This is a genomic window from Arthrobacter sp. FW306-1B-G06A (assembly GCF_058781765.1).
Genome location: NZ_JBYSXB010000045.1, coordinates 1 through 43,749, shown reverse-complemented (window position 1 = coordinate 43,749; position 43,749 = coordinate 1). Strand labels below are relative to the sequence as shown.

General features: G+C 64.6%; 38 protein-coding genes, 1 tRNA gene, 1 other RNA gene and 2 pseudogenes. 15 read left to right on the top strand and 27 right to left on the bottom strand.

The window, feature by feature from the left end; translation table 11 throughout:
* Positions 1-183 precede the first annotated feature (183 nt).
* From AC3WJM_RS19580 to AC3WJM_RS19565, 4 genes are read right to left on the bottom strand one after another with little or no spacing between them, the layout of a single operon-like run.
* Positions 184-552: a serine protease inhibitor gene (locus AC3WJM_RS19580; protein WP_492272724.1), complete on the bottom strand. Its 369-nt coding sequence runs from the start codon at positions 550-552 to the stop codon at positions 184-186.
* Positions 549-1,592 (bottom strand): 3-methyladenine DNA glycosylase, encoded by a 1,044-nt coding sequence (locus AC3WJM_RS19575; protein ID WP_492272723.1) that lies wholly within the window; start codon positions 1,590-1,592, stop codon positions 549-551. Before AC3WJM_RS19575 ends, AC3WJM_RS19580 begins: the two co-directional genes overlap by 4 nt.
* Positions 1,489-2,058, bottom strand: a complete 570-nt coding sequence (locus tag AC3WJM_RS19570) for an SSI family serine proteinase inhibitor (RefSeq protein WP_307052868.1) — start codon at positions 2,056-2,058, stop codon at positions 1,489-1,491. The genes AC3WJM_RS19575 and AC3WJM_RS19570 overlap by 104 nt, the downstream gene beginning before the upstream one ends.
* 15 nt (positions 2,059-2,073) lie before the next feature.
* Entirely contained in the window at positions 2,074-2,568 is a 495-nt protein-coding gene (locus AC3WJM_RS19565; RefSeq protein ID WP_492272722.1) for a MarR family winged helix-turn-helix transcriptional regulator, read from the bottom strand.
* A gap of 124 nt (positions 2,569-2,692) precedes the next feature.
* Between AC3WJM_RS19565 and AC3WJM_RS19560 the strand changes: the two genes are divergently transcribed.
* Positions 2,693-2,902: a hypothetical protein gene (locus AC3WJM_RS19560; protein WP_253257261.1), complete on the top strand. Its 210-nt coding sequence runs from the start codon at positions 2,693-2,695 to the stop codon at positions 2,900-2,902.
* A 155-nt stretch (positions 2,903-3,057) separates the two neighbouring features.
* On the top strand, positions 3,058-3,237 hold the full coding sequence (locus AC3WJM_RS19555) for a hypothetical protein (protein ID WP_113990642.1): 180 nt from the start codon (positions 3,058-3,060) through the stop codon (positions 3,235-3,237).
* Between the two features lie 114 nt (positions 3,238-3,351).
* Here the strand turns inward: AC3WJM_RS19555 and AC3WJM_RS19550 are convergent, their stop codons facing one another.
* Positions 3,352-4,698 carry an aspartate kinase gene (locus AC3WJM_RS19550; RefSeq protein ID WP_306964159.1) on the bottom strand — a complete coding sequence of 449 codons (1,347 nt, stop codon included), beginning with the start codon at positions 4,696-4,698 and terminating at the stop codon, positions 3,352-3,354.
* 251 nt (positions 4,699-4,949) lie between these two features.
* Here AC3WJM_RS19550 and AC3WJM_RS19545 point away from each other — a divergent pair, with 251 nt between their 5' ends.
* On the top strand, positions 4,950-5,906 hold the full coding sequence (locus AC3WJM_RS19545) for an ABC transporter ATP-binding protein (RefSeq protein WP_332602473.1): 957 nt from the start codon (positions 4,950-4,952) through the stop codon (positions 5,904-5,906).
* Positions 5,903-7,090: an ABC transporter permease gene (locus tag AC3WJM_RS19540; protein ID WP_284988646.1), complete on the top strand. Its 1,188-nt coding sequence runs from the start codon at positions 5,903-5,905 to the stop codon at positions 7,088-7,090. The genes AC3WJM_RS19545 and AC3WJM_RS19540 overlap by 4 nt, the downstream gene beginning before the upstream one ends.
* Before the next feature lie 60 nt (positions 7,091-7,150).
* On the opposite strand, the gene recR is transcribed toward AC3WJM_RS19540, so the two are convergent.
* From recR to AC3WJM_RS19520, 4 genes are all read right to left on the bottom strand, one after another.
* Positions 7,151-7,750, bottom strand: a complete 600-nt coding sequence (gene recR, locus AC3WJM_RS19535; RefSeq protein ID WP_028265726.1) for a recombination mediator RecR — start codon at positions 7,748-7,750, stop codon at positions 7,151-7,153.
* A 119-nt stretch (positions 7,751-7,869) separates the two neighbouring features.
* On the bottom strand, positions 7,870-10,827 hold the full coding sequence (locus AC3WJM_RS19530; protein ID WP_492272721.1) for a DNA polymerase III subunit gamma and tau: 2,958 nt from the start codon (positions 10,825-10,827) through the stop codon (positions 7,870-7,872).
* Between the two features lie 33 nt (positions 10,828-10,860).
* An RNA gene (ffs, locus tag AC3WJM_RS19525) (signal recognition particle sRNA small type) lies at positions 10,861-10,957 on the bottom strand.
* A gap of 80 nt (positions 10,958-11,037) precedes the next feature.
* Complete coding sequence (locus AC3WJM_RS19520; RefSeq protein ID WP_306964166.1) at positions 11,038-11,361, bottom strand: YqfO family protein; 324 nt, start codon at positions 11,359-11,361, stop codon at positions 11,038-11,040.
* A gap of 310 nt (positions 11,362-11,671) precedes the next feature.
* Between AC3WJM_RS19520 and AC3WJM_RS19515 the strand changes: the two genes are divergently transcribed.
* Positions 11,672-11,756: transfer RNA gene (locus AC3WJM_RS19515), tRNA-Ser, on the top strand.
* A gap of 116 nt (positions 11,757-11,872) precedes the next feature.
* On the opposite strand, the gene AC3WJM_RS19510 is transcribed toward AC3WJM_RS19515, so the two are convergent.
* On the bottom strand, positions 11,873-12,772 hold the full coding sequence (locus AC3WJM_RS19510) for a LysR substrate-binding domain-containing protein (RefSeq protein WP_059388524.1): 900 nt from the start codon (positions 12,770-12,772) through the stop codon (positions 11,873-11,875).
* Positions 12,773-12,897: 125 nt separating this feature from the next.
* On the opposite strand from AC3WJM_RS19510, the gene AC3WJM_RS19505 reads away from it, so the two are divergent.
* Positions 12,898-16,377: a bifunctional proline dehydrogenase/L-glutamate gamma-semialdehyde dehydrogenase gene (locus AC3WJM_RS19505; protein WP_492272720.1), complete on the top strand. Its 3,480-nt coding sequence runs from the start codon at positions 12,898-12,900 to the stop codon at positions 16,375-16,377.
* A gap of 58 nt (positions 16,378-16,435) precedes the next feature.
* Here the strand turns inward: AC3WJM_RS19505 and AC3WJM_RS19500 are convergent, their stop codons facing one another.
* The gene (locus tag AC3WJM_RS19500; RefSeq protein WP_284988806.1) at positions 16,436-17,347 is read right to left on the bottom strand and encodes an oxygenase MpaB family protein; all 912 of its coding nucleotides are present in this window, start codon (positions 17,345-17,347) and stop codon (positions 16,436-16,438) included.
* Positions 17,348-17,473: 126 nt separating this feature from the next.
* Entirely contained in the window at positions 17,474-18,940 is a 1,467-nt protein-coding gene (locus tag AC3WJM_RS19495) for an MFS transporter (RefSeq protein WP_441432929.1), read from the bottom strand.
* Between the two features lie 97 nt (positions 18,941-19,037).
* Between AC3WJM_RS19495 and AC3WJM_RS19490 the strand changes: the two genes are divergently transcribed.
* From AC3WJM_RS19490 to AC3WJM_RS19480, 3 genes are all read left to right on the top strand, one after another.
* Positions 19,038-19,418, top strand: coding sequence for a MarR family winged helix-turn-helix transcriptional regulator (locus AC3WJM_RS19490; RefSeq protein WP_236814785.1), 381 nt, complete (start codon positions 19,038-19,040; stop codon positions 19,416-19,418).
* 131 nt (positions 19,419-19,549) lie between these two features.
* Positions 19,550-20,938 carry a M23 family metallopeptidase gene (locus AC3WJM_RS19485; protein WP_492272719.1) on the top strand — a complete coding sequence of 463 codons (1,389 nt, stop codon included), beginning with the start codon at positions 19,550-19,552 and terminating at the stop codon, positions 20,936-20,938.
* Between the two features lie 96 nt (positions 20,939-21,034).
* The gene (locus tag AC3WJM_RS19480; RefSeq protein ID WP_306963255.1) at positions 21,035-21,520 is read left to right on the top strand and encodes a glutathione peroxidase; all 486 of its coding nucleotides are present in this window, start codon (positions 21,035-21,037) and stop codon (positions 21,518-21,520) included.
* Here AC3WJM_RS19480 and AC3WJM_RS19475 read toward each other — a convergent pair.
* Genes AC3WJM_RS19475 through AC3WJM_RS19465 form a run of 3 tightly spaced genes read right to left on the bottom strand, consistent with a single transcriptional unit; the run spans position 21,517 to position 25,384 of the window.
* Positions 21,517-23,202: an amidohydrolase gene (locus AC3WJM_RS19475; protein ID WP_492272718.1), complete on the bottom strand. Its 1,686-nt coding sequence runs from the start codon at positions 23,200-23,202 to the stop codon at positions 21,517-21,519. The two genes, AC3WJM_RS19480 and AC3WJM_RS19475, sit on opposite strands and share 4 nt — an antisense overlap.
* Before the next feature lie 48 nt (positions 23,203-23,250).
* Complete coding sequence (locus AC3WJM_RS19470) at positions 23,251-23,889, bottom strand: TetR/AcrR family transcriptional regulator (RefSeq protein WP_172465568.1); 639 nt, start codon at positions 23,887-23,889, stop codon at positions 23,251-23,253.
* A gap of 22 nt (positions 23,890-23,911) precedes the next feature.
* A complete protein-coding gene (locus tag AC3WJM_RS19465; RefSeq protein ID WP_492272717.1) occupies positions 23,912-25,384 on the bottom strand; it encodes an APC family permease in 1,473 nt (490 codons plus the stop codon).
* A gap of 400 nt (positions 25,385-25,784) precedes the next feature.
* On the opposite strand from AC3WJM_RS19465, the gene AC3WJM_RS19460 reads away from it, so the two are divergent.
* Complete coding sequence (locus tag AC3WJM_RS19460) at positions 25,785-26,726, top strand: phosphodiesterase (RefSeq protein WP_284988656.1); 942 nt, start codon at positions 25,785-25,787, stop codon at positions 26,724-26,726.
* Between the two features lie 13 nt (positions 26,727-26,739).
* Here the strand turns inward: AC3WJM_RS19460 and AC3WJM_RS19455 are convergent, their stop codons facing one another.
* The 3 genes from AC3WJM_RS19455 to AC3WJM_RS19445 are packed head-to-tail and all read right to left on the bottom strand — an operon-like array spanning position 26,740 to position 30,871.
* Positions 26,740-28,281, bottom strand: coding sequence for a DUF2142 domain-containing protein (locus AC3WJM_RS19455; RefSeq protein ID WP_492272716.1), 1,542 nt, complete (start codon positions 28,279-28,281; stop codon positions 26,740-26,742).
* Between the two features lie 45 nt (positions 28,282-28,326).
* Positions 28,327-29,910, bottom strand: a complete 1,584-nt coding sequence (locus AC3WJM_RS19450; RefSeq protein WP_492272715.1) for a stealth family protein — start codon at positions 29,908-29,910, stop codon at positions 28,327-28,329.
* A gap of 52 nt (positions 29,911-29,962) precedes the next feature.
* Positions 29,963-30,871 carry a Cof-type HAD-IIB family hydrolase gene (locus AC3WJM_RS19445; protein WP_307052855.1) on the bottom strand — a complete coding sequence of 303 codons (909 nt, stop codon included), beginning with the start codon at positions 30,869-30,871 and terminating at the stop codon, positions 29,963-29,965.
* Between the two features lie 170 nt (positions 30,872-31,041).
* Between AC3WJM_RS19445 and AC3WJM_RS19440 the strand changes: the two genes are divergently transcribed.
* Positions 31,042-31,341: a type II toxin-antitoxin system VapB family antitoxin gene (locus tag AC3WJM_RS19440; RefSeq protein ID WP_059388531.1), complete on the top strand. Its 300-nt coding sequence runs from the start codon at positions 31,042-31,044 to the stop codon at positions 31,339-31,341.
* Positions 31,334-32,068: a LytR C-terminal domain-containing protein gene (locus AC3WJM_RS19435; RefSeq protein WP_492272714.1), complete on the top strand. Its 735-nt coding sequence runs from the start codon at positions 31,334-31,336 to the stop codon at positions 32,066-32,068. Before AC3WJM_RS19440 ends, AC3WJM_RS19435 begins: the two co-directional genes overlap by 8 nt.
* A gap of 38 nt (positions 32,069-32,106) precedes the next feature.
* Here AC3WJM_RS19435 and AC3WJM_RS19430 read toward each other — a convergent pair whose 3' ends face one another.
* The gene (locus AC3WJM_RS19430) at positions 32,107-32,748 is read right to left on the bottom strand and encodes a TetR/AcrR family transcriptional regulator (RefSeq protein WP_492272713.1); all 642 of its coding nucleotides are present in this window, start codon (positions 32,746-32,748) and stop codon (positions 32,107-32,109) included.
* Positions 32,749-33,011: 263 nt separating this feature from the next.
* On the opposite strand from AC3WJM_RS19430, the gene AC3WJM_RS19425 reads away from it, so the two are divergent.
* The 3 genes and pseudogenes from AC3WJM_RS19425 to AC3WJM_RS19415 form a co-directional block, all read left to right on the top strand.
* Entirely contained in the window at positions 33,012-33,692 is a 681-nt protein-coding gene (locus AC3WJM_RS19425) for an IS30 family transposase (protein WP_492272712.1), read from the top strand.
* A 538-nt stretch (positions 33,693-34,230) separates the two neighbouring features.
* The gene (gene ltrA, locus AC3WJM_RS19420; protein ID WP_492272711.1) at positions 34,231-35,667 is read left to right on the top strand and encodes a group II intron reverse transcriptase/maturase; all 1,437 of its coding nucleotides are present in this window, start codon (positions 34,231-34,233) and stop codon (positions 35,665-35,667) included.
* Between the two features lie 115 nt (positions 35,668-35,782).
* Positions 35,783-36,220, top strand: a pseudogene (locus AC3WJM_RS19415) (IS30 family transposase); the annotation flags it as partial.
* A gap of 74 nt (positions 36,221-36,294) precedes the next feature.
* Here AC3WJM_RS19415 and AC3WJM_RS19410 read toward each other — a convergent pair.
* From AC3WJM_RS19410 to AC3WJM_RS19375, 8 genes and pseudogenes are all read right to left on the bottom strand, one after another.
* Positions 36,295-36,983: pseudogene (locus AC3WJM_RS19410) on the bottom strand (DsbA family oxidoreductase).
* 203 nt (positions 36,984-37,186) lie between these two features.
* The gene (locus tag AC3WJM_RS19405) at positions 37,187-37,717 is read right to left on the bottom strand and encodes a GNAT family N-acetyltransferase (RefSeq protein WP_306963265.1); all 531 of its coding nucleotides are present in this window, start codon (positions 37,715-37,717) and stop codon (positions 37,187-37,189) included.
* A 122-nt stretch (positions 37,718-37,839) separates the two neighbouring features.
* On the bottom strand, positions 37,840-39,174 hold the full coding sequence (locus AC3WJM_RS19400; protein WP_284988663.1) for an MFS transporter: 1,335 nt from the start codon (positions 39,172-39,174) through the stop codon (positions 37,840-37,842).
* Positions 39,175-39,289: 115 nt separating this feature from the next.
* The gene (locus AC3WJM_RS19395) at positions 39,290-39,763 is read right to left on the bottom strand and encodes a heme-degrading domain-containing protein (RefSeq protein ID WP_492272710.1); all 474 of its coding nucleotides are present in this window, start codon (positions 39,761-39,763) and stop codon (positions 39,290-39,292) included.
* A complete protein-coding gene (locus tag AC3WJM_RS19390) occupies positions 39,760-40,659 on the bottom strand; it encodes a TolB family protein (protein WP_492272709.1) in 900 nt (299 codons plus the stop codon). The genes AC3WJM_RS19395 and AC3WJM_RS19390 overlap by 4 nt, the downstream gene beginning before the upstream one ends.
* Positions 40,656-41,525 (bottom strand): 3-keto-disaccharide hydrolase, encoded by an 870-nt coding sequence (locus tag AC3WJM_RS19385; RefSeq protein ID WP_492272708.1) that lies wholly within the window; start codon positions 41,523-41,525, stop codon positions 40,656-40,658. Before AC3WJM_RS19385 ends, AC3WJM_RS19390 begins: the two co-directional genes overlap by 4 nt.
* 12 nt (positions 41,526-41,537) lie before the next feature.
* Entirely contained in the window at positions 41,538-42,536 is a 999-nt protein-coding gene (locus AC3WJM_RS19380; protein WP_492272707.1) for a sugar phosphate isomerase/epimerase family protein, read from the bottom strand.
* A 46-nt stretch (positions 42,537-42,582) separates the two neighbouring features.
* Positions 42,583-43,707, bottom strand: coding sequence for a Gfo/Idh/MocA family protein (locus tag AC3WJM_RS19375; RefSeq protein WP_492272725.1), 1,125 nt, complete (start codon positions 43,705-43,707; stop codon positions 42,583-42,585).
* Positions 43,708-43,749 lie beyond the last annotated feature (42 nt).

The window sequence follows — 43,749 nt, the reverse complement described above, 5'->3', positions numbered from 1 at the left end:
GTGAGCGGGCGTCCGGCTCGGGACGGTTGTTTGTGAGCGGGCGTCCGGCTCGGGACGGTTGTTTGTGAGCGGGCGTCCGGCTCGGGACGGTTGTTTGTGAGCGGGCGTCCGGCTCGGGACGGTTGTTTGTGAGCGGGCGTCCGGCTCGGGACGGTTGTTTGTGAGCGGGCGTCGGGTCGGGTGTTAGATGTTTCCCGTGGATCCTGCCACGCCGCCGAGGAGGGCGGCCATGGTGCGCCAACGGGCGATCTCGCAGCCGTCCGTCCGGCTGAAGCGGCTGCTGACCTCGCGCCCGCGGAACCGGCCGGTCACCAAGGCCACTTGTGGACCACCGTATTGCTGGGTGCATATGCGGTCCGGCCGGGGCAAGGGAAAGAAGATCTCCTCGCCGAACTGTTCGACGGCGGCAAGCGCCGCCCGGGGGTCCGGAAGGGTCGAGCCTTCGGAGACTTCGCCGCCCGAGCCGAGCAGGACGAACTCGTAGTCCGCGGCGCCTGGTGCCTCCGTCAGCGTGATGGTGAGCTCGACGTCGTACTTTGTGCTTGAAGTCATCGCTGTCCTTCGTGAGACGGTGTTTGTACTAGGAGATCCAGGAGCGGCCGCACGTGGTCGAGGACCCGCGCACGGAGCGCTTGGGCCTCGGCAGCGAACGCCCTCTGATACTCAACGTACTCGGCCTTGCCTTGTGGTGTCTCGATCCTGATGGCCGGGTATCCCCACTCTTCAAGGTCGTAGGGCGAGGCCTGCATGTCCATGGCGCGGATCCGCCAGGACAGTTCGAAACAGTCCATCACCAACTCGCTCGGTAAGGCCGGCGTCAGTTTGTACGCCCATTTGTAGAGGTCCATGTTGGCGTGCAGGCAGCCCGGTTGCTCAATGGTGCGCTGGTTGTCCCGTGTCGGGGTGAGTTCGTTGAGCGGAATGGCGTCCGGCGTGTAGAAACGGAAGGCGTCGAAGTGCGAGCAGCGGATCCGGTTGTCTTCCACCACGGTGTCAGTGCCTTCTGAGCCGAGGCGCAGCTTGAGGTATTCGTGGCGAAGATCGAACTTGTCCTGGCGGTAGACCATGGCCCACTCGTGGAGTCCGAAGCAACCAAACTGGGCGGGCCGCGCTACGGTTCCGGCAAGGATGATGCCGGCGAAGCGGATGGCTTCGGTGCGGTCGGCCACGAAGCGGCTGCGATCGAAGGTGACGGCAACGGTACCGGCGGGCAGCCCCGCGGCCGCCAGCGCGCCGTCGTCGAGCACTCGGTAGTACTTCCACCCGGCCCGCTCAGCGGCTTTGGGGCCGGAGAGGACGGCGCCGTCGCCCGGGTGCCAGCGCAGCAGCTGGCCGGGCTTCTGGGTGTAGTACGTGAAGAGGAAGTCTTCGACGGGATGTTTCTCGCCTGCGGAGCGCCGGGCCAAGTAGGGCTTGGCATAGCGTTCGACACGGGCGTGGTGGGCAGCCTCCAGCGCGAGCCATTCCTCTTGCGGGAGGTGCTTGTACTTAAGCTCCGGCACCGCTTGAACCAAGGATGTCGGCGACGGCGGCCCACGCGGCAATTTCGCAGCCGTCCGTGAGCTTGTAGGAGGACTCGACGCCCACGCCATCAACGGCCCCGGTGACTATTGCCGTCTGGGGTCCGCCGTAACGCTGGTCGCAGACCTGGTCGCTGGAGCGCGGCGTGCGCGTGAGAAGGGCGGGGTTCTTTTTCAGGGCGGCGCATGCTGCGGCTGCGGTGGGGTGGTGGCTTTCCGCGGAGGGGACGCCGCCGGTGCAGACGAGCGTGTAGCTTTCAGGGGCTGCCGAAGCGGAGAGCTTGACGATGATGGAAAGCTCGGCCTCTGCGGAGCCGGGAGAGCCGGGCGCCGTGGGGGAGATCGAAGGAGTCGGTTTGCCGCTGGGAGACGCCGTTTCGTCGGGCAAAAGCCCGGTAGGGCTGCTCGACGGCGGGGATGACGTGCTGCTACCAGGCGCCGAACTGCTGGGCGAACCGCCCCCGGGGCCGGGCGTGCAGGCGGCAAGACCGGCGACGGCGACGACGGCCAACACAGACCGGACTATTCGCAGGCGCATGGGGTTCTCCTTGATTTATGCCAGTTTATCGCCCGCACCGGCAGTGGGGTGTTGCGTGGCCGCGATGAGCCCGGTCATTGCACGGTGCAGTTCCGCTACTTCGGCCCGCGTGAGTTGGAGCCGCTCCATGATGGTTCCCGGCACGGCCGTCGCCTGTTGCCTGAGGGCGGAGCCGGCTTCCGTCAAGGTGATGGCAAGTGCCCGTTCGTTTCCGTGGATGCGGTTGCGGGTGACGAATCCTGCTTCTTCGAGCCGGCGCAGGATGGGCGAAAGGGTGGCAGGCTCGTGCTGGAGTGCCTCACTGATGTCCTTGAGCGTGCGCGGACTGCGTTCCCATAGGGCGAGCATCACGAGGTACTGGGGATGGGTCAGCCCCATCTTTTCAAGTACCGGCTTGTAGACGCCCACCACGCTCCGCGACGCCACGGTCAGGGCGAAGCACAATTGGCGCTCGAGTAGAAGGTCGTCTTCAGGCGGGGCGGCGGTTTCGGGGGCAATGGGTGCGGCCATGGCTTGCTCCGTTCCGTGTCGATGACCGGACTTCGCCGGCCAATAGTTAGTGCACTAATTGTTAGTGTACTCTTAAACCACAACATCCTTTTGAGAGAGGGTAGACCCGGTGGCCAAAGAGACCATGACCCAGAGATTCATGCGCGCAACTGGCAAGCTTCGGATCATTTTCGGACCGGCGCACAGCAGTTCCCTGGATCATGAAATGACCGAGGAGAACAAGCGTCTCCTCGTGCGGCGCCAGGCCGAAGCGCAGCAATGGGAGACCGTCCGCCGGCCGGACGGCAGCACCTACGTGGTCCCCAAGAACCCGGACGACAAGTCCCTTCGCTAGGGGCTTCTCGCTCTCAGCGATCGACGCCGACCCCGGGCCTTTTGCGGGTTCCGGGCGTAAAATTGGCCTCACTGGACCACTCAGCTCCAACCGTACGGCTGGACCTCGCAGCGGGGAAGGAGGTGGCAATTGTGGGACATGCACTCGATAGTTTCATGAGGGTAACCGATCGACTGCGTTTCTGGTTCGGCCCGGCAACCCGGGGCGACATTGATGCGCCCGTAGTCCACAAGCATGACGACTTCGAGACGGCGTCGGAAGAAGACCTGGGGCATTTCGTCGTCGAAACGGACGACCAGGGCCACCACTACGGAGTCCGCAAGGAAGGCGCCTGAAGCCGCTCGCGGCTCCAAAGCCGCAGGAAAGCAAAAGAACCGGAGCACAAGCTCCGGTTCTTTCACGTTAAGTACTGCAGATTCCGACGGCGGGTGCCCGACGGCGGAGTTCGTCTAGCGGCCGGTGCCACCATAGACGGTTGCCTCGGCGTCGCCGTCGAGCTCGAACGCCTTGTGGATGGCACGCACGGCGTCATCCAGCAGATCGGCGTGCGTGACCACGGAGATGCGGATCTCCGAGGTGGAAATCATGTTGATGTTGATGCCCGCGTCGGAGAGCGCCTTGAAGAAGGTGGCGGAGACGCCCGGGTGCGAACGCATGCCGGCGCCGATCAGCGAAAGCTTGCCGACGTTCTCGTTGTATTCGATGCTCTCGAAGCCGATTTCAGGCTGCGCAGCACGGAGGGCGGTGAGGGCGTCGGCGCCTTCCACGATGGGCAGGGTGAAGGAAATGTCCGTGCGGCCGGTACCGTGCGTGGACACGTTCTGGACGATCATGTCGATGTTCGAATGTGCTTTGGCGATGACCTGGAAAATCGCGGCGGCCTTGCCGGGGATGTCCGGGACGCCGACCACGGTGACCTTGGCTTCTGAACGGTCGTGTGCAACACCGGAGATGATTGGCTGCTCCAAGGCAACTCCCTCTTGAATCGTGATCTTGTCATCGGCGCTGGGCAGGACCCAGGTGCCTTCGTTCTGGCTGAATGAGGACCGGACGTGCAGGGGCACGCCGAATCGGCGGGCGTATTCCACGCAACGCAAGTGCAGGATCTTGGCGCCGGAAGCTGCCAGTTCCAGCATTTCCTCGCTGGAAATACGGTCGATCTTCGTGGCAGTGGAGACCACGCGGGGGTCCGCGGTGTAGATGCCGTCGACGTCCGTGTAGATTTCGCAGACGTCTGCTTCGAGCGCGGCTGCGAGGGCCACCGCAGTGGTATCGGATCCGCCGCGGCCAAGGGTAGTGATCTCCCGCGTGCTCCGGGTCATGCCCTGGAAACCGGCCACGATGGCGATGTGTCCCTTGTCCAAAGCGGTGCGGATGCGGTGGGGGTCGACGTCGATGATGCGCGCCTTCCCGTGGATGCCGTCCGTGATCATGCCGGCCTGCGAGCCGGTGAACGACTGGGCGGAGGCACCGAACTTGTTGATGGCCATGGCGAGCAGGGCCATGGAGATGCGCTCGCCTGCGGAGAGGAGCATGTCCATCTCACGGGCGGGAGCAGAATCGGTGACTTGGGCGGCGAGGTCCAGGAGCTCGTCCGTGGTGTCTCCCATGGCGGAAACCACTACGACAACCTCGTTGCCGGCCTTTTGTGCGTCAACAACGCGGCGGGCAACACGCTTGATGCCTTCTGCATCGGACACCGAGGAGCCGCCGAACTTCTGCACGATCAGCTGCTTGGTCTTGGCAGGCTGCGCGGTCAGGTCTTCGGTTTTCACATCGGTAGTGGGCAAACTCATGCGCGCACCCTCACTGCTCAATTGGGGATCATACGTTGCGTGGCCAGGTAGCGGCACGGCTACGTGGCTTATGTGGCCAGTTTATCGCCGGGCGCGGCGGGCGGGGGAATTGTGACCAAATCTCGGCCCTTGGGTGCACGCCGAGCGGTTTCGGCTTGGCGTACGATCAAGAAATACGCAGCCTGCGGGCATGTGGGCTCACGGGAGTTGAAGCGTACTTGTTCTGTTTGGGGGAAACAGGTGAGTAGAGCATGTCCATAGCTGAAAGTTCAAGAGTCCCGGTTGGTGACGCCCCGGGAGTATCCGCGGAAGGCGTCTCACGCCGCTTTGGCACGGTTCACGCCGTCGAGCACATCGATTTCCACGCCCCGCCAGGGAAGGTCACGGCGCTCATTGGGCCCAATGGCGCAGGCAAAACGACGCTCCTTCTCATGCTTGCCTCGCTTCTGCGGCCCGACTCCGGGACCATTCGGATCAACGGCTTGGATCCCTTGCACCACAGCGCGGCCGCGCGGCTTCGGATCGGTTGGATGCCGGACACCCTGGGGGTGTGGGAGTCCTTGACTGCACGCGAAATCCTGGTCCAGATGGCGCGCTTCTACCGCCTGCCCAGGGCAGGCATCGCCCAGCGTGTTGCCGGCTTGCTCGAACTTGTCCGGCTGGACACCCTTGCCGACCAGCCCGCCCGGGTCCTCTCAAGGGGCCAGCAACAACGGCTCAGCCTGGCCCGGGCCCTCATCCACGATCCGTCCGTGCTTCTGCTCGACGAGCCAGCGTCCGGCCTCGACCCGGGATCCCGGGTGGAGCTCCGAAACCTGCTGCGCCGCCTGGCCGGGGAAGGGAAAGCCGTGGTGGTTTCCTCCCACGTACTCAGTGAGCTCGATGAAATCGCGGACGGAGCGGTGTTCGTCAGCCAGGGCCGGACCGTGAAACAGCAGACCCTTGAGGAGGCGGCCCTGCAGGGCCGGCGCTACGCGATCACAACCCTCGACAATGCGGCCCTCACCGCAAAGCTCAGCGAACTCGGGCTCGAACACCGGGTGGAAGCGGGCCGCCGCCCGTCGGTCACCTTGCTGTTGACGCACGACGACGGCGCTGCCGCCCTCTTGGGCGAACTCGTCCGGTCCGGCATCAGAGTAGTTTCCTTCGCCCCTGCAGCCGGTGCGTTGGAAGAGACGTACATGAACCTGGATACGGAGAGGCCATGAGCGACGTGAGTGAATCCGTGCCTGTTTCAGCGGGACCTCCGGCGGGACCGCAGGGAGCTACGGGAGGCTGGAGCGCCGTCGTCGGCTACCTTGGCGGGATACGCGACGTCGTGGTCCTTGAGATGAAACAACGGTTGCGCTCGCGCGGCTGGTACATCATGTTGGGCATCTGGTTTTTTGTCATCGCGGTAGTGACGTGGCTGACGTGGCTCGCCTGGAACGCGAGCATGGAAGCGCGGCGTTCCACGATGCCGCCGTCCGCACTGGCGCCCCAGGACGGAGCCGGGTCCATGATCTTCGAGGTCGTGCTGGCCTTCGTGCTCCTCTTTGCCCTGCTTGTGGCACCTGCGCTGTCCGCCAATGCCATCAATGGAGACCGGGCCGGGGGCACACTCGCCATCCTTCAGATCACCTTGCTGACTCCTGGCCAGATTCTCTGGGGCAAGTTCTGCGCCGGATGGCTCGCGGCGCTCGCCTTCCTGGCGACAAGCGCCCCGTTCCTTGTCTTCGGAATGTTCCAAGGCGGCCTGACCCCGGGGCACGTGGTGGTTTCCTTGTTGATGCTGGCGGTAGAACTGGCCGTTGTGTGCGGGATCGGAGTGGGGATTTCGGCGCTTGCCGGGCGGCCACTGTTCTCGATCGTGGTGACCTACTTGGTAGTCGCGGCGCTGGTGGTCGGCTCGTTGATTTCCTTCGGACTGGGATCGCAACTGGCGCAGGGCACGGTATTGGCCAACTCTCCAGTTGGCCGTGGCGTTTTGTATGCGCCGGTGCAGCCGAATCAGCAGCCGACGGAACCAGCGCAGCCGGCATATACCTGCGAGGGGCCCTTGGTGGAGCACCCGGCCGTCCGGACCGAACGCGTTGCGTGGATGCTCGCGTTGAATCCCTACGTGGTGGTGGCCGACGCCATTCCGTATCCGGACCGGAGCGGGACGGCGTTCTACTCGGTCGGGATGATCGAGGGCATCAGCCAGGGTGCCAGGTCCGCGCTCGCCGGGCCGGAGCACTCCTACCTATGTGCAAACGGCGTGCCGCAGCCGCAGTACCTCAAGCAGACAACGCCTTTGTGGCCACTGGGACTCGGCCTGCAATTGGTCCTGGCGGGGCTGCTCATGTGGCTCGGTTGGCGTTCGCTGCGGACGCCAGCAGGCCGGCTGGCCAGCGGGACGCGGATCGCTTAAACCGGGCGGCTCGCTTAGGGGTCCGCAACGGCGTCGGGGGTGTTCCTGGAAGCGAGCCGCCTACATGAGGGCGTTGCGGCGGCCCTCGAAGGCCCTACCGAGGGTGACTTCGTCCGCATACTCCAGGTCTCCGCCCACCGGGAGGCCGGAAGCAAGCCTGGTGACGGTGATGCCGATCGACTTCAGCATGCGGGCCAGGTAGGTGGCCGTCGCTTCGCCTTCGAGGTTGGGGTCGGTCGCGATGATGATTTCCTGGATGGCGCCGTCGTTGAGCCGTGTCAGCAGCTCGCGGATACGGAGCTGCTCAGGCCCGATACCTGCGATCGGATTGATGGCGCCGCCGAGGACGTGGTACCGGCCGCGGAAGGACCGTGTGCGTTCCACAGCCAGGACATCCTTGGATTCTTCGACCACGCAGATCACCGAGGGGTCGCGTCGCGGATCGCGGCAGATGTTGCACAGCTCCTGCTCGGTGACGTTGCCGCAGACGGTGCAGAACTTCACCCGTTCCTTGACGGTGGTGATGGCCGCGACCAACCGCTTCATGTCCTCGGGATCGGCCTCGAGGATGTGGAAGGCCAGGCGCTGCGCCGACTTCGGCCCGACGCCGGGAAGCCGGCCGAGCTCGTCGATCAGCTCTTGTACTGCGCCTTCGTACACTATGTCCTCGTTCGTTCGGTGTCGACGCCTTTGCCGTTCGGCGGCGTCGCGGTTTGGTGGCACCCTTTGTGGCGCCGGCGGGGCTCTCGCGCGCAGGGTGTGGTGACGGTGTCCGTTTGTTAGCGACGCATGCTGTCCAGCGACCGTTCTTCCAGTAGCTTTCCGCCCAGAATACGCTCGACCGCGGCCCGTCCAAAGACTCCCGATTCCTCGATGGTTTCATCGTCGGCACTCGGGATGTCTTCCACTACGGTGCCGGGAGCGACGGCGGCCCGTGCAGGTGCTTTCTCGCGGCCGGCCATCGCTTCGGGGCTGTTCGAAAGCCGTTGGTAAAGGCTCTGCTTCCCGCTTCCCGAAGGCGCCGACCCTGTTGCAGGGGCAGGGGCTTGCGCGAGTGTTACGGCCGAACGCGCGGGTTCGGCGGCCGGCTCGGTGCTCAGTGCCGGCACTGACGCCTGCGGCTGGTTTGGAACCTGCGCGGCGGCAGGTTCATAGACGGGGCTCGGCGTGGCCGGCGAGGGCGAAGTGGCCGGGCTATCAGGGTTGGCGGAGGTGCCCGAAGCCGCCGAACCAACGTTGGACTCGGTGCCGACCACCCACGAACCCGGCGCGTGCTCTACAGCCCTGGACCATGGATCTTCCGGGGTCTTCGATTTTTTCCCCGAAGGTGCTTTCTCCGGAGATGCTTGGGTGGAGCGCTTGTTCGTGGGGGCTGGGGAATCAGTGCGTGGCGTAGCGGCCGGGGCGCGGGGGCCCGCCGTGGGCATGCCGGTGAAGCCCGGGGACGACGACGGCTCCCAATCCATGGGCGGTTCTTCGTCCAGCGGGGGAGCGTCCTCGTCCCGAGGGGGGCCCCAATCATCGTCCGAATACGAGTAGTCCGCGGCAAGGTCTGCCGGTGCCGTTGGGGACGAGGCAGCTTCTGCGGCGGACGACACCCGGGTGGCTGCTGGGGCCGGATCCGGAGCCGCGGAAACGGCCTGGCTCGGAGCGGCCCCGGATGCCGGGGCCGCCTCGGGTTTGTCCGCTTCCGGTGCGGCAGGGCTTTGGGCCGCAGGGGCAAGTCCCCACGCGCTGTCCACGGCGGACGATACAGCCGGGGAGCCGCCACCCCCTACAGGGGGCGCCGGGTCAGCCGGTGCTTTTGGGTTTGGTTCAGAGCTACCTGAGCTGTTGCCTCCGACGACCGAAGTGATCTGGCAGTCGATGCCGATCGTCTTGTGGATGGCCTGGCGAAGGTTCTCGGCATGGTCTGCGCGGCTGAAGGCGCTCGCAAGGCCGTCAGTGCTGAATGCAAGAGTGAGAAGTTGACCGTCGAACTGTGCCACCTGCGCGTTTGCTCCGACCAACGCCCAGCTGCTGCGCTTGATCTTGGTCAGCGTCTGGAGGATTTCGGGCCAAGCCCGCCGGATGACCTCTACATCGCCACCACCGGCAGCGGGGCGAGGCGCCTGAGCGGGCGCTGGCTGCGGGGCGGGCGCCTCCGCGGGCGCCGGCGGTTGTACGGGGGGTGACGCCGGAGCCTGGGCCGGCGAGGGCGTTTGAGCTGGAGCTTGGTCGGCTGGCTCGGGAGCGGGGCGGCTGGCCTGCTGCCTGGATTCGTCCACGGGCCAGTCAGTAGTGGACACCCGTGGCGGCGTCAGTTGTTCCCTGGACGGTTCCCCGGAGGCAGGCGAACGGCCGGGGGCCGGAGCCTCGGCGAACGTGGCTGACAAGGGCGCGGCCAGCCCGGACGCGGCTGCCCCGGGCGTTGGTGAGTGGAGCGCTGGTGAGGCGGGAGCGGGACTGGCGTCCGCCGTCGGGCGTTCCACTGGTTGTTCCGCTGGGCGCGCAGTTGGCACGGCGGAAGTGGAAGGAGCCGCAACATCTGCCGGCGGCGTCTGGGCTTCCGCGGGGGGAAGTGCCCCGCCGTAGTTGAGACGGCGTTCGACGCGGTCGATCCGGGCCGCGATCCCGCGTTCGGTCTGCTCGGAACTGGGCAGTAGGATCCGGGCGCAGAGCAGTTCGAGGTGCAGACGCGGCGAAGTGGCGCCGGTCATCTCAGTGAGCGCGGTATTGGTCACATCGGCGGCACGGGATAGCTCGGCTGCACCGAGGTTGTTTGCCTGGCTGCGCATCCGGGCTATCTGGTCCGCAGGCATGCCGCGGAGGATGGCTTGGGCGCTTTCCGGCATGGCTTGGACGATGATGAGGTCGCGGAACCGCTCCAGCAAGTCTTCGACGAAGCGGCGGGGATCATGCCCCGTTTGGATGACACGGTCCACGGCACGGAAAACCGTGGCGGAGTCTGACGCGGCGATCGCCTCGACGACGTCGTCCAGCAGTGAAGCGTGGGTGTATCCAAGCAATGCGACGGCGAGTTCGTAGTCCAGGCCGTTGGGTCCGGCGCCGGCCATGAGTTGGTCCAGTACGGAGAGCGAGTCGCGCACCGAACCGCCGCCAGCCCGGATCACGAGGGAAAGCACGCCGGGAGCCACCGGCACGTTTTCCTGTTGGCAGAGAAGCTCGAGGTACTGCATCAACGGCTCGGGCGGCACCAGCCGGAAGGGGTAGTGGTGCGTACGGGAGCGGATGGTGCCGATGACCTTGTCCGGCTCCGTGGTGGCGAAGATGAATTTGATGTGTTCCGGCGGCTCTTCGACGATCTTAAGCAGCGCATTGAAGCCGGCCGAGGTGACCATGTGGGCTTCGTCAATGATGAAGATCTTGTAGCGGTCCCGGACCGGGGCGAAGGTGGCGCGTTCGCGGAGATCCCGGGCATCGTCCACGCCACCGTGGCTGGCAGCGTCGATCTCGATCACGTCGAGGGAGCCGGAGCCGCCGCGGGCCAGCTCAATGCAGCTGTTGCATTTGCCACAAGGAGTGTCCGTGGGGCCTTCGGCGCAATTGAGGCAGCGGGCGAGGATGCGGGCGGACGTGGTTTTTCCGCAGCCGCGGGGGCCGGAGAAGAGGTAGGCGTGGTTGACCCGGTTTTTGCGCAGGGCCGTCATGAGCGGTTCGGTGACGTGTTCCTGCCCGATAACGTCCGCGAAAGAATCGGGGCGATATCTGCGGTAAAGCGCAGTAGTAACAGTCACAGGGGAAACCTACCTATAGGGACTGACATTTAAATAAGAGACCCCTCATGCACCCGCCAGAGCCCATCTACCCTTGCTACCTTCCGGTCCTGGGGGAGTTCAACAGGATGACGCCACATGAGGGGCCGTCGACAAGCTTACCCGAAGTTTTCGAGCCCTCCGAATTTGCGGACATGTGCCTTGTGAGAGCCAAAAGATGGACATGTCCAGTTAGCGCCAGCCGTTCACGGGCCACGTCATGAACGCGGGCTCCTCATAAGGGTGGGCTGAGCGCAGGGCCTGCACTACGGCGTCGAGCAAGTCTGTCTCAACCACGCACTCGACCCGGATTTCCGGCACCGTTTCGCCTTGCCCCACGGCGCCGATGAACGGTTGTGCCCCTGGCATGGGGGTGAAGCGTCCGGTGCCCGGAGTGGTGAATGAGCAATGCGAATAGTCGCCGATTCTGCCGGCCCCGGCATCACCGATCGCGGCCAGCAAGCTCTCGCTATGGGATACCGGGACGTAGACAACGAGGGCGTGCAGTTGGCTCATTCCACCATCCTCCCAGCGGCCGCTCAAAAACAGGTCAAAGGATGGTTTCCAATCTCCATTGCCAAACCGCTGAACCCAGCGGACTATTGGTATGTACACCGATTGGGGCAATCTCAAGATTGTGAGCCGCAGGGCCTGGTTTCAGGGGCTGGACCCAGCAGCTCAACGGAGTGCCGGAGGAATGGACGCATTGGGGGCGTCCATTTTTACGTTTAAGCGCACGGAGGGCCCGCTCGACACCATGAATGTCCCGATTGGGCGATGCCGAAATTCTCGGGTACAGTGGAGTCTGCTTTTGATTCAGAAGCATGGAGAATTCGCCTAGCGGCCTATGGCGCACGCCTGGAACGCGTGTTGGGTTAACGCCCTCGGGGGTTCAAATCCCCCATTCTCCGCGTTTGGCCCCGGTCCTTGGACCGGGGCCTTTTTGCGTTTTGGCTCTATTCGGATTGTGGGCGCGAGCGGAATTATCCGTGCAGAATCCGACGGCGCCGGCCAATCAACCCCGGCCCTACGCCCGTTCCGCGGCCACCCGTTCGAGGACTTCCCGGCATGCCAGGATTGCGGGGTGGATCCGGCCGGCGGTGCGCGTCGACGTGAAGACTGTCCGCTTGGGGAGCCCGGGGAGGTCCAGCAGTTGGACCGGAGTGGTCCGGCCCGTCCAGACGAGGTCCGGCATGAGGGCCACGGCATTGCCGGACTCGATGAGCCGGATTTGCGCTTGGAGGTCGGCGGTTTCGTACCGGACGTCGGGCTCGAAGCCAGCGGAGCGGCATGCTTGTTCTGCCCAGTGCCGGGACGCCGCACCATGCGGTTCCATGACCCATGGCAGGGGAGCCGTATCCGCGAGCGAGGAAATCGACTCGCCACCGAGGCCAATCGGGGGAGTGGCCAGCCTGATGGCGTCGCTGGTCAGGGTTGCGCGGTCCAGGCCGGGGTGGTGTGGTGCTGCGTGCCCTGGGTATTGCTCGGCCACCACGATGTCGAAGTCTCGGGCCCAGGTTTCATAGAGCGCAGTCTCGGGTTCGCGCTGGATCATTTCCACTCGCACTTCGGGATACTCGCCCTTCATGATGGTGAGGAAGTCCGGCATGAGGGCCAGGGCGGCGGTTTGGAACACGGCGAGCCGCACTGTTCCCGTCACTGTGGAGAGGGACGCCGCGAGATCCGTCTCTGCCCGCTCGAGGGTGGCCAGCAAAGCGGCCGCATGTTCCACGAGGATCTCGGCCTGCGGCGTCAGCTGCACCCGTCGGCCGGATTTTCTCAGCAGTTTCACGCCCGCTTCCTTCTCCAACAAGGTCAACTGCTGGGACACCGAGGACGGGCTGTACTTCATGGCGTCGGCCACTTCTGCGAGCGTTCCGCGGATCTTCAATTCGTGCAGCAAGCGCAGCCTGCGGACATCCAGCATTCGGCTCTCCAGAAGGGTCGAGAAATCTAATGAATATTCTTCAGAAAAGATCGCTTTTCCTAATCTGATTGTAGATCCATACTGATGGAAACAAAGCACTCTCCGCACCAAAAGGAATGAAGCGCATGAGCACACCAACCCGGGATTCGAGCATCGACGCCAGGACACAATCCACCCCGGAATCCGGACACCTCCAGGAGTTGGCCCACGAAGCCATCCAACTGGTTCGACACTGGCTCACCGAGGCCTCGAAGGTACCCGTTGACGTTTCCGCACAGCGCCTCGCCGGCGTCCTGAAGGATCCGAACGGCCTGGACTTCACGGTGGGATTCGTCGACGGCGTCATCCGCCCCGAGGATCTGTCCGTCGCCGGCCGCAACCTGGCCAAGCTTGCCCCGAAGGTCCCGGCCTTCCTGCCTTGGTACATGCGCGCTGCTGTGCGCACCGGCGGCGTCATGGCTCCGGTCCTGCCGCAGGTGGTCATCCCGATCGCACGCAAAGTCCTCCGCGACATGGTGGGCCACCTGATCGTGGACGCCACCGATGCCAAGCTTGGCCCGGCCATCGCCAAGATCAAGCAGAACGGCGTCCACCTGAACGTGAACCTGCTGGGCGAGGCCGTCCTGGGCGAACGCGAAGCCAGCCGCAGGCTCGAGGGGACCCTCAAGCTCCTGGCCCGTGACGACGTCGACTACGTCTCCATCAAGGAGTCCTCCACGGTGGCCCCGCACTCGCTGTGGGCCTTCGACGAAGCAGTGGACCACGTGGTGGAGAAGCTCACCCCGCTCTACGAGCTGGCCGCATCGTTCCCCAAGCCCAAGTTCATCAACCTGGACATGGAGGAATACAAGGACCTCAGCCTGACCATGGCCGTGTTCACCCGGATCCTGGACAAGCCCGAATTCAAGAACCTTGAGGCCGGCATCGTGCTGCAGGCCTACCTCCCGGACGCGCTGTCGGCCATGCAGGAACTGCAGGAATGGGCTGCGGCCCGCCGGGCAAATGGCGGCGCTCCGATCAAGGTGCGCGTCGTCAAGGGCGCCAACCTGCCTATGGAACAGGTCCAGGCGTCCATCCAGGGCTGGCCGCTCGCTACGTGGGGCACCAAGCAGGATTCGGACACCAACTACAAGCGCGTCCTGAACTACGCGCTCACTCCAGGACACATCGATGCGGTCCGCATCGGCGTCGCCGGCCACAACCTCTTCGACATCGCGTTTGCGTGGCTGCTCGCGAAGGAGCGCGGCGTTACGGCGGGCATTGAGTTCGAGATGCTCCTCGGTATGGCCACGGGCCAAGCCACGGCCGTCCGCAAGGACGTCGGCAGCCTCCTGTTGTACACGCCGGTGGTGCACCCGGGCGAGTTCGACGTTGCCATCGCCTACCTGATCCGCCGCCTCGAAGAAGGCGCCAGCCAGGACAACTTCATGTCCGCTGTGTTCGAACTCAGCGAAAACAAATCGCTGTTCGAGCGTGAGAAGCAGCGCTTCCTCGCCTCCCTCGCAGAATTGGACGACGCCGTTCCGGCCCCCAACCGCACGCAGGACCGCAACAAGCCCGCGGCCGCCATGCCAAGCCAGGGCTTCGCCAACACTCCGGACACCGATCCTGCCCTGCCCGCCAACCGGGCCTGGGGCCGTGCCATCCTCGACCGCATCCCGGGCTCCACTGCCGGAAACGCGATCGTTGAAGCCAGCAAGGTCAGCGACCCGCAGGAACTGGAACGCATCATTGCCACCGCAGTGGAACACGGCAAAACTTGGGGCGCCATGCCTGCCGCCGAGCGCGCAGCTATCCTGCACCGCGCAGGCGACATCCTGGAATCCCGCCGCGCCGAACTTCTCGAGGTTATGGCCTCCGAGACCGGCAAGACGATCGAACAAGGCGACCCCGAAGTCAGCGAAGCAATCGACTTCGCGCACTACTACGCCGAGCGCGCCAAGGACCTGGAAACGGTCGACGGCGCCAGGTTCGTCCCAGCGAAGCTCACCGTTGTGACCCCGCCGTGGAACTTCCCGGTGGCGATTCCCGCGGGCTCCACGCTGGCGGCACTCGCGGCGGGATCCGCCGTCGTGATCAAACCCGCAAAGCAGGCCCGCCGCTCCGGTTCCGTCATGGTGGACGCCCTGTGGGAGGCCGGCGTGCCGCGCGAAGTGCTGGCGCTCGTGCAGCTCGAAGAACGCGAGCTGGGCACCCAGCTGGTCTCGCACCCCAGCGTTGACCGCGTGATTCTCACCGGCGGCTACGAGACCGCTGAGCTCTTCCGGTCCTTCCGGCAGGACCTCCCGCTGCTCGCGGAAACCTCGGGCAAGAACGCCATCATCGTCACCCCGCACGCCGACCTCGATCTTGCCGCCAAGGACGTTGTGTACTCCGCTTTCGGGCACGCAGGGCAGAAGTGCTCCGCCGCTTCACTGGTGATCCTGGTGGGTTCCGTAGCCACGTCCGAGCGCTTCCACAACCAACTCGTGGATGCCGCCCGCTCGCTCAAGGTGGGCTACCCGGAAGAGGCCACCACCCAGATGGGCCCGATCATCGAGCCGGCCAACGGCAAGCTCCTCAACGCGCTGACCACCCTCGGCGAGGGCGAGACCTGGGCCGTGAAGCCCGAGAAGCTGGACGAGACCGGCCGTCTGTGGTCCCCGGGCATCCGGTTCGGCGTGAAGCGCGGCTCCTACTTCCACCTGACCGAGTTCTTCGGCCCGGTCCTCGGCGTCATGACGGCGTCCACCTTGGAAGAAGCCATCGCAATCCAGAACGAGATCGAATACGGCCTCACCGCCGGGCTGCACTCGCTCGATTCCGGTGAAATGGGCGTCTGGCTGGAGACCATCCAGGCCGGCAACCTCTACGTGAACCGCGGCATCACGGGCGCAATCGTCCAGCGGCAGCCGTTCGGCGGCTGGAAGAAGTCCGCCGTGGGCGCCGGCACCAAGGCCGGCGGACCCAACTACCTGGTGGGGCTGGGTAGCTGGCTCCCTACGGAGCCCCGCGCCAAGCGCGGTGCCACGCTCAAGGGTGCGGCCGCTTCGATCCTGGCCGCCGCCAAGGCCGCAGGCTCGCTTGTCGAAGCCAGCGAGGCGGAGGCCCTGCAGAAGGCGCTCTTCAGCGACGCCGAGGCATGGGCCACGGAATTCGGCACCCGCAAGGACGTCTCCGGACTGAGCGCCGAGCGCAACGTCTTCCGGTACCGGGCCATCCCCGTGACCATCCGCTTGTCCGAGGGCGGGAAGCTCGTGGACTTGCTTCGCGTCGTGGCAGCCGGTGCAGTGGCGGGTTCGGCGCTCACGGTGTCCTCCGCCGTCGAACTTCCCGAAGCTGTCATCGCAGCGTTCGCGGGGCTCGGCGTGGGCACCCGCATCCAGAACGACGCCGAATGGCTGGCTTCCGCGGCAGGCATCAACGGCGGCCGTATCCGCCTGATCGGCGGGGACAGCAGCGCGCTGAGCGCAGCGACCAGCGGCCGTCCCGACGTCGCGATCTACCACGGCACGGTGACCCCGGCCGGACGCATCGAGATGCTGCCGTTCCTGCACGAGCAGGCCATCAGCATCACGGCGCACCGCTTCGGCACTCCGAACCACTTGTCGGACGCGCTGATCTAGCGATTCGTCAAGGAAGCCCGGCGGAACGGCCACACCGTTCCGCCGGGCTCCTCTGCGTCTAAGCCTCGTACCCCAGGCGCCGCAATCGTTTCCGGGCGGCCTGCTCGCTGGGGCCACTGCGGCCCAACGTCAGGCGCACGACAGCGAGCACCACCCGCGCGGCGAGAATCGACGGTAGCGGAATGGGGCCGATACGGGCTTTTTCCAGCCCCAGCAATTCCCGATATCGGGGCTCCAGGCTGGCGACGGCCGCGGCGAACAGAATCCGGTAACCGGGTTGCAGCGACGCTTTCAACGGGGGGTACCTGATGAATTCGATGGTTTCCCTGAGCCGCTCGTCCGCGCGGAGATGTCCGGAGGCGTACCACTGGTCCATTTCCGCCGTCACTTCCGCGAGGCTCAAGGGAGGGTCCTCGACTCCCATGAGGCGGCCGGCCTGGGCCCATTCGCGGATGTAGGCGTCGGCGCCGCCGGGGACCGCCCCGCCCCAGATCCGGTGCGCCGCAACGAAGGAATCCGCGTACGCAACGTGGACCCAGCGGAGAAGCTCGGGATCGTTTGCTGAGTACTCGCGGGTTTGGCCCTGGGCGTCAACGTAGTTGCCCTTGACGGAATCGTGCACCCGCCGCACGAAGTGGGTTGCCGTGTGGGCTGCGTCCATGGAGCCGTAGCTCACCGTGAAGATCCAACGGATGGTATTTGCCAGGCGGCCGAGGGGATCCCTTTTGAAGCCTGAATGGTCGTACACTCCCGCCAAAGCGCCGGGATGCAGGGATTGCATGAGCAGCACCCGGATTCCCGCGATGATCGTGGACATGGAACCGTGGACGGCCCAGACGGCCGATCCGGGAAGGTGGTACCCGGGGTCGTTTCCCTCGGCAAGCCGCAGCACCCAGTCAGGCGTGGACTGCGGGTGACCCGTAAAAGTCATCCGCAGTTCCGCTTGCCACTTCTTCAGGAAGTTGACCATGGTCCATTGTTGCGCTTCATTCTGCTGGCGCAAGGTGCCGTCTTGTTTACGCAGCGGTACCGGGCTAACGCAGAAGTGCCGGCCCGCCCTGGAATGAGCCGGCCGGCACCTTTCACGCGAGTCCGCTTAGGCTGCGGGCTGCTCGGCAAGTGCCCGACGACGGCGCGCCGGGGACGCTGCCACGAGCAGGGCCGCAATCGCCACCGCAGCGCTCAGGACCAGGCCGGGCCGGTACTGATCGAGCATGGCCGCCGCGCTGACAGGGCCGTTTGCGCCTGCGCCGGTGTCATGCCCGCTGACGAGGGCGGTCGTCACGGCGAGGACGAGTGCCGCGCCAACCTGCGTGCTGGTCTGGATGAGTCCGGCGGCCAGTCCCTGCTCCGAATCCCGGATTCCAGCGGTGGCTTGGACATTGATGGACGGGAAGGCCAAAGCGAAACCGATGCCCAGCAGGATGACCGAGGGCAGGATGTCCAGGACGTAGTTGGGCGACGTTCCAACGCGGAGGAACAAGACGTAGCCCAGTCCCATGGCGGTCAGGCCGGTGAGGATGAGCTTCGGGGCGCCGAATTTCTCGATGAACCTGTCCGCGAAGGGTGCGCTCGTTGCCACCAGGAGCCCTGTGGGAAGCAAGGCAAGCGCCATGCCCAGGGGAGACCAGCCGAGCACCGACTGCAGGTACATGGTGAGGATGAACTGGAAGCTCAGGTAGGAGCCGAACAGTCCAACGGCACTCAGGTTGGCGCGGGCCACCCAGCCTTCACGCAGGATGCCGAAGCGGATAAGCGGGTGCTTGACGCGGTTTTCGATGACGGCGAAGGTTGCCAGCACGGCAGCAGAGATGGCGAATCCGGCGATTGTTGCCACAGATCCCCAGCCCTTCTCCGGCGCTGAAACCAAGGTGTACACGAGGCCAAGCATGCCGAGTGCGAGGGTCACCGCGCCCCAGACGTCGTGGCCGCTTTCTTCCGTGGACGGCTTATCCCGGGGAATGAACAACATGCCGAGAAGCACGACGGCGACGGCGATCGGTACCGATACAAGGAAGGTCCAGCGCCAGCTCAAACTGGTCATGAGCCCGCCAACCACCAGCCCGAGCGAAAAGCCGCTCGCGCCGAAAGTGGTGAAGATGGACAGCGCCTTGTTGCGCTCGCGGCCTTCGGCGAAGTTGGTAGTGATGATGGAGAACCCGGTGGGGGCAGTGAATGCCGCGGCCAGGCCCTTGACGAAGCGCGTTGCGATCAAGAGGGTGGGATCGTTCACGAGGCCGCCGAGGAGCGAAGCCGCAGCGAACACGGTCAAGGCGATCAGGAAGATCCGACGCCGGCCCAGCAGGTCGGCGAGCCGCCCGCCCAGGAGCAACAGGCTCCCGTACCCCAGGACGTAGGCGGAAACGATCCACTGCAGGGAATCGGTTCCGAGGTGGAGTTCGTGGCCGATGGAGGGAAGGGCTACGCCCACCATGGAAACGTCCAGGCCGTCGAGGGCCAGAACGGTGCACACCACCATCAGCAGCAGCCACTGGGCCCGGGTCCAGCGGACGGCTGTATGGAGCTGCTCGGCAGATCTAGTGAGGGTGCTTGGTGAAGTCATGCAGATCAATCTATATGACGCGTCATTCAATGACAAGGAATATGACTAGGAATCTTATGACGTGGACTTTATTTGGGGTTTCGACTAGAATCGGGCCATGGCAACAACGCAGGATCGCCAGCTGGTTGAGCAATGGCGCAGCATCCAGAACTCGTACTTCCGCACCGCGGCCGCGATCGACCGCGCCCTCGAAGCCAAGTTCGACATCGGCCTGAACGAGTTCGAAATCCTCGATCTTGTTGCCGAAAGCGTTGACTCTGCCTGCCGAATGAAGGCGCTGGGCGAGCGGACTCCCATGACCCAGAGCGCTGTCTCCAAGGTTGTTGACCGCTTGGAGAAAGCCGGACTCGTGTCCCGCGTGACCTGCACAGATGACCGCCGCTCGCTGTACCTCGAACTGACCGACGCCGGGCGCACGCTGCATTCGGATGCCGCCGTCGAGCACCGCGCCCTGCTTAAAGAGAACCTCGGCGAGTAGCCCGCCACGGTCCGGCGAGTGTTTCGCGGACCGGCCAAGTATGAAGTCGAGTGTTCCCATTCGATTTCGCAACGGCCACAATGGGACAAGCGCGCCCGTACTGGGGATGAGCGCCCGTCTCAGGAGCCGCTGTGGGAAAGCATCATGAGTCTGGCCAGGTCGTCGACCTGGTGCTCACAAGAAAATTCGGCCGGGTCCTTTCGGCGTGCTTCCTCGCTGTCGTGGTAATCCTCGCTTTCGGTTTCCAGGGCCCGGGTTTGGGCGGAGCGGCAAGCGATGGATCCCTGGCCACTGGCCAAGTCGAACCCGGAATGCTGCCCACCGATGGTGCCACCTCGAGCGCCCAGGAGACCGTGCCCCCAAGCCCGCCGTCGGCCCCGGTCCAGGCAGGTGACAAAGCCACGGTGTCTTTTGAACGCTCCCCGGTCCAAACCCTCGATAAGAACGGCGTTGGCACTCTCAATGTCTCGTCGAGTTCCCTCGACCGGCCGCCTGCCGGGAAACTCTACGCGCCGCTCGAAATGCTGCTTCCGAGCTCTCCCTTCGGGTTGAGGATCGATCCGTTCACCGGATTGCCGGGCGAGTTCCACTGGGGCCAGGATTTCGCCGCGGCTTGCGGCACGCTGGTCTACGCAGCCGACTCCGGCGTGGTCCGGGCCGTGGGTTGGCACCCCTGGGGCGGCGGCAATCGCGTGGAAATCGATCACGGCAACGGCCTTGTCACCACGTATAACCACCTGCAGGGCATTGCAGTGACCAAGGGGCAATCGGTCCGTGTAGGCGAAGTCATTGCCAGGGTGGGAACCACGGGTTCCTCGACCGGTTGCCACTTGCACTTCGAGACGATCCTCAACGGTGTCTATACCAACCCGATGAACTGGACGTTCCTGCCCACCAAGCAGGTGGATCCCCTCGGCGACATCCCGATGGTCAGCTACCAGCCAGGTTCCGCCACCGCGACCTCGGCCGGGTCTGTCTGGTCCATCCCCGGGGCCGTGCCGACCGACCCGGGAGCCGTACCCTCAAGGGAAGCGGTGACCGGCGGGGTGCAGGAAGCGAAGGTTGTGCCGACCGCGACACCGACGGCGTCACCCAGCGGCAGCCCGACGGGGTCACCGACCGGGACGCCGGCTACGAGCCCGACGCCGAGCCCGACAGCGTCACCCACCGGGACGCCGACTCCGAGCCCGACGCCGAGCCCGACCGGGACGCCGACTGGCACCCCGACCGCGACGCCAACACCGACTCCGAGCGGCACTCCCACGCCAAGCAAGACACCGAGCGGCACCCCGAGCCCTACCTTGACGCAGGCTCCTACCGGGACGCAACCGCCCACGGCGACGCAGGGGCCGGCAACGGTAGTCCCGCCTACCGTGACCGTACCGCCGCCGGTGGCGCCGACGTCGAGCCTTCCCGTTCCGGTGCCGAGCGTGACCCAGTCCGTGCCCACGCCGCCGGCACCCACCCAGCCCACGCCGTCGGTCACGGCAACTACCAAAACCGCGTCCCCCAAGCCGTAAGTCGTCGCATTCCTTGTAGCCTGTCCAAGCGAGCTGCCGCGCGTAGACTCGAAGGCGGCAGTTTGCCAAGGTTCCCCGTGGTAAGGAAGCGATTCAATGTCCCCGCTCTACAGCATCCCCCTGACGTTCAACGACGGCTCCCAGGCCGACTTCGGGCATTTCGAGGGCAAAGCCGTACTGGTTGTCAACGTGGCTTCGAAGTGTGGGTTCACGCGCCAGTACTCGGGACTGGAGGAGCTCTACGGCAAATACCGTGACCGTGGATTCGAGATTCTGGGCGTGCCGTGCAACCAGTTCGCCGGCCAGGAACAGGGTTCGGACGCCGAGATCGCGGACTTCTGCCAGCGCAATTTCGGCGTCTCGTTCCCGCTCGCGAGCAAGGCCAAGGTCCGCGGCAAACAACAGCACCCCCTGTACGCCGAGCTGACCCGGACGGACGACGGCTCCAAACCGCAGAAGGTGAAGTGGAACTTCGAAAAGTTCCTCGTGAGCCGCGAAGGCGCGGTGCTCGCCCGCTTCCCGTCCGCCGTCGAGCCCGATTCCCAAGAGCTCATCGAGGCACTCGAAGAGGCCCTCGCCTAGGCTCCCTGGACGGAGTCCAGAGTGACTCCCGCCGTAAGCACCTGACGGCCGTCGACAACGATTTCACCGTCAACAACGGTCAGGATCACCGGCGTCTGCGCGAATTCGTCCGGCGCGGTGGTCAAAGGATTGTGCCGGACCACGGTCAGATCGGCGCGTGCCCCGATCTCTACGATTCCGCCCTCTTCACCGACAGACCTCCAATATTGGCTCGTGTAACCTTCGAGCGCGGCACGCGCGGACAGCGCCTGCAGGGGTTGGACGGGTTCGACGTCGGGCCGGCCGGCCGGGCGGCGCGTCTGCGCTGAGGCGATGATCGCCCGCGGGTCGAAGGGAGCGATGGGCCAGTCCGATCCGAGCGCGACGATCGCTCCGGCGTCGCGGAGATCGCGGGTCCGCCACGCGTGGTTGGCCCGTTCGCTGCCAAGCCTGCGGGACCAATTGTCCGTGTGGTCGGCTCGGCTGTAGAGGGCGCAATGAGTCGGCTGCAGGCTGGTAGCGGCGCCCGCATTGATGATTTCCGCCAACACCGAATCCGGGATGGACTCGATGTGCTCGATCCGGTGGACCGTGCCGTTCTTGGGAAGGGCCCCGATGGTCCGGGCGACGAAGGACACCGCCTGATCGCCGATGGCGTGCGTCGTGGTGGGGATCCGGTGGTCGTGGAAGAACTTCATGGCCGCGGCGAGGGCTTCAGGATCGTGCCAGAGCGGGTGGAGGGATTCTCCGTGGGCGTCGGGCTCAAAGAGCCACGCCGTGCCGTTGTCGATGGTTCCATCCATCATGAGCTTGATGCCGTGAACGTGCCAGCGCCTTCCGTGCCTGCCCTGCATCGCGAGCATAGCCCTCAGGTCTTCCTCCGTGGCGCCGGGCATGACCCACGGGGAGATCCGCAGCCGGATGGCGAGCTCGCCTCGGCGCTCCAAGGCCTCCAGCACCTCCAAGGTGTCCGGGGCGCCGAAGTCCAGCATCTGGCCCGCCACCAGCCCGGATTCGGCCATGGAACGCAGGAGTTTCTCCAGCCCGTCGACGCGCTGCTCGAAGGAGAGCTCGGGAAGGACGCCGCGGACGAGCTCCTGGGCGGCCATTTCGTAGAGCATGCCGTTGGGCTTGCCGAGCTGGTCGACGCCGACATAGCCCGTGCTCGGCAGTTTCTCCGCTCCGGTGACCCCGGCGAGCTTGAGGGCGGCGTCGGAGACGAGCGAGGCGTGGCCGTCGAACAGGGTGATGAACACGAGTTCGTCGTCGAGGATGCCGTCGAAGAGGGAGTTGTTGAAACCCGCATCCCCGAAAATGACAGGGTCGAGGCCCCAAGCGAACAACCAATCGGAGCCGACGGCGTGCGGTGTGGAAGCGGCATATCGCACGAGGGCGGCGCGGACGTCGTCGAGCTCGGTGATCCCGCCCAGGTCAAGGCCGCGGGCGATTTCCGCGCCGTGGATGGGATGGATGTGGGCGTCGATCAGGCCGGGGCAGACTGTTGCCTCGCCGACGTCGATCACCTGTTTGGCTCGTGCCGTCCATTCGGCGGCGGCGTTGGCTGTCTGCTCGCCGTCGGTGCGGCCGACGTGCGCAATCCTCCCATTCGAGACGGCGACGAAACCGGCGGTCTCAGTCAGCGCCTCACCGTGGAGGATGCTGGACGAGAAGATGACGAGATCGATGGGCTCGGGCGTGGTCAAGATATAACTCCTTGTTGTGTTCGGGTTCCGACGCCGGCCCGGTGAGGATCAGTCGTCGTCGATGGCTGCCTTCAATCCTGCCGAGAGGACATCGGCCAGGAATGCGAAGCGGTCCACAGGGTGCTCTGCCACGGCCTTCTTTGCCGCGAACAGATGGGGATAAGTGCCTTCTTCCTCTTCGTTGATGCTCCATGCGGATTCCATCGTCATTGCGTCGAGGCTCGCGCCGATCGCTGCGCTGTCGAGGGTTTCCAGTGCCGGAATGATGAGGTGCCGTGGCGCCCCCGCGATCTCAAACGCTTCGACGTACTGGTCGTAGCGCTCCAAGGCTGCCGGGTGCGACACCGGCTGCGTGAGCAGGAGGGGAAGGAGCGCCGGTACCAGGCTGTACGCCTTGCGGAGGGAGTCGAAGATCTCGCGGATGACGTCGTCGAGGCTGCCGGACGGCAACTCGGGCATCGGAGCTCTGTCTACGAGCGCGCCACGGGCCAGTTCGATGATCTCCTGCCGACCCGTGACGTGCTTGTAGAAAGATGACTGCCTGACGCCCAGGCGTTCCGCGAGCCGAGGGATCGAGAGGCTCTCTTCCTTTTCGAACATCTCAAGTGCCGCGCGGCCGATCGCCTTCCGTGAGAGCCTCGGTGTCCGGGGCCGTCCTAGCTGGCTGGTTTTGCTCGGAGTCTGCATCCCTCAAGACTAGGCTCCGGGATCACTCGGCGTGTCCGATCCGCCGGTATGCGGCCGGGTTGACCTTGCGCAGCACGAGGGCCAGTACGGTTCCGGCAGCAAACAAAAGCGGGGCGAAAACGAGGAGCGTCGTGTTGACGGGGTCCCCGGCCGGAAGGCCGGTGATCAGTTGGGCATTGTTGGCCATCAGGTAGATGACTACGCACATGATGATCGTGGCTGCCACGGCAGAAGGCGCGACGTACCAGCGAAGGCCATGGTCCTTGAGTCGCGCGAAGAAGACCACGACCCCGACGCCGGTGAGTGCCTGCAGGAGGAGGACGCCGATCACTCCCGGGGTGTTCGTCCAGATCAGGAACTGGGTGAAGGGGTCCAGCTGGAAGAGGGCCGCGCCGATCACGAGGGCGAGCGCGAGGAGGGTCTGGTCGAAGCCGGCCACGGACGGCGTGCGATATCGAGGGCTGATCCGGCCCGAGCGCTTCGGGAAGATGCCCTCGCGGCTCAAGGACAACGTGTAGCGGTTGATGGTGTTGTGGAAGGAGAGCTGGGCCGCGAAGATGCTGGTAACGATCAACACGCTCATGAGGTTCACGCACCAGCCGCCCGCGAAGTTGCCCGCTGCTATGTAGGCGGTGTCTCCGGCGTCGAGGTGGCCGGCGGCAAAGGCCTGGACGGCGTCCGCTCCGAAGGCCTGGACGATGATCCAGACGGCGAAGGCGTAGAACGCGCCGATGAAGGCGATGGAGATATAGGTGGCACGGGGGACACTGCGGTCCGGGTCGCGGGCCTCTTCCCGGTAAAGGGCTCCGGATTCAAATCCCATGAAGGCGGAGAAACCCAGGCCCAGGACGGCGGCGAACTGCGGGGAGAAGATGGCCTGCGGGCTGAATGATTCAAAACTGATGCCGTGTGCGCCGCCCTGGGCCAGGACGAACGCGGCGACGATGGCGACGATCGCGGTTTCGAGGGTGAGCAGGACCGCGAGGACCCTGGCGCCTACGTCGATCCCGCGCCAGCCCAAGTACCAGACGGCTCCGATCGACACGATCGCGTAGAGCCACCAGGGAAGTTCCACGCCGGTGAAGGACTTCACAGCGAGGTTGGCTTGGATCCCCAGCAGTCCATAGAGGCCGATTTGCAAGCCGTTGTAGCTCATCCAGGCGGTGAGGCCGGAGCCGAGGCCAACCACGCGGCCGAGGGTTTTCGAGATGTAGCCATAAAAGCCGCTGTAGGACCGGACATGGCGGGTGAGCGCCATGAAACCGATGGCGAACAGGCCCAGGCCGATAGCCGCGGCAATGTAGATGGCGGGCGCACCGACGCCGCCCACAGCGAGGGCGAGCGGGGCGATGCCGACGACGATGGTCAGCGGAGCGGCCGCTGACACCAACATGAACACAATGTCGCGTGTGCCGATTGCGTTCTTCTTCAATCCGCCGTCAACGCTGACGGTCGCGGACGGCACGAGCGCCGCCTCTTCTTTAGTGAAAGCCATTCGCTTATTGTGAGGGGAGGCACATGTTCGAGTCAAGGGGGTCTGTTTTGGAGCTCGCTTCCAACCGGCGCCAAAACACCGACGCCCGCTCACCTATGTGGTCTTTTGGGCGGACGCCCGCTCACCTATGTGGTCTTTTGGGCGGACGCCCGCTCACCTATGTGGTCTTTTGGGCGGACGCTCGCTCATTTTTGGTGAGCGAGCGTCGGGTGGAATGCGGCTAAAGGTGAGCGAGCGTCGTCGAAAATCGCCCTAAAAGTGAGCGGGGATCGGAGGGGAGCCCCAGTAATTTTCCAACATTCCGACGGTAAGTTACCCTGCGTTAGCCTTTTGTCTGGTTGGATTGGGTTTATTGGGGCAGACACTGGAGGCGCCGTCTCCTACCGACCCGAAGGTAGTAATGGAGCTCATCGAGGCCGAGCACCCGCGGCCAGGACACGTACTTCTGCACCTTAGCGACTCCCATCTGTTGGGAGGGCCGGAACCCCTCTACGGCGCCGTCGACAGCGAAGCCCATCTCAGGCAACTCTTTTCGGAAGTACACGCGTCAAAGGTCCGTCCCGACGCCGTGATCTTCACCGGTGACCTCGCCGATCAGGGTGAGCCGGGCGCCTACGCCAAACTCCGGTCGATCGTCGAGCCTGCCTGTCGAGAGATGGGAGCGCGGGTGATCTGGGCGATGGGAAACCACGACGACCGGGCGAATTTCCGTGCTGGCCTCTTCGACCAGAGCGACAATGACGCTCCGGTGGATCACAGCTACTTCGTCAACGGGCTGCGGATCATCACGCTGGATACCTCCGTGCCCGGCTTCCATCACGGTGAGCTGAGCCAGAGCCAGCTCGACTGGTTGGAATCGGAGCTCGCGACGCCGGCCCCGGACGGAACGATCCTTGCCCTCCACCACCCTCCGGTCCCGAGCGTCCTCGACCTATCCATCCTGGTGGAGCTGCGCGGCCAAGCGGCACTGGCCGACGTCGTACGCAATTCGGATATCCGTTCCATCCTGGGCGGCCACCTGCACTACTCCACCATGGCCATGTTCGCGGGCGTCCCGGTATCGGTGGCTTCCGCGAGCTGCTACACGCAGGACCTCAATGTTCCGCAGGGCGGCACCCGAGGCCGGGACGGTGCCCAGGCATTCAACCTGGTCCACGTTTACGAGCAGACGATCGTTCATTCGGTGGTGCCGCTGGGCAAATCGCCTACTGTCGGTGAGTACGTCAGCCCGGAAGCTACGAGGCGGCGGCTCGCCCAAGCAGGCATCCGGATTCCCCAGCGAGCCACGCACGAACGCGGTTCCATGGCCGATGCGAAGCATCCGGAGATGACCCGACGCTAGGGGCAGCTGGTCTCTACACGTTCGATGCCCGGACTTCCATTGGCGTGGTGCTCGGCGCCGGGCTTACTGGATTCCGGGCCGTCATGGTGCGGTAAAGAAGAACGGCTCCCACGAACAAGACAGCCAGGTAGGCCACAGTAAGGGGAATCCATCCAAGCGGCGGCTGCCACTGGGGCGCCGTCAGCATGTCCCGCCAGTTGGACTCGTCATGGAGACCAATGACGTACCGGCGCATTCCATAGATAAAGCTGTAGAAATGGCCAAATACCAGGATAGCGAGCACTACCGATAGCGCCCGTCGTCCTGAGCGGCTGAAGTCGATATCGAAAGAGCGCATTGCAACCCCGCACGCAGTGATCATCACGGCCACAAGCGCCAGGATGTACCGACCCTGCCAGATAATTCCTACCTCCTTCGCAAGGGGAATCTGCAGCACCGGAGGGAGGACGATGATCGCAGCCACCAGGAAAGCGATGGTCAGCCGCGCTGAACGGCTGGGCACGGACAATGCTGCCACGATCGCCCCGATGATCAGCGCCGCCCAGACGGTGAGCACCCCGCTTGGCCCCAAAGTATCCAGCCAACCAAGGTAGGACACGTAACCGGCCGCGAAATCGAACGTCTTGTCCAGCATGATCACGGCGATCCGGGCCGGTGATGTGTCGATCCCCGCGCCCATGAGGCTTTGCAGGCTATCCGCGCTCTTGAGCCAAAGCACGGCGAGCCCGCACGCGACGGCGACCACGAATGCCATCGCCTGCACAAATCGCAGACGCAACACGGAAACGAGCGGACGAAGCCCGAACATCAAGAGTGACGCCGCCACGGCCAAGGCGAGCCAAAGAAGTGAGGCAGCCCGGGTGTTGGCCAGGACAGCAGCTGAAATCGCCGCAGCGGCAAGGGGTAGCCGCCAATGAGCGCCGGAGGCGATTCTCTCCCACGACAAACACAGTGCGCTGAACACAGCCATCGACGCGGCGATTTCCAGTGAATTGGGGTTCACCCCTCCGGACAGGAACAAAACCATGGGGGTCACGGCTATCGACCCGACAAACAATGGCAGTTTCCAGCGTTGAAGGCTCGCCAAAGCAGTCAGGGCAACAGCAAGGAAGGCAACGCTGAGAAGACCGCCAACGATCCGCATGGCGTAGATGGCCTTGGCGCCGGTAAGGAACAGGCTCGGAAGCCCAGCCACCGCGTAGTACATCGGGTTGTAGTTTCCCGCGCTGGTGTATGCCTTCAGCTCTGAGACGTCATCTGACAGCGTAGGGCTGCAACCGGCGGACACCGCCGGATTCCAAGCGAAGCAAGTTTGGAGTCCATCCACCGTTCCCACGAACGCAGGGACGAGCACCTGGGCCCGATCACCTTGATTCGCGCCAGGTTCCCCTCGCAACTGCCCTCGAACAACGGCCCCTGCCTTCACGGTGTGAGCTGGCTCGTCCGGCACGGACATAAGGGGGCTTGCCAGTGCCCAGATCGAGGTGAGGAGCCCAAGAATGGCGAATATTGCGAGAAAGCGTAGGAACCAAGGGGGAAGGCTGAGGGGGTTCAATAGACATGTCTGTTCGTTGATCGGGTGCGGAGATTCACAGCTACTTTACTTCTCCCACGGCGCCTTGACCGGGAAGTACTTCTCCATGAAGTCCGTCACGAGTCCGGCCCTTTCGTCGGCAGCCACCTCGGGGAAGCTGCCATCGTTGAGGCAGAAGAAGTCCACATTGCGTTTGGCGAGCAAAGTGGGCAGGTAGTGCAGCCCGGACCACAGGGTTGTGTCCACATACCTGACCTTGGCTGCCGTCTGCGTCACTGCCCGGCCGGTGAGCAACGAGTAGTAGTGGTAAAACGAGTTGGTCACCGAGATGTTGTCCGCCGCACGGAATCTGCTGGCCGCCGTCTTGGCGAATTCGGCGGGAAACTCCCGCTCCATCTCTGCGATTACGCTGCGGCGGAGGGGCGCGGCAGTGTGTTCCAAGTGGCGCGTGGTGATGCGTCCGAACCGTTCCCAGAGAAGCTTCCTGTTGACGCGGGCCGCGTTCTCGAAGCCGCTGCGCTCGGCGTCGTTCTCTCCCAGTCCGATCCGGGTGGAGGCTTCGATGAACTTGGTGATTCCGCCGGGAGTGAAGAACATGTCCGGTGCTACGGGTCGGCCGAAGAACATGTCGTCGTTGGAATACAGGAAATGCTCGGAGAGGCCATCAATGTGGTGCAACTGGGATTCCACGGCCTGGGAATTGTGGGTGGGCAGCACTGTGGGGTCCTTGAAGAACTCCACGCTGCGCATGATCCTGACGCTCGGGTGCTCTGCCAGCCACTCCGGCGCGGGAGAGTCCGTGGCGATGTAGATCCGGCGAATCCAGGGCGCATACATGTACACGGAGCGCAGGGCATATTTGAGTTCGTTGATCTGGCGGAAACGGGCTTCGTGCGCGTCGCCCTCGCCCACCACAGCGTCTTTCATCTGCTCGCGGCGGGCCGCGATGTATGCGGGATCGTTTCCGTCCACCCATGAAAAGACGATGTCGACGTCGAAGTCGATGTCGCTCGCGTGGTCCGCGAACATGTTCTCGATGGTCGGCCAGCTCAGCCCGTGGCGTTCCACCGTGCCCCGGACAGCGTCCTGGCGTAGCATGGTCCGCCGGGTCAGGGAGTTCTCCACCGGCAACACGAGTTGTTCGCCGTCGAACTCCCACAGTTCCAGTTGCACGCCCAGCGATGGACCGTATGTCAGCCCGCCCCCGGGTTCCACGCGGGGACGGAAGAGCCGGAAGATCCTGGCCTTCCGGTTGTTCGAGAGCTCGCCGTCGGCCACCAGCAACGTGGATTTCTTCCGCGCGTCGACGGCCATGGAGTAAAACGGCTCGTTCCGGAAAGCCGAGACCAAAGCCTGGCGCAGTTTCTTCCGGAGCTTCCAATCGACGGCGATCACGGGCCGGTGGTCGTTGCCGCGGACCAGGATGAAGTCCAGCCCCGCCGCGTCCAGCGCGGCGCGGATCACGAGAAGGTCTTCGACCATCACCTGCTGCGGAGTGCGGTTCTGGTTCAGCAAGCTGTAGCGGCCGCGATGGCGGACGACGTCGGGACGGTGCTTGAGGCGCGCCTCGACTGCGGGCGACGTCGGTTCGGGAACGACCGCATCGTCGTCGGACGGGGGGCTACCGAAGTAGATTGCTTGCTGGTCCATGTCTGTGATGGCTTTTCTCCGAAAGGTTGTGGTTCGCGCGGGCTTGGTGGACCTAGCCCACCAAGGCTTCGCGCCAACTGCGCAGGAATGCGCCTCCGGCGTCGTCGTGAATGACGTCGTCGCCCAGGCCGAGGTCTGTGGCTGTAAGAACATCGTAGGGCTTGTTTGGCACGCCGTCGGCGGGCCGGACGTCGACGTGCTTGACGCTGTGGTCATTGTGGTGGAGCCAATCCGCCATGGCGTAGTCCGTGCGCGAATCGCCCACTGTCCGCCAGGCCTGCGGGGTGATGCCCTGGGCGGCGAGGAGCTCCACCGCGCGGCTCGCGCCGAGATCCTTGCCGAGCCGGATGGACTCGATGTCGGTGGAGATGATGGTGGGATCCAGGCGGTAGTCGGCGGCGTCGTCGGACTCTGGTGCGTGGTGGTCCAGGAGCGCGGCGGAGAGCCCATGCCTGCCCATGAGTTCCAAGGCATCGGCGTCGAAGAGCTTCTGCTCGGCCAGGTAGTCGTCGCTTGAAACGTCCAGATGCTGTTCCACCGAGACCATGGCGCGCTTTGTCTCATCGAAGAACATGTGCGTCGCATAGTCCTCTGCCACCATGCGGCGGACGTCATCGCCGTAGGCCTTCGGGACAGCTAGGTCATGGTCCACGTGAATGGGTCCCGGGCCGCCCGAGGTGTAGCTGAACCACACAGCGCCCTTTTCGCAGATCGCGTGGACCACCGTTCCCGCAGGCATTCCGGCGGCGATCATGGGTGCCATGACCTGCTCGCGGATGAAAGCGTCTGAGCGGCCGGTGTTGAAAATAACGGGGATGCCTGCGGATGCCAAGCCCACGAGGTCGGCGATGATTTCCGGCTTCACGTCGCGCGTCACGGGACTCGCGACGGGGCCGTCGACGTCGAGGAGGAGTGCGAGGGCGGGAGCAGCCGGGTGCGTGCCTGGCATTGAAGCAGTCATGATCCTATTCTGTCAGTCCGCCGTGATGGCGGCAGCGCTGTGACGGCCGACGGCGGGAGGCGGCAACGTTTCAGCGCGCACCGCCCGTCAACGGTTACCTTTTGGCCACAACCTTGGTGACCGACTTCTCACAAGTTCCCTTGGAGGCCTTACTTCTTTAGGCTTGCAAAGTGATATTCAAAGCTGTGGGCGAGGGACGCCCGTACCCCGACCATGGTTTTTCCACGCCCAAGGACTGGGCCTCGCTGCCGCCCCGTCCTGTCCGGCTCGACGAACTTGTCACCACCAAACGCACGCTTGACCTGGAAGCACTGTTGGCTGAGGATTCAACGTTCTTCGGCGACCTTTTCCCGCATGTGGTGCAGTACCAAGGCCTGCTGTACCTCGAAGACGGACTCCACCGTGCTGTCCGGACCGCGCTCCACCAGCGCACGGCCATCCACGCCCGGGTCCTGGTGATAGATGGTTAACGAAACAATCCCGGAGGAGCAGGTGGCAGTGCCCGAAAATGCGGATCCGAGGAAGCGCCGGAAACGTCCCGGTCGTCAGAAAGACCCGACGAGTCTGCACGGGCATCGCGTTGTCACAGGGCCGGAGCTTAGGGCAACTTTTGCCGATGCTCCGGGACCCGAGAGCAACCCGGGGTGGTTCAGCCGCCGCCTCCTGCATGGGATCGTGCTCGCGCTGCTGGTCGGACTGGTGGTTGCCGGACTCGTGGGCGCCTGGGCAGTCATCAACGGCGTGATTCGATTTCCCTCCGCCGTTGCAAGCCAGGCGCCGGCGGCGGTATGTCCCGCTACTGTTTTCGACTACACGCCCAATAACAAGATCAGCGTGAATATCTACAACGCCGCCGGCAGGGCCGGTCTGGCCAAGAACGTCGCGGACCAGTTGAAGGCACGGGGCTACAACGTTGGCACCGTCGATAACTCCACCACCAGCTACAACGGCCCGGCCATGGTTGTTTCGGGATCGGGCGGCCAAGCGGCGGCTTTCAACATCCAGAGGAACATCGCGGGCACCGACTACTTCCAAGACCAACGCACGGATGCCTCCGTGGACCTTATCCTCGCGCCCGGCTTCTCGGCGCTCGTGCCGCCGGAACTCGTGGACAATACCCCTGGCAAGCTCAGCTGTCCCCGCCTTGAGCAGCGGATCGCGGACAACGCCAAGCTGCCTGTGATGCCGACGCCTTAGCGTTGGCCTCCAGCGGAGAGGGCCAGCCCGCGGCCGGGTCAGGCCAAGCGCGCGGGCCGGCCGTCGTCGTCGAACCTTGCTCCTGCGCCCAACTGGATAAACCGCACGGTCTGGACCAGCCGCTCCTCAAGCTCGTCAAGCTCCGTTCCGTTCGCGCTCTTTCCGCGTGCCGCGCTCGAGGAAAGAGTCCCGTGGATGAGCCTGGCGAGCTGACCGACGTCGGTGGGCGGGAGGTAGCCAGTTGCGATACCGTCGCGCAGGATGTCCTGGAGCAGCAGGTTGAGTTCGCCCACGTGGTCTGCCAGTTTCGCGAAGGAAGCGGGGGAGAGGACGGCCGCCATCGCAGGACCCGGCGGGAGGTGCCGGCGGCTGAGGTCTTCCACTTGGGCGCGCACGTAGAGGGCCAGACGGTCCACCGGGTTCTGCAGTGCGGCTAGCGATTCACGCAGGTCGCCCAAAAACCGCTCAGTCTCGTCCAGGGCGTACGCGATGAGGAGCTGTTCCATGTCGGCGTAGTAGTTGTACACCGCGGTCCGGCCGACTCCGGCGTGCCGGGCGACGTCGGTCATGGTCAAGCCGGGCAGGCCATGGGTGAAGAGCAGTTCACCGAAAGCTGTCAGGACCCGGCGTCGGGTTTCAGCGCGCTGCGCCGCATTGGTGGCGGCCGTAATCCTAGGCATACCGACACTTTACAGGGATCTGTCAGCAAAGTTGCGTGGGCGTGGCGCGAGCTGGCAGCAGGTGACCTCAAAATCGCGGCAAAGTCATATGGTCGTAGCAACGCTCTGATTGATGGAGCGTTTTCATGGTCAAGTTGTTTCCTCCGAATGCGCGTACCGAGTTCGTTGATCTGGTGTGTGGTGGTTTGTCGGTTATCGCTGCTTCCCGGCGTGTCGGGGCCTCGCATGGGACCGGGACGAACTGGTGGGCTCAATGTGGCCAGATGACTGTGAATGCGAGCAATACGGGCGGCCTTGTGGATCCCGCACCGTCCGCTGAGGGTCCCAACGAGCGGGCGCTGAGCCTGGCTGAGCGGGGCATGATCCAGATGGGCAGGCGCAGTGGAATGAGCTACGCCAGGATCGGTGAGGCGATCGGTCGGGACAAGTCCGTGGTGTGGCGGGAGGTAAATCGCAACACGAGCGCGGACGGGGTCTATTACGCCTCGGTGGCGCACACAAAAGCCCATCAGGCCAGGCACAGACCGAAGCCCCTGAAGCTCGTCGAGAACGAAGCGCTCTGCCGGCTGATAGCGGTCTGGATGGACGACGGGTGGAGCCCGAAACTGATTTCATCGATGTTGGCGTTCTACTTCACCGATGACCAGACTATGCAGGTGAGCCACGAGACGATCTACCAGGCGCTGTACGTCCAATCCCGCGGGATCCTGCGGGCAGATCTGGCCGAAAAGCTCAGCCTGAAACGGAAACAGCGCGTTCCCCACGCCGCGGACCGGACCAAGAACAGCCCCTACAAGGAGGCGTTCAAGATCAGTGAGCGCCCGGCGGAGGTCCAGGACCGGGCCGTCCCCGGGCATTGGGAAGGTGACCTCGTGCGCCACGAGGCGCTGTTTTACCGAGCGGAGGTGGAAGACCTTCGCCGTTGTGCTGTCGCAGCAGCATGACGAAGCTGGGGGCAGCCTGAACCGGGAAACGCCGGTGAGGGTGGCAAGCAGCCCCGACAACGCCGGGACGGGCCAGTACTACCGGATGGTCCGGGTCCGGCAAGCAAGGCGGGAAGGTGTACGCGAGGAACCAGTGCTAAAAGCTTCTCAAGTCTCCCGCCAGCTCAAATCCGGTGGATATGGGCTGGTCTGCGATGCACACCGATACCCCGCTGGGTGTTGGAAACTCCGCTGTTGGTTAAGGTCGTTGGCAGTGGAGGCCACGGTGAAGGCCTGCGGCGTAGCCGTGGCGATATCGCAGGGGCATAGCTGGGCACCTAACCCGCCAATCGGTTGACAGTGAACGTGGGAACCACCGTGCGGCTCCCGGCTTCGGCGTCTCGGCCAGAGACGGCAAGGTCCGGGTTGATGCGTTGTCCGTCGACGGCGGCACGGTGGGGCGGAGGGGTCGTAGTAGTCCGAGCGGGGGAAAGCCCCGCACATGGCGAAGGACCCCAGCGGATATGACGCAGTAGCTACTGCAGGAACGGAGGCACTGGTGAATACCGGTGAACTGATATGGCCTTCCCCTGAGGGGGCGGCCGTGCGGGTACGCGCGATGCAGACGAAACTGCACCACTGGGCGGTCAAAGATCCCGACCGCCTTTTTGACGATGTGTTTAACCTCGTCTGCGACCCGGATTTCCTCACCGTTGCGTGGGGCCGGGTCAGGGGGAACAAGGGTGCACGCACCGCCGGTGTTGACCGGCGCATCCCGGCGCTTATCGCCGAGGGGGCCGAGGTTGTGGAGTTTCTGGGGCAGGTACGGGAGCAGTTGAAGTCCCGCACGTTTGCCCCGTTGCCGGTACGGGAGCGTCTGATCCCGAAACCGGGCAGCAGCAAACTGCGCAGACTCGGTATCCCCACCGGGGTGGACCGGGTGGTGCAAGCAGCCTTGGCATTGGTGTTGGAACCGATATTCGAGGCGGATTTCAAGTCGGTAAGTTACGGCTTCCGCCCCAGACGTCGGGCCCAGGACGCGATCGCTGAGATACACGCCATGGGCACCCGTAACTATCACTGGGTGTTTGAGGCCGATATCCAGGCGTGTTTCGACGAGCTGAAGCATTCTGCGGTGATGGAGCAGGTGCGCAAGCGTATCGCCGATAAAAGGGTCCTGTCCCTGATCAGTCGTTTCCTGAAGGCGGGCGTGATGTCCGGTGACGGGAAGGTCAGGGAATCCGATACCGGCACCCCGCAGGGCGGTATCGTCTCACCGCTTCTGGCCAACATCGCGTTGTCGGTGCTGGACGGGCATTTCTGCGCTAAATGGGAAGCCCATGGCAGCCCGTACCGCAGGGAAGCACACCGGAAGCGGGGCGGGGCCACCTATCGGATCATCCGTTATGCGGATGACTTCGTGATCATGGTGGCTGGTACCAAGGCCCACGCAGACGCGCTCTGGGACGAAGTCGCGGAGGTTATCGCCCCGCTGGGGTTGAAGATTTCCGTTGCCAAGTCCCGGGTTTGCCATCTGGATGAGGGGTTCGACTTTCTTGGTTTCCGCATCCAGCGGCGGCGAAGGAAAGGAACAACCAAAATGAGCGTCTACACCTACCCGTCCAAGAAATCGTTGCTATCGATTCTCGGGAAAGTGCGGGCGCTGACACGTCGATCAGAACACCATGGCTTGGCGGATCTGCTGGGCCGGCTCAACCCGGTCCTGCGGGGATGGTGCAACTATTTCCGCCACGGGGTCTCTAAAGCGACCTTTGGTTATCTTGATGCGTTTACGTGGCATCGGGTCACCCAATGGATCCGCAAACGACATCCGGGAATCACATGGCGGGACCTCTACCGGCGTTTCCTGACCGGAAGGCCCGGAAACCAGCCAGAGGTCAACGGGATCACGATGTTCGACACCGCGACGATACCCATCACACGGTACCGGTGGCGAGCATCAAACATCCCGACACCGTGGGCCAGCGCCGCCTGAGGAGTGGCTATCCGTGGAGCGCCGGATGCGATGAGAGTCGCATGTCCGGTGCGGAGGGCGGGTCGGGGAAACGGGCCGGGAGCAATCCCGGCACCGCGCCCCGGCCCGACCCTACATCATCGGCTCCGGCGGGACCGCGATCGGCACCCTTGTGGAGCGCTCGACCCGGTTCACGATCCTGCTCCACCTCCCCGGGGACCACAGCGCCGAGACCGTCGCTGCCGCGATGATCCGGGAGATGGGCAGCCTCCCGGACCACCTGCGACGGTCGATCACCTGGGACCGCGGCACGGAACTGGCCGACTACGCGCGGATCCAAACCGCGCTCGACGCCACGCTTTACTTCTGCGACCCGCACTCGCCCTGGCAGCGCGGGACCAACGAGAACACCAACCGGCTCCTGAGATTCTGGTTCGAGAAAGGCTCGGACCTCTCCGCTCACACCCCGGAGGATCTCCGCCGGGTCGCTGCGAAACTCAACCGCCGCCCACGGCCCACCCTCAACCTACAAACCCCAGCCAACCGGCTGAACCAGCTGCTACACGCGGCATAAACCCCCGCGTTGCTACGACCAATTGACTTTGCCCGCGTGCACAGGTCATCTGCTGCCAGCTCGCGCGGGGGATCCTAGATCGCGCAGCCGTCCGGGCCGCAGGCTTCGCCCGGCGGGCGACCAGGGGATTCGCTTCCTGCCATGCCTGTGTGAGGGCCTGGGTGAAGACCTCCGAGGGCTGGGCTCCGGAGAGTCCGTACTTGCGGTCGATGACGAAGAACGGCACGCCAGTGACGCCGATCATCCGGGCTTCGGCGATGTCGCCGCGGACGTCCTCCGCGTACTTGTCGGTGCTGAACAACTCTGCGATTTCGGCTTCCGGCAGGCCCAAGTCGCCGCCGAGTTCGGCCAGGTATTCCTGGCTTCCGATGTCCTTGCCGTGTTCGAAATGGCCGCTCAGGAGCAGTTCCTTGGCTTCGTCCTGCTTGCCGTGAGCCGCCGCCAAGTGAATGAGGCGGTGTGCCGTGAAGCTGTTGGCCACCACGACGTCGTCGAAGCGGTAGTTGAGGCCCTCGCCCTTTGCCTGCAACGCCACGTGCTCGAACATCTGGCTGACCTGCCCTGGGTTCATGCCCTTGCGCTTGCTCAGGTAATCGAGCTCCGTGCCGTCGTAGTGCTCCGGGATGCTCGGATCCAACTGGTAGCTGCGCCACTGGATCTCGACCGAATCGCGGTGCGGGAATTCGGCGAGGGCCCTTTCGAACCGACGCTTTCCGATGTAGCACCACGGGCAAGCGACGTCTGACCAGATCTCAATCTTCATGGTGGCGACAACCGGAAGCGGGGGCCGGGCATTCCCGGAATGGCCTGTTGGGCTGGTCACAGCCTGCGCGTTCACGACGCGCTAAATGGTGTGCGACGCAGATACAGGCAGGCACTACGCGAATTCCGGCCGCGTGAAACTGTTTGCGCGTCGCTGGGAATTTTGCGCGTCGCAGGCCGGGCGGCTCAGGGGTCCCAGGTGTCCTAGACCATCCGCTCCATCACGAAATCGTGTTCCACCGTATCGCCCAGGCGGAACGACTTGGTCCCGACCTTCGTGAACCCGCTCTTCTCATAGAAGCGGATGGCTTTGGCGTTCTGGCTGTTGACGCCTAGCCACACCCCGGCCGCACCTGAGCCGGCAGCGCGGTCCAAGGTGGCCTTCATGAGCTCCGCGGCAGCGCCCAGGCCGTGGTGTTCCGGATGCACATAGCACTTGCTCAGTTCCGTGGAGGGGGTGTGCGTCAGGGCCGTAGCGACGTCGGTATCGCTCGTGGGTCGGGCCACGAGCATGCTGTAGCCGCGGAGTTCCCCGGCGGCGTCGATGGCCAGGATGGTGATGTCCGGATCGGCAAGGTATTCCGTGAACTTCTCCGCACTGAGCGTCCTGCGCAGGTGCGCGGCGATGTCTTCGGGCGAGGAGCCCGGCGGGCAGGCGAGCGGAAAGGTGACGGCGGCAAGCTCCGCCAGCCGTCCGGCGTCGTCCGCGGTTGCTTCACGGATGGTCTGGCTCATGCGGTCCTCCCTGGCGATCGGGCGCAGAAACGCCCCTCAAGACTGATCTTAAGGGGCGTTTCAGGAAAGAGTACGACGGCGGGGGCCAGCCGGGGCGTTCCGGTTGCGGGGCGTCGGGCTGCTTAGGCGCTGGCTTCCGCAAGCAGGCGAAGGTCCTCGTCCGGCTCGGGATCCCGGCCCAAGGCGAGGCCGATGATGGTGACCACGGCGGTGACGAGCAAGTATGCGGCGATCAAGATCCAGTTTCCGGTAGCGGCGTAGAGGGCCGTGAAGATCAACGGTGCCACCGCTCCACCCACGACGCCCGCCACCGTGTAGGCGAGGGAACTGCCGGCATAGCGGAGCCGGGCCGGGAACTGTTCGGTGATGAAAGCCGCCTGTGGTCCGTACATGAAGGCGTGCAGTCCGAGGCCGATCACGACGCCGACAGTCAGCACCAGGACGGAACGGGACTGGATCATGAGGAAGAACAACGGAATGTACACGGCTGTGGCCGCGGCGGTGATGCCGTAGACGAGCCGGCGGTTGAAACGGTCCGTGACGGCTCCCGCGGCCGGGATCAGGAACAGTTGGAAGGCCGAGCCCACCAGGACTGCGCCCAGGACATTGCCGGTGGTCATGCCGAGTTCCTTAGTGGCGTAGACCGCGACAAAGACGGTGAACAAGGCGTACAACACGTCTGGGCAAATCCGGCACAAAGCGGCGGCGAGCAGGGGGCGGAACTGGGTGGTGAGGACTTCCTTGATGGGAGCCTTGGGCCGTTCGCCGGTGGCCTCGATGGCCTTGAACACCGGGGTTTCCTCGAGTTTGAGCCGGATGACCAGGCCAAAGGCAACCAGGATGGCCGAGCTGAGGAAGGCGACGCGCCAACCCCATGCAATGAAGGCGCCGTTGCTCATGACGGCGGCGAGGACGGCCAGGGCGCCATTGGCCAGCAGGTTGCCGGCGGGCGGACCGATTTGGGCTGCGGAAGACCAGAATCCGCGCTTGTTGGGATTTGCGTACTCGCTGGACAGCAACACAGCGCCGCCCCATTCGCCGCCGACGCCGATGCCCTGGGCCAAGCGAAGGAGCACCAGGATGATCGTGGCCCCGATGCCGATGGTGTGGTAGTCCGGCAAGGCGCCGATAAGGACCGTGGCCGCGCCAATGAGGATGAGGGTGATGACCAGGACGTTCTTGCGTCCGATCTTGTCCCCGAGCCGGCCGAAGACAACCCCGCCAATGGGCCGGGCGAGGTAACCCACCGCGAAGGCCGAGAAGGACAACAGGAGGCCCGTGGTTTCGTCGTTCGTGGGGAAGAAGATCTTGGGGAAGACGAGCGCGGAGGCGACCGAGTAGATGGCGAAGTCGTAGTACTCCAGGGAGGTGCCTGTGACGCTGGCAATGAAGGCTTTGATGGCGCCTGCCGAGGGTTTGCTGCGCCTGGTTGGACTTGGCGAAGTGGTCGCGGACATGGTTCCTCCATGGAACGTTGGGCGGGCTTTGTGATCCCGATCTCAATCGGGGCCTACACCCAATGATGCATCACGCGGAGGAATTGTTCAACAATTTTTTGATAGGAGTTCCTGGTTAGGCTGCGAGATGTTGGCGGATCCCTTCGACAATCAGGTCATGATCCTCCTGCGATGAAAGGCCTGACGCAGTGACGGCCGCGACCACACCGACGCCGCGGACCCGAACGGGAAACGAGCCCCCTGTCACGGCATAGTCGGCGCCGAGCCACCCCGTGGCCACCGGATCGATACCGGCGGAGGACAACCGGGCTTCGACGAGTGCGCTGCTCGCTTCCATCCGCAAAACGAGAGCCGATTTCCGGGCGATCCACGATTCCTGGTCCGGTGTGATCCCGGGTAGCGCAGCGCGGAAAAGGATGAGCCCGGGGCGCCGGATGTCGATGCCGACCGCATGGCCGGCCGCCTGGGCCATGCCCGCGAGCCGCGAGCCGAGCCTCCACGCGTCTCCATGGTCGAACGAGGTGAAAATCAGCTCCTCTTCCTGGCGTTTGAGCGCTTCCAGCACATCAAGAGCGGGGACGTCATTCATGGTGCCTCTTCTAAGAGATTGATGGGATAGGCAACAAAAGCAAACCGCTCCGAGTCGGGTGACCAGCTGTTGACGTTGAGGGTTCCCTGGCCGCCGAAGAGGGGCCAGGTGTGGAACGGCGTCGCCCAGTCACTCGTGGAAACAACGACGACGTCGACCGGCAAGTCGGCGGGATGGCCCACCGTCCCGCCGGGGAAGCGGATGTAGCTGGCCAGGTGCCCGTCGGGTGAGAGGTGCGGGAACCAGTCGACAGTGTTGCTTTCAAGCAGGCGCTCCGGCCCGCTTGCGTGGCTGGTCCGCACCCGGGCAAGTTGGGCGTGGCCCGGCTGGTCCGTGAAGGCTTCGGTATTGAAGTACAGCCAGTCCCCATCGAGCGAATACTCGGGACCATCGCAGTGGCCGTCGATGTCGATCGCGGTGGTCTGGCCGCCCCCTGCAGGAATCGTGATGAGCCGGCCCGGCTGCGTGAAGTCACCGGCTTCAATTCCGACGTAGGCCAGCGTCTTTCCGTCGGGGCTGACGCCGTGCAGGAAATGGAACCACCCGTCGTCGTCCGTGATCCTGGAGGCTTCCCCGCCGTCGAGGGCTGCGCGGTAGATGTGGCCGTCATTCGCCGAGAGGTAAATGGTGGCGCCATCGGGTGCGAGGACGTGGTCGTTATTGAGGTCCGGAATGCCAGTGACAGCTATCTTTTCGAGTCCGCCTGTGTCCAGTTCCCCGGAAAGATCCAACCGCCACAGCGCACCGCCTCCGTTGAGGATGAGGGCCCGGCCGTCGAGCGTCCAGTTCGGTGCCTCCAGCAGCAGATCTTCCGTGGCAAAGACGAGCTCGGAAGTGCCGCTGACAGAGGCGATCCATACCTCGCAGCGCTGGCCGGGTTGGAGGGTCCGTATCACTGTGAGCCCCCGCCGGAGCCGGGCGGGAGTTCCTTGATCCGGATGTTCCGCCACCGGCATTGCGCCCCGACACCCCAGCGGGCTTCGCCGAACATGGAGTCGTTGTCGTGGACTTCGAGGGCGATATGCCCTCGGTCGCCCAGCACCTCGAAGACCGCGTCGGCGTCGTAATTGGGCGATTCCAGGGTGGCGGTATCGAGTTCGGCGATCTTGACGCCGTTGATCCAGGTGGTGATGACCGGCATGGCACCCATGCAGCGGATCCGTAATTCGTTCCAGTCATCCCAGCGCCAGACTTTCAGGAAATCGTCGACGTCGGCCGCGTAGCTGAGCCGGTCGCGCTTCGCTTCCGTGACCGGTTCCACAGAGGTGGCCGGGTTGTCGGCAACAAGGCCGGTGGGCCGGCCGGCGTCGTCGCGGACGACGTCGATCGCGAACGGAACCGCCGAGAAACTCGCCAGTCCGTTGCCGAAGAAGCCGCCGATTCCGCCGGACGGGCGATGGTCCACGAGGACCTGGAACCCTTCCCAGCTGTCCCGTTGACGCCGGATCATCACGCCGGTATCCGCAGGCCAATCGGGGCGCATCTCAAGGAGCAATTCGAAGTCCCCGAACGCCTGGTCGCTGACCAGGTAGCCGCCGTAGCCGCTCCCGGGGGCGTCCTGCTCGCCGACAAGGACGCCGTCTTCAACCTTCCAGCGGGCAGGATGCTTCTCCGGTTCCAGGGGGCGCTCAAGTCCCAGGCTATCGAAATGCTCAAGGACGCTCGGCCCGCCGGGATACACCGAACCGTAGATCCGAGGTGCGGCGTGCCATCCGGCCAGGCTGACGCCGTCGAACAGCGGGACGAACCCGTCATTGCTCACGTCGGACATCCCTTAGTCCTGGCTGAAGGCGGCGTCGAAGCTGGTTTGGGAGGGCGGGAAGTCGAACTTCTTGAGGGCGGCGAGGGCTTCGGGGGCGCCGTGGAGACGGTCCATGCCGGCGTCCTCCCATTCCACGGAGATCGGGCCGTTGTAGCCGATCGCGGCGAGGGCCCGGAAGGAGGATTCCCAGGGGACGTCGCCGCGTCCGGCGGAGACGAAGTCCCAGCCGCGGCGGGGGTCGCCCCAGGGCAGGTGCGAGCCCAGGACGGTGTTCCGTCCTGTGGGGCGCAGCTTGGTGTCCTTGCAGTCCACGTGGTAGATCCGGTCCTTGAAGTCCCAGATGAAGGAGACGGGGTCGATGCCTTGCCACATGAAGTGGGAGGGGTCCCAGTTCAGGCCGAACGCTTCCCGGTGGCCGATCGCTTCCAGGGTCCGGACGGTGGTCCAGTAGTCGTAGGCGATCTCGGAGGGGTGGACTTCGTGGGCGAAGCGGACCCCGTTCTCGTCGAAGACGTCCAGGATGGGGTTCCAGCGGTCGGCGAAGTCCTGGTAGCCTGCCTCGATGACTTTCTCGGGGACGGGCGGGAACATGGCGACGTACTGCCAGATGGAGGAGCCGGTGAACCCGACGACGGTGTCCACCCCGAGTGCTTTGGCGAGGCGGGCGGTGTGCTTCATTTCCTCGGCGGCGCGTTGGCGGACGCCTTCGGGGTCCCCGTCGCCCCAGACCTTGGCCCCGACGATGGCTTGGTGGCGGAAGTCGATGGGGTCATCGCACACGGCCTGACCCTTGAGGTGGTTGGAAATGGCCCAGACCTTGAGGTTGTATTTGTCCAGGATGGCGAGTTTGGACTCGACGTAGCCGGGTTCGTCCCAGCGCCAGGCGTCCAGGTGGTCGCCGGACACGGCGATTTCCAGGCCGTCATAGCCCCAGCCGGAGGCGAGCTTGGCGACTTCCTCGAAGGGCAGGTCGGCCCACTGGCCGGTGAATAGGGTATACGGGCGGGGCATGGGTTCTCCTTGGGAAAGTTTCGGGGCGTGCTTCAGGCCAGGGCTATTAGTGGCCGGCGACCTGGATGATGGCGGACTTGGCGTCGGCGGATTCCTCGATGGCGGCCAGGACCTGCTGGACGGCGAGGCCTTCCTCGAACGACGGCGAGGGCGGCGTCCCGGCGTCGATGGCCACAAGGAAGTCACGGATTTCGTGGGTGAAGGTGTGCTCCCAGCCGATCACGTGGCCTTGCGGCCACCAGGCGTCCATGTAGGGGTGTTCGGGTTCGTTGACCAGGATCCGGCGGAAGCCCTGCTCCCGGACGGGCACGGTGGCGTCCATGAAACCGAGCTCGTTGATGGATTCCAGGTCGAACAGGAGCGAGCCCTTGTCGCCGTAGATTTCCATCGTGAGGGAGTTCTTCTTGCCCGTGGCCATGCGGGAGACTTCCACCGAGGCGACCGCCCCGGAGGCGAGGGTCAGCGTGGCCCAGGCGGCGTCGTCGACCGTGACTTGTTCCGGGCCGTCCGCGCCGGGGCGGCTGTCCACGAAAGTGTGCAGCCGGCCGGAGACCTCAGTGACGGTGTCCCCGAGGAGGAAGAGGACCTGGTCGATGGCGTGGGAGGCGATGTCACCCAGTGCCCCGGATCCGGCGGTTTCCTTGTTCAGCCGCCAGGTCATCGGGGAATCGGCGTCCACGAGCCAGTCCTGCAGGTAGGCGGCGCGGACGTGCCGGACGGTGCCCAGCCTGCCCTCGGCGATGAGCTCCTTCGCGAGGGCCAGGGCCGGGACGCGGCGGTAGTTGAAGCCGATCATGGACTGGATGCCGCGCGCGCGGGCGGCGCGCGCGGCGTCGGTCATGGCTTCGGCCTCGGCCAGGGTGTTCGCGAGGGGTTTTTCCACGAGCACGTGCTTGCCCGCTTCCAGTGCCGCGATGGCGATTTCGGCGTGCATCCAGCCCGGGGCGCAGATATCCACGATATGGATGTCATCGCGTTCGATCACCTGGCGCCAGTCCGTGGCGGACTCGCTCCACCCGTACCTGGCCGCGGCCTCGGCGACCTGTTCCGCGTCCCGGCCCACGAGCACTTTCTGCTCGAAGGCCGGGACGTCGAAGTAGCTGGCCACGTTCCGCCACGCATTGGAATGGGCCTTGCCCATGAACGCGTAGCCGATCGCGGCAACACCCAGGGTTGTCTTGCCCGGTTCGCCGTTCTGGGGGGTGGTGGGGGT

Excerpts from the sequence above, each read along its gene's own strand:
- AC3WJM_RS19580 (WP_492272724.1), bottom strand. The coding sequence starts at position 552 with ATGACTTCAAGCACAAAGTACGACGTCGAGCTCACCATCACGCTGACG.
- AC3WJM_RS19575 (WP_492272723.1), bottom strand. The coding sequence starts at position 1,592 with ATGGCGTGGGCGTCGAGTCCTCCTACAAGCTCACGGACGGCTGCGAAA.
- AC3WJM_RS19570 (WP_307052868.1), bottom strand. The coding sequence starts at position 2,058 with ATGCGCCTGCGAATAGTCCGGTCTGTGTTGGCCGTCGTCGCCGTCGCC.
- AC3WJM_RS19565 (WP_492272722.1), bottom strand. The coding sequence starts at position 2,568 with ATGGCCGCACCCATTGCCCCCGAAACCGCCGCCCCGCCTGAAGACGAC.
- AC3WJM_RS19560 (WP_253257261.1), top strand. The coding sequence starts at position 2,693 with ATGACCCAGAGATTCATGCGCGCAACTGGCAAGCTTCGGATCATTTTC.
- AC3WJM_RS19555 (WP_113990642.1), top strand. The coding sequence starts at position 3,058 with ATGAGGGTAACCGATCGACTGCGTTTCTGGTTCGGCCCGGCAACCCGG.
- AC3WJM_RS19550 (WP_306964159.1), bottom strand. The coding sequence starts at position 4,698 with ATGAGTTTGCCCACTACCGATGTGAAAACCGAAGACCTGACCGCGCAG.
- AC3WJM_RS19545 (WP_332602473.1), top strand. The coding sequence starts at position 4,950 with ATGTCCATAGCTGAAAGTTCAAGAGTCCCGGTTGGTGACGCCCCGGGA.
- AC3WJM_RS19540 (WP_284988646.1), top strand. The coding sequence starts at position 5,903 with ATGAGCGACGTGAGTGAATCCGTGCCTGTTTCAGCGGGACCTCCGGCG.
- AC3WJM_RS19520 (WP_306964166.1), bottom strand. The coding sequence starts at position 11,361 with ATGAGCCAACTGCACGCCCTCGTTGTCTACGTCCCGGTATCCCATAGC.
- AC3WJM_RS19510 (WP_059388524.1), bottom strand. The coding sequence starts at position 12,772 with ATGCTGGATGTCCGCAGGCTGCGCTTGCTGCACGAATTGAAGATCCGC.
- AC3WJM_RS19505 (WP_492272720.1), top strand. The coding sequence starts at position 12,898 with ATGAGCACACCAACCCGGGATTCGAGCATCGACGCCAGGACACAATCC.
- AC3WJM_RS19500 (WP_284988806.1), bottom strand. The coding sequence starts at position 17,347 with ATGGTCAACTTCCTGAAGAAGTGGCAAGCGGAACTGCGGATGACTTTT.
- AC3WJM_RS19495 (WP_441432929.1), bottom strand. The coding sequence starts at position 18,940 with ATGACTTCACCAAGCACCCTCACTAGATCTGCCGAGCAGCTCCATACA.
- AC3WJM_RS19490 (WP_236814785.1), top strand. The coding sequence starts at position 19,038 with ATGGCAACAACGCAGGATCGCCAGCTGGTTGAGCAATGGCGCAGCATC.
- AC3WJM_RS19480 (WP_306963255.1), top strand. The coding sequence starts at position 21,035 with ATGTCCCCGCTCTACAGCATCCCCCTGACGTTCAACGACGGCTCCCAG.
- AC3WJM_RS19470 (WP_172465568.1), bottom strand. The coding sequence starts at position 23,889 with ATGCAGACTCCGAGCAAAACCAGCCAGCTAGGACGGCCCCGGACACCG.
- AC3WJM_RS19465 (WP_492272717.1), bottom strand. The coding sequence starts at position 25,384 with ATGGCTTTCACTAAAGAAGAGGCGGCGCTCGTGCCGTCCGCGACCGTC.
- AC3WJM_RS19460 (WP_284988656.1), top strand. The coding sequence starts at position 25,785 with ATGGAGCTCATCGAGGCCGAGCACCCGCGGCCAGGACACGTACTTCTG.
- AC3WJM_RS19450 (WP_492272715.1), bottom strand. The coding sequence starts at position 29,910 with ATGGACCAGCAAGCAATCTACTTCGGTAGCCCCCCGTCCGACGACGAT.
- AC3WJM_RS19445 (WP_307052855.1), bottom strand. The coding sequence starts at position 30,871 with ATGACTGCTTCAATGCCAGGCACGCACCCGGCTGCTCCCGCCCTCGCA.
- AC3WJM_RS19435 (WP_492272714.1), top strand. The coding sequence starts at position 31,334 with ATGGTTAACGAAACAATCCCGGAGGAGCAGGTGGCAGTGCCCGAAAAT.
- AC3WJM_RS19430 (WP_492272713.1), bottom strand. The coding sequence starts at position 32,748 with ATGCCTAGGATTACGGCCGCCACCAATGCGGCGCAGCGCGCTGAAACC.
- AC3WJM_RS19425 (WP_492272712.1), top strand. The coding sequence starts at position 33,012 with ATGACTGTGAATGCGAGCAATACGGGCGGCCTTGTGGATCCCGCACCG.
- AC3WJM_RS19405 (WP_306963265.1), bottom strand. The coding sequence starts at position 37,717 with ATGAGCCAGACCATCCGTGAAGCAACCGCGGACGACGCCGGACGGCTG.
- AC3WJM_RS19400 (WP_284988663.1), bottom strand. The coding sequence starts at position 39,174 with ATGTCCGCGACCACTTCGCCAAGTCCAACCAGGCGCAGCAAACCCTCG.
- AC3WJM_RS19395 (WP_492272710.1), bottom strand. The coding sequence starts at position 39,763 with ATGAATGACGTCCCCGCTCTTGATGTGCTGGAAGCGCTCAAACGCCAG.
- AC3WJM_RS19380 (WP_492272707.1), bottom strand. The coding sequence starts at position 42,536 with ATGCCCCGCCCGTATACCCTATTCACCGGCCAGTGGGCCGACCTGCCC.